This is a genomic window from Kitasatospora sp. NPDC048239, assembly GCF_043202015.1.
Taxonomy (GTDB): domain Bacteria; phylum Actinomycetota; class Actinomycetes; order Streptomycetales; family Streptomycetaceae; genus Kitasatospora.
The window spans coordinates 27800-85470 of the sequence record NZ_JBICZP010000012.1 but is presented as its reverse complement, the minus strand read 5'-3'; the positions used below and the strand labels follow the sequence as shown (position 1 = coordinate 85470).

The 57671-nt window shown below is 72.4% G+C and carries 41 protein-coding genes and 2 pseudogenes (1 of these 43 cut by a window edge); 21 read left to right on the top strand and 22 right to left on the bottom strand.

Annotation, left to right across the window (positions count from 1 at the left end):
* On the top strand, positions 1 to 1255 hold the 3' portion of the coding sequence (locus ACGFZP_RS27920; protein WP_392938296.1) for a PHB depolymerase family esterase. Its footprint begins 134 nt before the window's first position; the window shows 1255 of its 1389 coding nt (coding positions 135-1389); its start codon lies off the left edge, out of view; the stop codon is at positions 1253 to 1255.
* Between the two features lie 108 nt (positions 1256 to 1363).
* Here ACGFZP_RS27920 and ACGFZP_RS27915 read toward each other — a convergent pair whose 3' ends face one another.
* Positions 1364 to 3529, bottom strand: a complete 2166-nt coding sequence (locus tag ACGFZP_RS27915) for a glycoside hydrolase family 9 protein (protein WP_392938295.1) — start codon at positions 3527 to 3529, stop codon at positions 1364 to 1366.
* A gap of 631 nt (positions 3530 to 4160) precedes the next feature.
* Here ACGFZP_RS27915 and ACGFZP_RS27910 point away from each other — a divergent pair.
* The 4 genes from ACGFZP_RS27910 to yjfF all read left to right on the top strand — a co-directional run bounded on the left by ACGFZP_RS27910 (position 4161) and on the right by yjfF (position 8822).
* Entirely contained in the window at positions 4161 to 5144 is a 984-nt protein-coding gene (locus ACGFZP_RS27910) for an ABC transporter substrate-binding protein (protein WP_392938292.1), read from the top strand.
* Positions 5145 to 5242: 98 nt separating this feature from the next.
* Entirely contained in the window at positions 5243 to 6766 is a 1524-nt protein-coding gene (locus ACGFZP_RS27905; protein WP_392938290.1) for a sugar ABC transporter ATP-binding protein, read from the top strand.
* Positions 6763 to 7854, top strand: a complete 1092-nt coding sequence (locus ACGFZP_RS27900) for an ABC transporter permease (protein WP_392938288.1) — start codon at positions 6763 to 6765, stop codon at positions 7852 to 7854. Before ACGFZP_RS27905 ends, ACGFZP_RS27900 begins: the two co-directional genes overlap by 4 nt.
* Entirely contained in the window at positions 7851 to 8822 is a 972-nt protein-coding gene (gene yjfF / locus ACGFZP_RS27895; RefSeq protein ID WP_392938286.1) for a galactofuranose ABC transporter, permease protein YjfF, read from the top strand. The genes ACGFZP_RS27900 and yjfF overlap by 4 nt, the downstream gene beginning before the upstream one ends.
* A gap of 93 nt (positions 8823 to 8915) precedes the next feature.
* On the opposite strand, the gene ACGFZP_RS27890 is transcribed toward yjfF, so the two are convergent.
* Complete coding sequence (locus ACGFZP_RS27890; RefSeq protein WP_392938284.1) at positions 8916 to 9920, bottom strand: LacI family DNA-binding transcriptional regulator; 1005 nt, start codon at positions 9918 to 9920, stop codon at positions 8916 to 8918.
* Positions 9921 to 10286: 366 nt separating this feature from the next.
* Between ACGFZP_RS27890 and ACGFZP_RS27885 the strand changes: the two genes are divergently transcribed.
* Positions 10287 to 13271 (top strand): glycoside hydrolase family 48 protein, encoded by a 2985-nt coding sequence (locus tag ACGFZP_RS27885; protein ID WP_392938281.1) that lies wholly within the window; start codon positions 10287 to 10289, stop codon positions 13269 to 13271.
* A gap of 97 nt (positions 13272 to 13368) precedes the next feature.
* On the opposite strand, the gene ACGFZP_RS27880 is transcribed toward ACGFZP_RS27885, so the two are convergent.
* The 4 genes from ACGFZP_RS27880 to ACGFZP_RS27865 all read right to left on the bottom strand — a co-directional run bounded on the left by ACGFZP_RS27880 (position 13369) and on the right by ACGFZP_RS27865 (position 18193).
* Positions 13369 to 14283 carry a carbohydrate ABC transporter permease gene (locus ACGFZP_RS27880; RefSeq protein ID WP_392938280.1) on the bottom strand — a complete coding sequence of 305 codons (915 nt, stop codon included), beginning with the start codon at positions 14281 to 14283 and terminating at the stop codon, positions 13369 to 13371.
* Between the two features lie 17 nt (positions 14284 to 14300).
* Positions 14301 to 15302: a carbohydrate ABC transporter permease gene (locus ACGFZP_RS27875; RefSeq protein ID WP_392938277.1), complete on the bottom strand. Its 1002-nt coding sequence runs from the start codon at positions 15300 to 15302 to the stop codon at positions 14301 to 14303.
* 146 nt (positions 15303 to 15448) lie between these two features.
* Positions 15449 to 16750, bottom strand: coding sequence for an extracellular solute-binding protein (locus ACGFZP_RS27870; protein WP_392938274.1), 1302 nt, complete (start codon positions 16748 to 16750; stop codon positions 15449 to 15451).
* A 417-nt stretch (positions 16751 to 17167) separates the two neighbouring features.
* A complete protein-coding gene (locus ACGFZP_RS27865; protein WP_392938272.1) occupies positions 17168 to 18193 on the bottom strand; it encodes a LacI family DNA-binding transcriptional regulator in 1026 nt (341 codons plus the stop codon).
* 309 nt (positions 18194 to 18502) lie between these two features.
* On the opposite strand from ACGFZP_RS27865, the gene ACGFZP_RS27860 reads away from it, so the two are divergent.
* Positions 18503 to 19477 carry a glycoside hydrolase family 6 protein gene (locus ACGFZP_RS27860; protein ID WP_392938269.1) on the top strand — a complete coding sequence of 325 codons (975 nt, stop codon included), beginning with the start codon at positions 18503 to 18505 and terminating at the stop codon, positions 19475 to 19477.
* A gap of 266 nt (positions 19478 to 19743) precedes the next feature.
* Here the strand turns inward: ACGFZP_RS27860 and ACGFZP_RS27855 are convergent, their stop codons facing one another.
* The 3 genes from ACGFZP_RS27855 to ACGFZP_RS27845 all read right to left on the bottom strand — a co-directional run bounded on the left by ACGFZP_RS27855 (position 19744) and on the right by ACGFZP_RS27845 (position 25819).
* Complete coding sequence (locus tag ACGFZP_RS27855) at positions 19744 to 21477, bottom strand: RICIN domain-containing protein (RefSeq protein ID WP_392938266.1); 1734 nt, start codon at positions 21475 to 21477, stop codon at positions 19744 to 19746.
* A gap of 440 nt (positions 21478 to 21917) precedes the next feature.
* Positions 21918 to 24623 carry a beta-L-arabinofuranosidase domain-containing protein gene (locus ACGFZP_RS27850; protein WP_392938264.1) on the bottom strand — a complete coding sequence of 902 codons (2706 nt, stop codon included), beginning with the start codon at positions 24621 to 24623 and terminating at the stop codon, positions 21918 to 21920.
* Between the two features lie 395 nt (positions 24624 to 25018).
* Positions 25019 to 25819, bottom strand: a complete 801-nt coding sequence (locus ACGFZP_RS27845) for a helix-turn-helix domain-containing protein (protein ID WP_392938261.1) — start codon at positions 25817 to 25819, stop codon at positions 25019 to 25021.
* Between the two features lie 101 nt (positions 25820 to 25920).
* Here ACGFZP_RS27845 and ACGFZP_RS27840 point away from each other — a divergent pair, with 101 nt between their 5' ends.
* Positions 25921 to 26736, top strand: a complete 816-nt coding sequence (locus tag ACGFZP_RS27840) for a phytanoyl-CoA dioxygenase family protein (RefSeq protein WP_392938258.1) — start codon at positions 25921 to 25923, stop codon at positions 26734 to 26736.
* The gene (locus ACGFZP_RS27835; protein WP_392938255.1) at positions 26733 to 27065 is read left to right on the top strand and encodes a hypothetical protein; all 333 of its coding nucleotides are present in this window, start codon (positions 26733 to 26735) and stop codon (positions 27063 to 27065) included. The genes ACGFZP_RS27840 and ACGFZP_RS27835 overlap by 4 nt, the downstream gene beginning before the upstream one ends.
* Here ACGFZP_RS27835 and ACGFZP_RS27830 read toward each other — a convergent pair.
* Together ACGFZP_RS27830 and ACGFZP_RS27825 are read right to left on the bottom strand one after the other, a co-directional pair.
* Positions 27052 to 27417, bottom strand: a pseudogene (locus ACGFZP_RS27830) (MFS transporter); the annotation flags it as partial. The gene ACGFZP_RS27835 and the pseudogene ACGFZP_RS27830 overlap by 14 nt on opposite strands.
* 30 nt (positions 27418 to 27447) lie before the next feature.
* On the bottom strand, positions 27448 to 28899 hold the full coding sequence (locus tag ACGFZP_RS27825; RefSeq protein ID WP_392938252.1) for a GH1 family beta-glucosidase: 1452 nt from the start codon (positions 28897 to 28899) through the stop codon (positions 27448 to 27450).
* A 361-nt stretch (positions 28900 to 29260) separates the two neighbouring features.
* Between ACGFZP_RS27825 and ACGFZP_RS27820 the strand changes: the two genes are divergently transcribed.
* The gene (locus ACGFZP_RS27820; protein WP_392938249.1) at positions 29261 to 30283 is read left to right on the top strand and encodes a LacI family DNA-binding transcriptional regulator; all 1023 of its coding nucleotides are present in this window, start codon (positions 29261 to 29263) and stop codon (positions 30281 to 30283) included.
* A gap of 146 nt (positions 30284 to 30429) precedes the next feature.
* Here the strand turns inward: ACGFZP_RS27820 and ACGFZP_RS27815 are convergent, their stop codons facing one another.
* The 6 genes from ACGFZP_RS27815 to ACGFZP_RS27790 all read right to left on the bottom strand — a co-directional run bounded on the left by ACGFZP_RS27815 (position 30430) and on the right by ACGFZP_RS27790 (position 37104).
* On the bottom strand, positions 30430 to 32214 hold the full coding sequence (locus ACGFZP_RS27815; protein WP_392938247.1) for a glycoside hydrolase family 6 protein: 1785 nt from the start codon (positions 32212 to 32214) through the stop codon (positions 30430 to 30432).
* Between the two features lie 12 nt (positions 32215 to 32226).
* Positions 32227 to 33792 carry a cellulose binding domain-containing protein gene (locus tag ACGFZP_RS27810; protein WP_392938244.1) on the bottom strand — a complete coding sequence of 522 codons (1566 nt, stop codon included), beginning with the start codon at positions 33790 to 33792 and terminating at the stop codon, positions 32227 to 32229.
* A 256-nt stretch (positions 33793 to 34048) separates the two neighbouring features.
* Positions 34049 to 34249: a hypothetical protein gene (locus ACGFZP_RS27805; RefSeq protein WP_392938241.1), complete on the bottom strand. Its 201-nt coding sequence runs from the start codon at positions 34247 to 34249 to the stop codon at positions 34049 to 34051.
* Between the two features lie 433 nt (positions 34250 to 34682).
* A complete protein-coding gene (locus tag ACGFZP_RS27800) occupies positions 34683 to 35468 on the bottom strand; it encodes a hypothetical protein (protein WP_392938239.1) in 786 nt (261 codons plus the stop codon).
* On the bottom strand, positions 35465 to 35995 hold the full coding sequence (locus tag ACGFZP_RS27795) for a SigE family RNA polymerase sigma factor (RefSeq protein WP_392938236.1): 531 nt from the start codon (positions 35993 to 35995) through the stop codon (positions 35465 to 35467). The genes ACGFZP_RS27800 and ACGFZP_RS27795 overlap by 4 nt, the downstream gene beginning before the upstream one ends.
* A 131-nt stretch (positions 35996 to 36126) precedes the next feature.
* Positions 36127 to 37104 (bottom strand): expansin EXLX1 family cellulose-binding protein, encoded by a 978-nt coding sequence (locus tag ACGFZP_RS27790; protein ID WP_392938234.1) that lies wholly within the window; start codon positions 37102 to 37104, stop codon positions 36127 to 36129.
* A gap of 714 nt (positions 37105 to 37818) precedes the next feature.
* Between ACGFZP_RS27790 and ACGFZP_RS27785 the strand changes: the two genes are divergently transcribed.
* From ACGFZP_RS27785 to ACGFZP_RS27775, 3 genes are all read left to right on the top strand, one after another.
* Entirely contained in the window at positions 37819 to 38001 is a 183-nt protein-coding gene (locus ACGFZP_RS27785) for a hypothetical protein (protein WP_392938232.1), read from the top strand.
* Between the two features lie 316 nt (positions 38002 to 38317).
* Positions 38318 to 38920, top strand: a complete 603-nt coding sequence (locus tag ACGFZP_RS27780) for a carbonic anhydrase (RefSeq protein WP_392938229.1) — start codon at positions 38318 to 38320, stop codon at positions 38918 to 38920.
* Positions 38921 to 39057: 137 nt separating this feature from the next.
* Positions 39058 to 40545, top strand: coding sequence for a SulP family inorganic anion transporter (locus ACGFZP_RS27775; RefSeq protein ID WP_392938226.1), 1488 nt, complete (start codon positions 39058 to 39060; stop codon positions 40543 to 40545).
* 190 nt (positions 40546 to 40735) lie between these two features.
* On the opposite strand, the gene mmsB is transcribed toward ACGFZP_RS27775, so the two are convergent.
* The 3 genes from mmsB to chvE form a co-directional block, all read right to left on the bottom strand.
* Positions 40736 to 41971 (bottom strand): multiple monosaccharide ABC transporter permease, encoded by a 1236-nt coding sequence (mmsB, locus tag ACGFZP_RS27770; RefSeq protein WP_392938224.1) that lies wholly within the window; start codon positions 41969 to 41971, stop codon positions 40736 to 40738.
* A gap of 3 nt (positions 41972 to 41974) precedes the next feature.
* Positions 41975 to 43522: a multiple monosaccharide ABC transporter ATP-binding protein gene (gene mmsA, locus ACGFZP_RS27765; RefSeq protein WP_392938222.1), complete on the bottom strand. Its 1548-nt coding sequence runs from the start codon at positions 43520 to 43522 to the stop codon at positions 41975 to 41977.
* A gap of 127 nt (positions 43523 to 43649) precedes the next feature.
* Positions 43650 to 44744, bottom strand: coding sequence for a multiple monosaccharide ABC transporter substrate-binding protein (gene chvE / locus ACGFZP_RS27760; RefSeq protein WP_392938220.1), 1095 nt, complete (start codon positions 44742 to 44744; stop codon positions 43650 to 43652).
* A gap of 1346 nt (positions 44745 to 46090) precedes the next feature.
* Here chvE and ACGFZP_RS27755 point away from each other — a divergent pair.
* The 5 genes from ACGFZP_RS27755 (at position 46091) to ACGFZP_RS27735 (ending at position 52506) form a co-directional block, all read left to right on the top strand.
* The gene (locus ACGFZP_RS27755) at positions 46091 to 47122 is read left to right on the top strand and encodes a LacI family DNA-binding transcriptional regulator (protein ID WP_392938218.1); all 1032 of its coding nucleotides are present in this window, start codon (positions 46091 to 46093) and stop codon (positions 47120 to 47122) included.
* Between the two features lie 314 nt (positions 47123 to 47436).
* Entirely contained in the window at positions 47437 to 49134 is a 1698-nt protein-coding gene (locus ACGFZP_RS27750; RefSeq protein WP_392938215.1) for a ribulokinase, read from the top strand.
* Positions 49131 to 49799, top strand: a complete 669-nt coding sequence (locus ACGFZP_RS27745; RefSeq protein ID WP_392938212.1) for an L-ribulose-5-phosphate 4-epimerase — start codon at positions 49131 to 49133, stop codon at positions 49797 to 49799. Before ACGFZP_RS27750 ends, ACGFZP_RS27745 begins: the two co-directional genes overlap by 4 nt.
* Positions 49800 to 49810: 11 nt before the next feature.
* Positions 49811 to 51319, top strand: coding sequence for an L-arabinose isomerase (gene araA / locus ACGFZP_RS27740; RefSeq protein ID WP_392938210.1), 1509 nt, complete (start codon positions 49811 to 49813; stop codon positions 51317 to 51319).
* 98 nt (positions 51320 to 51417) lie between these two features.
* The gene (locus tag ACGFZP_RS27735) at positions 51418 to 52506 is read left to right on the top strand and encodes an aldose epimerase family protein (RefSeq protein ID WP_392938207.1); all 1089 of its coding nucleotides are present in this window, start codon (positions 51418 to 51420) and stop codon (positions 52504 to 52506) included.
* A 53-nt stretch (positions 52507 to 52559) separates the two neighbouring features.
* Here ACGFZP_RS27735 and ACGFZP_RS27730 read toward each other — a convergent pair whose 3' ends face one another.
* The gene (locus ACGFZP_RS27730; protein ID WP_392938204.1) at positions 52560 to 53210 is read right to left on the bottom strand and encodes a hypothetical protein; all 651 of its coding nucleotides are present in this window, start codon (positions 53208 to 53210) and stop codon (positions 52560 to 52562) included.
* 206 nt (positions 53211 to 53416) lie between these two features.
* Here ACGFZP_RS27730 and ACGFZP_RS27725 point away from each other — a divergent pair, with 206 nt between their 5' ends.
* Positions 53417 to 53551, top strand: a complete 135-nt coding sequence (locus ACGFZP_RS27725) for a hypothetical protein (protein ID WP_392938201.1) — start codon at positions 53417 to 53419, stop codon at positions 53549 to 53551.
* 444 nt (positions 53552 to 53995) lie between these two features.
* On the opposite strand, the gene xylA is transcribed toward ACGFZP_RS27725, so the two are convergent.
* The gene (xylA, locus tag ACGFZP_RS27720) at positions 53996 to 55168 is read right to left on the bottom strand and encodes a xylose isomerase (protein ID WP_392938198.1); all 1173 of its coding nucleotides are present in this window, start codon (positions 55166 to 55168) and stop codon (positions 53996 to 53998) included.
* 96 nt (positions 55169 to 55264) lie between these two features.
* Between xylA and xylB the strand changes: the two genes are divergently transcribed.
* On the top strand, positions 55265 to 56695 hold the full coding sequence (xylB, locus tag ACGFZP_RS27715) for a xylulokinase (protein WP_392938195.1): 1431 nt from the start codon (positions 55265 to 55267) through the stop codon (positions 56693 to 56695).
* Positions 56696 to 56767: 72 nt separating this feature from the next.
* A pseudogene (locus tag ACGFZP_RS27710) lies at positions 56768 to 57502 on the top strand (ROK family protein); the annotation flags it as partial.
* Between the last annotated feature and the right edge of the window lie 169 nt (positions 57503 to 57671).

Genomic DNA, 57671 nt, shown 5'->3' with positions numbered 1-57671 from the left:
CGCCGCCTCGCTGACGCAGATCACGAACTTCGGCACCAACCCGACAGGTCTGCTGATGCACCTGTACGTGCCGGGCAACGCCAGGGCCAACCCGCCGATCCTGCTGGCCCTGCACGGGTGCCAGGGAACGGGGCCCTACCTGTACTCCAGCACCGACTTCGGGTCGCTGGCCGACCGGTACGGGTTCCTCGTCATCTACCCCTCGACGAACCCGAGCGGAAGCTGCTGGGACGTCTCCTCGGACCAGGCACTGACCCGCAACGGCGGCAGCGACCCGGTCGGGCTCATGTCGATGATCACCTACACGGAGCAGCACTACGGCGGCAACGCCAACGCCGTGTACGTGACCGGCGAGTCGTCGGGCGGGATGATGACGAACGTGATGCTGGCCGACTACCCCGATGTGTTCAAGGCGGGCGCGGCGTTCATGGGCGTGCCCTACCACTGCTTCCACACCGGCTCCGTACGGGGCTGGAACGCGGACTGCGCCCAGGGCAGGCTCTCCAGGAGCCCGCAGCAGTGGGGCGGACTGGTCCGCAACACGGGGTATCCCGGCTACACCGGTCCGCGTCCGCGGGTGCAGCTGTGGCACGGAACCGCCGACACGATCCTGAGCCACAACAACCTGGGTGAAGAGATCAAGCAGTGGACCGACGTCCTCGGCGTGAGTCAGAACCCGTCGGCCACGGACACCCCCACGGCCAACTGGAACCGTACGCGCTACGACAACAGTGCCGGCACCACCCAGGTCGAGGCGTACAGCATCGCCGGGGCCGGGCACCAACTGCCGGTCCAGGGCACCGCGATGGCCGCCGAGGCCATCCGCTTCATGGGCCTGGACGCGGGGCCCTCCGGCGGGGGTACGACCGGCGCGCTGCACGCGGTGGCCGCGGGCAAGTGCCTGACCGACGCGAGCAACGCGACGCTGGGCACCCAGCAGCAGATCTACACCTGCAACGGCGGCGCCAACCAGGCCTGGACCCGTACGGCGTCCAACCAGCTGACCGTGACCGTCGGCGGCAGCACCCTGTGCCTGGACGCCAACGCCAAGGGCACCACCGACGGCACCAAGGTGGTCGTCTGGTCCTGCAACGGCCAGGCCAACCAGCAGTGGCGGCTGAACGCGAACGGCACGATCACCGGGGTGCAGTCGGGGCTCTGCCTGGACGTGGCCGGCCTGGCCACCGCCGACGGCACGCCCGTTCAGCTGTGGAGCTGCAGCGGCGGCAGGAACCAGCAGTGGACGCTCGGATGACCGGATGACGCCGCCTGCGGGCCGGTCGCGGTGACCTGCTCCAGCCGTGGCGACGCCGTCTGCCCGCCCAGCCGTGACGGCGGGGCGGGCAGACGGCCGGGGCGGTGCTCAGGCGCAGTCGGCGCCGTTCAGGGTGAAGCGGGACGGTGTCGGGTTGGCGCCGGAGTACGTCGCCTGGAAGCCGAAGCTCGCGCTCGCGCCGGCCGCCAGGGTGCCGTTCCAACCGGAGTCCCGCGCGCTCACGGCGCTGCCGGACTGGGCGACCGCCGCGTTCCACCCGTTCGAGATCCGCTGGTCACCCGGGAAGCTCCAGCCGAGCGTCCAACCGGAGACGGTGGCGGTGCCGGTGTTCCGCACGGTCACCGTCGCGGTGAACCCGCCGCTCCAGGCGCTGTCGACCCGGTACGCCACGGCGCAGGACGCCGCGGGCGGCGTCGGCACCGTCCGCCGCTCGGCGGCGAACGCCGCGAGCCAGGCCAGCGAGGCGTTCCAGTTGATCGCCACCTCGTTGGTCGAGTACGAGCCGATGTCGTCGACGTAGCAGGCCGCCGGTGCGCAGCCCGTCAGCTGGGCCTTCGCCACCGGATCCTCCAGGGCGGAGTCCGGGCCGCCCGCGAAGGAACCGGCCGGCGGGTGCGGCAGCGCGGCGTCGTTCTGGTGCGCCCAGAACCGGTGGTGCTCGTTCTCCGAGGCCCGCTCGCCGTAGCCGCTCACGTAGGAGCGGTCCAGCGCGTTGCGTCCCAGCAGGTAGTCCATCGCCTCCAGCGCGCCGGTCCGGTAGCGCGGGGCACCGGTCAGCTCGTAGGCGACGGCCAGCACCATCGCGTTGTTGGCGACCGAGCTGTTGGACCCCCAGACGTAGCCGTCGGCAGGGATCGGCACCGCGTAGCCCTGTCCGGCCATGGTGGACAGGCTGCCGTCGGCGGCCGAGGTCAGCAGGCCGCGCAGACGCGTGACATCGTCGGCGGGAAGGGCCACACCGGGCACGGTGGCCAGGGTGATCCGGCCGAGCGTCGCGGTGCCGCCCCACCAGAACGCGTCGACCGGCCTGCTGTGGTGCGGGGAGGAGGTGACCGCGTCCCGGTACTGTGACTCGCCGGTGGTGGCGAGGAGTTCGGCCGCGGCCCAGTAGAACTCGTCGGAGACGTCGGCGTCCTCGTAGGCTCCGCCGCCGGTGTTGTCGGTCGCCGGGGCGAGGACGGCCGGGTTGGCCCTGGCCGCCGTCCAGGCGCGGCGGGCCGCGTCCAGGCAGCGGGCGGCGAAGGCGGCGTCGTACGGCGCGTACACCCGGGCGCACTGGGCCCCGGTGGCGGCCAGGTTGAGCGTGGCGGCGGTCGAGGGCTTGTGCAACTCGCGCGGCTGGTCGTCGAGCTCGGGTCGGGTCGGCAGGCCGGTCCACTGCGCGTCATGCAGCTTGTGGAAGGCCATCCCGGCCGTCGGCCGGCCGGCCGGGACCTGCATCCGCATCAGGAACTCCAGTTCCCAGCGGGCCTCGTCCAGCACGTCCGGTACTCCGTTGCCGCGCTCGGGAACGCGCAGCGTGGAGTCGCCGACCGCCGCGTCGCCGCCCGAACGGTGCGCCCGTTCGAAGGAGTTGACCAGCTCCCAGGTCGCGATTCCGCCGTTGACCACGTACTTGCCCTGGTCCCCGGCGTCGTACCAGCCGCCGCGGACGTCCGAGCGGTAGTCGCACACCCCGGTCTGGCACGGCACGCCGGTGTCGCCCTGGTTCGGCGCCACGCCCAGGTGGCCGGCGGGGCGGGCGTACGCGCTGCCGGCCAGGGCCGCGTCGATGGCGATGCCGCTGCGCTGCTGGTAGAAGAACGACATGCTGTCGGCGCGCAGCCCGTCGTACAGCGACGCCGAGACGTCGAACGGGTGGCTCGCCCGGCCGTCCACGACCAGGGTGAGACCGGTGCCGGTGCCGGTGTACGCGCCGAAGTCCACCAGGTGTGTGGACTGGCCGGACGCCTGGTCGGCGCCGTGCACGGCGGTTGTGCCGGCGGCGACCTGCGCGCCGGAGGCGTCGCGCAGCTGCCAGGCGAGCGGGGCGGTCGCGGAGCTGACCACGGTGGCCCGCTTGGGACCGTCCGGCAGGTAGCCGAGCTGGTTCACCCGGACGGGGAAGTCGGCGGCCGTGGTGGCCGTGGGCGCTGCGGCGGCGGTGGCCGGGGCGAACGCGGTGGCGGTCAGCGCGCCGGCGGCCAGGGCGAGGCCGGTCAGAACGGCGGCCGCGCGGCGGGGCGGCCTGCGGTCGGAGAGGGCGGGAGGCATGGGTGGGGCCTTCCTTCGGGGGATACGGAGTGGGCGATGCAGGGCGTGGGAGCCGGGAAACGGGTAGCCCGGAAACGGGGGCCCGCAAACGGGTGGCCCGGAAACGGGAGCCAGGAAGCGCGGGAGCCCGGAAATGTGGTAGCCCGGAAATGTGGGAGCGCTCCCATCGCCCCAATGAAGCCAGCCGTGCGCGCGGCTCGTCAAGGTGTGGTGAACGACGGAGAGCTGACGCACCATCAGATCGCGCACAGGCCGCCGGGGTCCGGATGGCGGCGTCGGCTGCAAGGCGCGGGCATGGGGGTGGGGCTGCCGGGGCCTCGGTGGCGACCTCCCGCCCTGGGGTGATCTTCGATTCATCGTGGCCGAAACCGGTGTTGACGGATGTTCAGGTGGGGATGCGGAGCACTGCCGAGGCTGGTCAAGATTGGATAACGGGCTGCAGTGGAGCTTGTCGCGGCCGATGTGAGCGCTAACAATCGAGCGAACGGCGCCGCCCTGTCGCGTTCACGCGGACGAGACGGTGTGCTTCCCGCGGGCGCGCCCCGTCCTGGTCGTCCCGCCCCCCTGAGCCCGTGAACGCCGGCCGGTTTCGCCGTCCGTGCGATCGACGATCCCGAGAGGAAGTCCCCACATGTCCAAGAGAGCTGCGGCGGCCCTGGTGGCCGGTGCGATGGTCGGTGTCCTCGCTGCCTGTGGTTCCGGCGGAGGCGGGGGTCCTGCCGGCAAGGGCTCCGGTCACAAGCTCGTCGTGGGCTTCTCGCAGGTCGGCGCGGAGAGCGGGTGGCGCACCGCCAACACCAAGTCGATCCAGGAGTCGGCGAAGAAGGCCGGGATCGAGCTGAAGTTCTCCGACGCGCAGCAGAAGCAGGAGAACCAGATCAAGGCGATCCGCTCGTTCATCCAGCAGAAGGTCGACGTGATCGCCTTCTCCCCGGTGGTGGAGTCGGGTTGGGACACCGTCCTGAAGGAGGCGAAGGACGCGCACATCCCGGTCGTTCTGACCGACCGCGCGGTGGACTCCAAGGACGAGTCGCTCTACGCCTCCTTCCTCGGCTCGGACTTCGTCGAGGAGGGCAAGGAGGCCGGGGACTGGCTGGTCAAGGAGTACGCGGCCGGCGGTGGTGACGTGAACATCGTGCAGCTGGAGGGCACCACCGGCTCGGCGCCGGCCAACGACCGCAAGTCCGGCTTCGCGGACGCCATCAAGGTGCAGCCCAGGTTCAAGGTCGTCGCCTCGCAGACCGGTGACTTCACCCGTGCCAAGGGCAAGGAGGTCATGCAGGCCTTCCTGAAGTCCCAGTCGAAGATCGACGTGCTCTACGCGCACAACGACGACATGGCGCTCGGTGCGATCCAGGCGATCGAGGAGGCCGGCAGGAAGCCGGGCACCGACATCAAGATCGTGTCCGTGGACGGCGTCAAGGACGCGTTCACCGCGATGAGCCAGGGCAAGATCAACTTTGACGTCGAGTGCAACCCGCTCCTCGGCGACCAGCTGATGGACCTGGTGAAGAAGGTCAAGGCGGGTGAGCAGGTGCCCCGGCGGATCAAGACCGAGGAGGGAACCTTCACCCCCGAGCAGGCCGCGGCGGCCCTCCCGAACCGCCAGTACTGACCGACCCCGGCCGGGCGCGGGCCGCTCCCGCGGTGCGGCCCGCCCGGACCGGACCGCGCGGGCGGTACGCGCCCGGGAGACACGAGAGGAGAACCGGGGTGCGGCAGCAACCGGTCCTGGAAGTCCGGGGGATCCGCAAGGAGTTCCCCGGCGTGGTGGCGCTGGACGGGGTCGACTTCCGGCTCTTCCCCGGCGAGGTGCACGCCCTGATGGGGGAGAACGGCGCCGGCAAGTCCACGCTGATCAAGGTCCTCACCGGAGTGCACCCGGTCGACGGCGGCGAGGTGCTGCTGGCCGGTCGGCGGGTGCGGATCACCGGACCGGCACAGGCCCGGCGGTCCGGTATCAGCACGGTCTACCAGGAGGTGAACCTCTGCCCGAACCTGTCGGTCGCGGAGAACGTCCTCATCGGTCGGGAGCCCCGCCGGTTCGGGCTGGTCGACTGGGCCGCGATGCGCCGCCGGGCCGCCGAGCTGGTCCGCGAACTGGACCTGGACATCGACGTCAGCGCGCCGCTGAACAGCTACTCCATCGCCGTCCAGCAGCTCGTGGCCATCGTGCGCGCGGTCGACGTCTCCGCCAAGGTGCTGATCCTGGACGAACCCACCTCCAGCCTGGACCGCGACGAGGTGAAGCAACTCTTCACCGTGATACGTCGGTTGCGTGACCAGGGGGTCGCCATCCTGTTCGTCTCGCACTTCCTCGACCAGGTCTACGAGATCTGCGACCGGATGACCGTGCTGCGCAACGGAAGACTTGAAGGCGAGTACCTGACCAGCGAGCTGGACCAGACCCGACTGGTCTCCCGGATGATCGGCGCCGAGCTCGCCGGACTCGACCGGCTCGGTGGCGGCAAGCGGCGCGAACGCTCCGCACCGGTTACCGGAGCGGTGTTCCTGCACGCCGAAGGGCTGGCCCGGCGGGGCGCCGTCGAACCGTACGACCTGGCCGTCCGGTCGGGCGAGGTGATCGGACTGGCCGGGCTGCTGGGCTCCGGACGGACCGAGGCCGCCCGGCTGCTGTTCGGCGCCGACCGGAGCGACGGCGGCACGCTGCGGATCGAGGGCGCCGAGACCGCACTGCGCGGCCCGCGCGACGCGATCGCCCACGGCATCGCGTTCTGCTCGGAGAACCGCAAGACCGAGGGCCTGGTCGGCGAACTGACCGTCCGGGAGAACATCGTGCTGGCGCTGCAGGCGGCCCGGGGCTGGGCGCGCCCGCTGTCCCGCACCGCACAGGACGAGCTGGCGCTGCGCTGGATCCGCGCCCTGGACATCCGCCCCGGCAACCCCGAGGCGCTGGTGCGCAACCTCAGCGGCGGCAACCAGCAGAAGGTGCTGCTCGCCCGCTGGCTGATCACCGACCCCAGACTGCTGATCCTGGACGAGCCGACCCGCGGCATCGACATCGGGGCGAAGGCCGAGATCCAGAAGCTGGTGGCGAACCTCGCCGAGGACGGCATGGCGGTGCTCTTCATCTCCGCCGAACTGGAGGAGGTGCTGCGGCTCAGCCACCGGGTCGGCGTGCTGCGCGACCGCCGAATGGTCGCCCAGCTGGACAACGACGGCGAGCTCACCCCGGAGCGCGTCATGGCCGCCATCGCGAGCGGAGCGGAGCAATGAGCACGGCAACGGCGGCGAGCCCGGTGAGGGGCGTGAGGGCGGTGACCCGGTACCGGCTGTTCTGGCCGGCCGCGGTGCTGGCCGTGCTCCTGGCCGCCAACCTCGCCTTCACCCCAGACTTCTTCGCCGTCCACCTGCGGGGCGGCCACCTCTACGGCTCCCTGGTCGACATCCTGCACTTCGGCGCCCCGCTGATCCTGGTCTCCCTGGGCATGACCCTGGTGATCGCCACCGGGGGCATCGACCTGTCGGTCGGCTCGACCGTCGCGATCTCCGGCGCCCTGGCCTGTCTGCACATCAGCCGGTCCGCCGACCCGGGCGGCGTCGCCACCGTGCTGACCGCCGTCGGCTACGCCCTCGGCACCGCTCTGGTGCTCGGCCTCGTCAACGGGGTCCTGGTGGCCAAGGCCGGCGTCCAGCCGATCATCGCCACCCTGATCCTGATGGTCGCCGGGCGCGGCGTGGCCCAGCTGATCACCGACGGCCAGATCATCACCGTCACCAGCGAGCCCTACAAGCTGATCGGTGGCGGCTACTGGCTGACCGTGCCGTTCGCGATCCTGCTCAGCGGCCTGATGGCAGTGCTCACCGCGCTGCTCACCCGCTCCACCGCGCTCGGTCTGCTGCTGGAGTCGGTCGGCGGCAACCCGGTGGCCAGCCGACTGGTCGGCATCCGGGCGGAGCGCCTGGTCGGCCTGGTGTACGTGTTCAGCGCACTGTGCGCGGCGGTCGCCGGACTGATGGTCTCCTCCAACGTCTCGGCGGCGGACGGAAACAACGCCGGCCTGTGGATCGAGCTCGACGCCATCCTCGCGGTGGTGCTCGGCGGGACCTCGCTCAACGGCGGCCGGTTCTCGATCGGCGGCACCGTCCTGGGCGCGCTGATCATCCAGACCCTCTCCACCACCGTGTACACCGTCGGAATCCCACCGGAGACCACCCTGGTCTTCAAGGCGTTCGTAGTGATCACGGTGTGCCTGATCCAGTCGCCCGCCTTCCGGGCCAAGCTCGCCGGCCGCGGCGCCCGGGCCCGGCACGCCGCCCGGTCGCGGACCGCGGCCCCTACCGACCGGGAGCCCGGCGAATGAACGCGAACGCTCTGTTGACCCGCCTGCGCGGGCAGGTCCCGCTGCTGGTCACCGCGGTCCTGCTGGTGTCGATGTTCGGCGTCGGCTCGGCGCGCTACGACGGCTTCCTCTCCGGCCAGGTCGTGCTCAACCTGCTGATCGACAACGCCTTCCTGCTGGTCGTCGCGGTCGGGATGACCTTCGTCGTGCTGACCGGCGGCATCGACCTGTCGGTCGGCGCGGTGGTCGCGCTGTCCACCGTGGTCTCCGCCCGGCTGGTCGAACAGCACGGCTGGCCGCCGGTGCTGGTGATCCCGCTGGTGCTGCTGATGGGCACCGCCGGCGGCTGGCTGATGGGCTGGGTCATCCACGTCTTCGAGATCCAGCCGTTCATCGTCACCCTGGCCGGCATGTTCCTGGCCCGGGGCCTGTGCTACACGATCAGCATCGATTCGATCTCCATCACCGACCCCCAGTACACCGCCATGGCGCAGACCCGGATCCCGCTCGGCAGCGTGTTCGTCTCGCCGAGCGCGGTGATCGCCCTGCTGGTGGTCGCCGTCGGGTTCGTGGTCCTCCACTTCACCCGGCTCGGCCGCAACGTGTACGCGCTCGGCGGCAGCGAGCAGTCCGCGCTGCTGATGGGCCTGCCGGTCCAGCGCACCAAGACCACCGTGTACGCGATCAGCGGCTTCTGCTCCGCGCTCGGCGGCGTCCTGCTCACCTTCTACATGCTCTCCGGCTACGGCCTGCACGCGGTCGGCCTGGAGCTCGACGCGATCGCCGCGGTCGTCATCGGCGGCACCCTGCTCACCGGCGGATCCGGCTACCTGCTCGGCACCGTGCTCGGCGTGCTGGTGCTCGGGCTGATCCAGACCGTGATCAGCTTCCAGGGCACCCTCAGCTCCTGGTGGACCCGGATCGTCATCGGCGGCCTGCTGTTCGTCTTCATCGTCCTGCAGCGCCTGGTCACCGCCCGCCGGCGCTGACCGCCCGCCGTCTCCGGGACAGAGAGGTGCACCGCGCTCTTCCGGCTCGGCATCGCCGCCCTCGGGTGTGGCGGCCCCGGGGGCGCGGCCCGTTCAGCCCGACGCCCGGACGACCAGCCGGGTGGGCAGCACCACCGATTCGCCGCAGGCCGGGTGGTGCAGCAGCAGATCCATGGCACGGGAGCCGAGTTCCTCCACCGGCTGGCGGACGGTGGTCAGCCCCGGCCGGCACCGCGCCGCGAGGGGGGAGTCGTCGAAGCCGACCAGCGCGACGTCCTCGGGGACCCGCAACCCCTGCCGCCGCAGGGTCCTGAGGGCTCCCGCGGCCATCTGGTCGGAGGCGGCGAACACCGCGTCGACGTCCGGGCGCTGGTCCAGCAGCCGCTGCATCGCGTGCTCACCGGAGACGCAGCTGAAGTCGCCGTACGCCACGGCCGGCCGGGCCGCGGCCATCGCGGCAACCGTCTGGCGGTAGCCGGCCAGCCGGTCCGCGCCGGCGGCGGTGTCCGGCGGCCCGGCGATGGTGGCCACCGAACGGCGCCCGGACGCGCACAGCCGTCGCACCGCGTCCCTGGCCCCGGCGAGGTTGTCGGCGTCGACGAAAGCCACCGTGCCCGGCTCCGGCGGCCGGCCCAGCGACACCACGGGCACCCTGGCCGCGTGCAGCAGCCGGGCGAGCGCGGTGTCCCCCCAGGGGCCGACCAGCAGCACACCGTCGACGTGGCCGCCGCACAGGTAGCGCACCAGCTGCGTCCGCCGGGAGCGCCTGGGCACCGTGAAGACGGCCAACTCCCGCTCCGCGCCCGGCAGGGAGCGCCGCAGCCCGGCCAGCAGCCGTACCGGGAAGGCGTCCGCGTGGTAGTGCAGCGGATCGGCGAAGACCACGACGGCCACCACGCCGGTCTCCCGGGTGCTGGGCGCCCGGAGGCGGACGTACGCCAACTCGCGCACCGCCCGTTCCACCCGGGCCGTCACCTCGGTGGAGACCGGGGCCGAACGGTTGATGACCCGGGAGGCGGTCGCCGTGGAGACACCGGCGCGACGGGCGACCTCGGACAGCGTCGGAGCGGCATCGTTGCTGCGCATGGGCTGGGGCATGGGGCCGTCCTGGATCGGTCCTCGACAGGGAACTCCACCCTCGGACCCGTCACCCGCACCGGGCCGCCACCCCTGTCAGCTTGGCCGGACGGACGATCAGCGTCAAGGGACCCGGCACTCCCGCATGGGAGCGCTCCCGCAGCCCGCGGTAACTTACACGCCGCCGAGCCGGGCGGCCGCTGCCGCCGGGACGCGGCTCCGCGCTGGTCGCCGCCGTTGTCCGGCCCCGGCACGCCCGCCGGTCGGCCCCGTCGGCCCCGGCGGGCGCTTCCCAAGCCGGGCGCATCGGCCCACGATCGCACGCAGCACCTCCGTCCGCCGCGCATCCCCACCCGCGGCGGTACCCCACCCATCTGGAGGACGCGCATGCGACGCGAAACCCTGCGTGCCAGGGGCAACCCGCTCACCCTCACCGCGACGGCCACCGCTCTCGCCCTGGTCGGCGCGGCGGGCGGCGCCGTCACGGCGCCCACCGCGGCGGCCGCCGCCGGGCTGTCCTGCGGCGTGACCTACGCCGTCAACGACTGGGGCGGCGGCTTCACCGCCAACGTCACCATCACCGACACCGGCACCACCGCCATCGACGGCTGGACCCTCGGCTACGCCTACACCGGCAACCAGACCCTCCAGAACGGCTGGAACGGCACCTGGACCCAGAGCGGACGGACCGTCACCGTCACCAACCCCGGCTACGCCACCACCATCGACCCCGGCGCCGGCTACACCACCAGCGCCAACTTCTCCTACAGCGGCGCCAACACCGCCCCCACCGGTTTCACCGTCAACGGCACCCCCTGCCGCGGCGCCAACCGGCCCCCGACCGTCTCGCTCACCTCCCCGGCCGCCGGGCAGACCTTCACCCCGGGCTCCACCGTGAAGACGGCCGCCGACGCGGCCGACGTCGACGGCGCCGTCTCGAAGGTCGACTTCTACGCCTCGACCTCGGCCGCCGCCAACACCCTGATCGGCACCGACACCACCGCCCCGTACACCGTCGACTGGGCGAACGCGGCGGCGGGCGACTACTCGGTCACCGCCGTTGCCACCGACGACACCGGCGCCACCACGACCTCCAGCCCGGTCGCGATCAAGGTGGCCGGGCCGAGCGTCCTGGTCAGCCCGGCCTCGCTCGCCGTCCAGCAGGGGAACACCGGCACCTTCACCGTCGCGCTCTCCCAGGCGCCGACCGCCGACACCGCGGTCACGGTGGCCCGTTCGGGCGGCGACCCGGACCTGAGCGTCAAGTCCGGGGCAGGCCTCACCTTCACCCCCGGCAACTGGAACGTCCCGCAGACCGTCACCATCGCGGCCGGCACCGATGCCGGGCAGGTCGGCGGGACCGCCACCTTCACCGCCTCCGCGGCCGGCTTCGGCACCGGCACCGTCACGGTGACCGAGGCGGCGAAGACCTCGGGCTACGACCAGTACTTCCTGGACCTCTACAGCAAGATCAAGAACCCGGCGAACGGGTACTTCAGCCCGCAGGGCATCCCGTACCACGCGGTGGAGACCCTGATCGTGGAGGCTCCGGACTACGGCCACGAGACCACCTCGGAGACCTACAGCTACTGGCTGTGGCTGGAGGCCGACTACGGTCGGGTCACCGGCGACTGGACGGGCTTCAACAACGCCTGGACCAACCTGGAGACCTACCTGATCCCCAGCCACGCCCAGCAGCCCGGGCAGAGCACCTACAACCCGGCCAAGCCCGGCCAGTACGGCCCCGAGAAGGCCCAACCAGACCAGTACCCGGCCAAGTTGAACGGCGGCGTGCCGGTCGGTACCGACCCGCTCTCCGCCGAGCTGGCCAAGGCCTACGGCAGCCCGGACATCTACGCCCCGGCCTGGCTGCTGGACGCCGACAACAAGTACGGCTTCGGGCAGTGCGAGGACGGCACCAGCAAGCCCAGCCTGATCAACACCTTCCAGCGCGGCCCGGAGGAGTCGGTCTGGGAGACGGTGCCGCAGCCCGACTGCGACCTGTTCACGTACGGCAGCAGCGGCTCCGGCTTCCTCAGCCTGTTCAACGACGGCGGCGGCTCCTACAGCAAGCAGTACAAGTACACCGACGCGCCCGACGCCGACGCCCGGCTGGTCCAGGCCGCCTACTGGGCGGAGCAGTTCGCGAAGTCGCAGGGCAGGAGCGCGGCCATCACCGCGACCCTGGCCAAGGCCGCCAAGCTCGGCGACTACCTGCGCTACTCGCTCTACGACAAGTACTTCAAGCAGGCGGGCAACTGCCTCGGCTCCACCGCCTGCCCTGGCGGCACCTCCAAGGCGAACGAGCAACTCGGCCTGCTGACCTGGTACTTCGCCTGGGGAGGGGCGGCCGACGGCGGCTGGTCGTGGCGGATCTCCGGCTCCGCCGCCCACCAGGGCTACCAGAACCCGATGGCCGCCTGGGTGCTCGCCAACGACCCCGGCCTGAAGCCGCTCTCGCCGAGCGCCGCCGCCGACTGGGCGGGCAGTCTGGACAAGCAGCTCCAGTTCTTCCAGTGGCTGCAGTCCACCGAGGGCGGCATCGCCGGCGGCGCCACCAACAGCTGGGGCGGGAACTACGGCGACGACGCGGCACCGCCGGCCGGTGACCCGACCTTCTACGGCCTCTACTACGACTGGCAGCCCGAGTACCACGACCCCGCCTCCAACCAGTGGTTCGGGTTCCAGACCTGGTCGATGGAGCGGTTCGCCGAGTACTACCACACCACCGGCGACCCCCGGGCGAAGGGCATTCTCGACAAGTGGATCCCGTGGGCGATGTCCGTCTCCCGGGCCGACCCGGCCACCGGCACCCTGACCACCCCCGACAAGCTCACCTGGACCGGCGCGCCCGACACCTGGAACGCCGCCAGCCCCGGAGGCAACGCGGGCCTGCACGTCACCGCGAGCGGCACCAGCACCGACGTCGGCGTGGCCGGATCGCTCGCCAAGACCCTCGCGTACTACGCGGCCAGGTCCGGTAGCAGCGGCGCCCAGAAGTTCGCCCAGAACATCCTGGACACCCTGCACGCCAAGTACGCCGACAGCCTGGGCTACTCGGCCGCCGAGACCCGCACCGACTACAGCCGCTTCACCCAGGCGTACTCGCCGACCACCCACCAGGGCCTGTACGTCCCGCCCGGCTGGACGGGAAGCTACCCGGACGGCACCCGGATCAGCTTGTCGAGCAACACCTTCCTGTCGATCCGCCCCTGGTACACCAAGGATCCGCAGTGGTCCAAGGTGCAGGCCTACCTCGACGGCGGCGCCGCGCCGACCTTCAACTACCACCGGTTCTGGGCCGAGGCGGACATCGCCACCGCCTTCGACACCTTCGCCCGGCTGTTCCCGACGGTGAACCCGGGCAGCTGAGCAGCCCACCGGCCCCGGCCCCGTGTGCGTGCGCGGGGCCGGGGCCGGACGTGCTCCGACGGGATGCGGTGACCACCGGGCCCCGCCCGGCGGTCGGTCAGCCCTTCAGCGCGCCCTGGGTGATGCCGCCGACGATCTGCCGGCCGAAGACGGTGAAGACCAGGAGCAGCGGCGCGGTGCCGATGAGCGCGCCGGCGGTGATGACGGACCAGTCGGTGGACCAGCCGGTGCCGAGCCCGGCGAGGGCGACCTGCACCGTGGGATTGGTGGCGCCGTTCATCGCGATGACGGGCCACAGGAAGTCGTTCCAGGACTGGACGAAGACGAGCATCCCCAGCACGGCCATGGCGGGCCGGGCGATCGGCAGGACGACGTGCCAGACGACGCGCAGCGAGTGCGCGCCGTCCACCCGGGCCGCCTCCAGCAGTTCGGTGGGCAGGGCCTGGGTGAGGTACTGGCGCATGAAGAAGACACCGAAGGCGGTCACCAGGGAGGGCAGGACCAGGGCGCCGAGATGGTTGCCGAGCCCCAGGTGCCGCATCAGGATGAACAGCGGCACGACGCTGACCTGGGCGGGCACGGCCATGGTGGCGACGACGAGGGCCATCAGCGCGCCGCGACCCCGGAAGCGCAGCTTGGCGAACGCGAAGCCGGCCAGGACGGAGAACGCCACCGTGCTGAGCGCGACGGTGCCGGCGACCAGGGTCGAGTTGAGCAGCGCGACGCCCATGCCGCGCGCCCCGGCGTTGTCCCACACGTAGCCGATGTTGTGGAACAGGTTCGGGCCGGGCACCAGCGGCGGGGGAGTGGAGACCACTCGGTGGCTGTCGGTCGACGCCGCCACGAGCGTCCAGTACAGCGGGAACAACGAGACTAGGGCGGCCAGGACCAGCGCCGCCAGGGCGAACGGCCCGGCCCGGTGCTGGCCGCCCGCGCCCGGGGAGCGCAGCCGGCTCCGGCGCCCGGGTCTCCGCCGCGCGGTGGTGGAGTCGGGTGCGGGGATGGTGGTCATGGAGTCGTCCTTCCCGGTCACTTGGCGGCGCGCAGACGGCGGGCGATCAGCGTGTTGGCCAGGCCGACCAGCAGGAGCAGGCCGAACATCAGCCAGGCGATGGCCGAGGCGCGGCCGAGCAGGCTGTAGTGGAAGCCCTGGTCGTACATGAGGATGCCGAGGGTCTCGTACTGGTGGTTGGTGCCGCCCTGGTGGCCGCTCTGCCCGCCGAACAGGTAGGGCTCGCCGAAGAGCTGGGTCGATCCGATGAACGAGACGACGACGGTGAACAGGATGGTGGGGCGCAGTTCGGGGATCGTGACGTGGCGGAACTGCTTCCAGCGGTTGGCCCCGTCGATCGCGGCGGCCTCGTACAGCTCGCGGGGGACGGCCTGCATCGCGGCGAGGTAGATCAGCGCGTTGTAGCCGGTCCAACGCCAGATGACGATCACGGAGACGGCGATCTGGGAGCTCCAGGCGCCGGACTCCCAGCGGATCGGTCCGGCGCCCACGAGGCCGAGCAGCCAGTTGGCCATGCCGCCCTCGGGGCTGAAGATCAGCGCGAAGACGAGGGTGGCGGCCGCCACCGATGTCGCGTACGGCGCGAGCAGCGCCGTGCGCAGGAAACCGCGGGCCGGGAGGCGGTAGTTGAGCAGGTGGGCGAGGCCGAGCGCGATCAGCAGCTGGGGGACGGTGGACAGCACACCGAGGCTGACCGTGTTGCGCAGGGCGCGCCAGAACAGCTCGCTCGCCGGCCCGATCAGCAGGTCACGGTAGTTCTGGAGACCGACCCAGTCGGTCTGGTCCACGTTGTAGAGGCTGACCTGGTGCAGGGACAGCCAGCCGGTGTAGAGGAGCGGGAAGAGCCCGAAGATCGCGAACACCAGGAAGAAGGGCGCGACGAACACGTAGGGCGAGCCGGTGTGGTCCCAGCGGCGCAGTCGGGTGCGCAGACTCGTCGGCGCTCCGCCGCGCCCCGGCGGACTCGTGGCGGGCGGGTCGGCCGGTTCTCTTGGGTTGGCGCGGGTCGAGGTGGCCACAGGTCCTCCGTACCGGGTTGACGGCCGGCTGGGGTCGTCGGTCGTTGTGGACGGGTTTCGGTCGGTCTCGGCTGTGCGCGGGCGGCGGCCGTACGGACAGCGCCGGGGGTGGGGGTGGCGCGCGGTCCGCACGGCCCGGCCCGCGGCTACTGGACGGTGCTTCCGATCTGCTTGACGGTGGAGGCCCAGGCCTCCTCGGAGCTCAGGTGGTTCTGCTCCATCAGCTGCACGCCGTTGCCGAACGCCCCGTGGAAGTCACCGTGGTGCGGCCCCGTCTCGGCCGGCTGGATGGCCTTGGCGGCGGTGGAGAAGATCTGCCCGGTGGGGGCCTTCGGGCCGATGTACGGGTTGGTGAAGTCCGTGACGCCCGGGAGCGCGTACGCCTTCTGGTTGGAGGGGATGTTCCCGACCTTCTGGAAGACCTTGGCCTGCTGCTCGGGGGCGGTGAGCCAGACGGCCAGTGCCTGGGCCTGGGCCACGTGCTTGCCGGAGGCCGGCACGGTCAGGAACGAGCCGCCCCAGTTTCCGGCGGCGGGGGCCTGTGCGATGTTCCACTTGCCGGCGTTGCCCGGGCCGGAGTACTTCTCGATGTTGGCCTGCTGCCAGGACGGGCAGACGGTGGTGGCGAACGTGGAGTTGGAGAAGGCCGTCTGCCAGGGGGTGTCGAACTCCTTGAGCCCCTGGGTGAGGCCGGCCTGGACCGCCTCGGAGGCCAGCTTCCAGCCGTTCTTCACACCGGCGGAGTCCTGGTAGACGGCTTTGCCGTTCCTGTAGTACTGCTCGGTGCCGGAGGAGACCACACCGTTGTACAGGCCGGTGGCGGTGTCCATGAAGAAGGTTCCTTTGGGGGCCTTGGCCTGGTACTGGCGGCCGGCCTCGACGTACTTCGCCCAGTCGCCCGCCCACAGGGCACTGACCGCCGCGGGGTCGCCGGGCAGGCCCGCCGCCTGGAAGAGGTCCTGCCGGTAGCAGATCGCCATCGGGCCGACGTCCGTGCCGAGGCCGACGGTCCTGCCCTGGGCGGTGGTCGCCTGCTTCCACTTCCACGGCAGGTAGGCGTCCTTGTCCACGCCCTGGGCGCGTGACAGATCGCTGAAGGCGCCGCTGAGCTGGTCGGAGGTGGCGAGCGCGATCCGGCTCACCTCGAGGGCCTGGATGTCGTCGAGCCCGCCGCCCGACAGCCGGGTCTGCAGGGCGGTCCAGTAGTCGCCCTCCACCGTGGTGGCGTTCTCCTTGATGGTGATGTTCGGGTGCGTCTTCATGTACTCGTCGAACAGCCCGGACTCCTTGTAGCCGAAGGTGCCGAAGTCGCCCACGGTGAGAGTGATCTTCGCGTTCGGGTCGTCCGAGCCGGACCCTCCGGAGGAGCATCCGGTGACCAGGGCCGCGGTGGCGGCGGCGGCCGACAGGAGTGCGGGGGCTCTGCGGGAACGGCTGCGCAGGAACATGGGCTTCTCCAGGAGCGGTAGAGGGACGCGGGATGGGCCGCGCTCGCGACGCCGGGAGCGACGCCGGGAGCGGGGCCGCGAGTGGTCGCGCGGGGGTGCGTGAGGACGTGCGGAGGGGGTGCGTGAGGGGGTGCGTGAGGGGCTGAGGTGAACTCGGCCCGATGGGGGCTCCGGAGCGCCGACCGAGGCGTGGGAGCGCTCCCAACCCGGAACCCTGCTCCCTCGACGAGAGACTGTCAAGGGGTGGTGCAGCAGGGGCAGTTGAGTCGGTTCGCCAGCTGGGGCGGGGGCGATCGCCGCCCCGATGCCCGGTCGCCCCCGGCAGGCTCGGCCGCGGCGCGCGGATCGCCCGTCGGGCGGGGGCGACGGCGGAGGGCGGGGCAGGCGCGTTCGGGGCGGGGTCTGTTTCGGGTGAGGTCAGCCGGCGGTCGGGGGCGCGGACTCGCGGACGGTCAGGCGGGTGGGGAGGACGAGGGGGCTCGGGTCCCGGCCGTCGATGACGGCCACGAGCATCCGTGCCATCTCCAGTCCGAGTGCGCGCACCGGCTGGTGCACGGTCGTCAGCGGCGGGTCGGCGTACAGGGCGCCGGCGAGGTCGTCGAAGCCGACGACCGCGACGTCCTCGGGCACCCGTCGGCCGTGCCGGCGCAGGGCGCGCAGCGCTCCCAGCGCCATGCCGTCGTTGGCCGTGAACACCGCGTCGACGTCCGGACGGTCCGCGAGCAGCCGCTCCATCGCGGCCTCGCCGCCGGCCTGGGTGAAGTCGCCGGACGCCACGCCGGCGGCGGACCGGCCGGCCAGGACCAGTGCCTCGCGGAAGCCCTGCTCGCGGGCGACGGCGGCCTGGAGGTCGACCTGCCCGGTGATCATCGCGATGTTCCGGCGTCCGCCGCGCAGCAGGTGTTCGACGGCAAGGCGCGCGCCGCCCCGGTTGTCCGGGTCCACGTACCACCGGGGCGTGCCCGTCAGTGGCAGGCCGCCGAAGACCACGGGCAGGTCGGTCTCCTCGGCCAGTCGGCCCAGGGGGTCATTGCCGCGCACCGCCATCAGCATCACGCCGTCCGCCCGGCGGGAGCTCAGGATCAGCCGCAGGCGCTCCTTGCCGCGGGGCGTGTTGGCCAGCAACAGGACCAGTTCCAGGTCCGTCTGTTCGAGGTGGGAGCTGACGCCCACCGTCACCTCGGCGAAGAACGGGTCGGCGAACAGGCCGGGCTCGTCGCTGGACACCGCCAGCACGACGGCACCCGCGCGCCGGGTCGCCAGCGCCCGCGCGGTCGGGTTCGGCACGTAGCCGAGCTCGCGGACCGCCCGCTCCACCGCGGCGCGCTTGGCGGCGCTCACGTACGGCACGTTGTTGATCACCCGGGAGGCCGCGGTGCGTGACACACCGGCCCGTGCGGCGACCTCGTCCAGCGTCGGCCGGCGTGGTGGGGACGTCTCCATGGCGGTGGTTGATCCTCCTGGTACCGGCGGGCGCTCTCCGGACCCATGGTTCCACGGACATCCCGTGCCGCCAGGGCAATCGACCGAACTCACTCGCTTCCGCGGAGTGGAAGCGCTTCCACAGGGCGGGCCGACAGGGCTCGGCTTCCGCGCGGACGGCGCGGACTCCGGCTGATTGCCAGCCTGCGTGACAACAAGAAGCAGTTGCGGCAGGCGTCTTGACGCCGGGTTCGGAGTGCCCCAATCATCTGGAAGCAGGAAGCGCTTCCACCCTCCCATCCCCCACCCCCACCCCGTGGAGGAAGCACCATGCGCCGATTGCTCCGTACGCGCTCCCTGCTCATGGCCCCAGTGCTGAGCGCCGTCCTTCTCACACTCCACCCCGGGACCGCCCACGCCGCCGACCCCACCACCATGACCAGCGGCTTCTACGTCGACCCCGACTCCTCCGCGCGGCGGTGGGTCAACGCCAACCCGGCCGACGGCCGGGCGCCCGCCATCCGGTCGTCGATCGCCGACGTGCCGACGGCGCGCTGGTTCGGCAACTGGAGCGGCACCATCGGTACGGCGACCGGCGCCTTCGTCGGCGCGGCCGCCGCCAACCGCAAGCTGCCCGTCCTGGTGGCGTACAACATCCCCAACCGCGACATCTGCGCCGGCCAGTCCGGCGGCGGGGCCGGCAGCGCCGCCGACTACCGGACCTGGATCGCCGCCTTCGCCGCCGGCATCGGCAACCGGCCGGCGGTGGTCATCCTCGAACCCGACTCGCTCGGCGACGAGAGCTGCATGAACGCGGCCCAGATCACCGAGCGCAACGCCCTGCTGAGCAACGCCATCGCGCAGTTCAACGCCAAGGCCCCGAACACCTGGGTCTACCTCGACGCAGGCAACCCCGCCTGGCTGAGCGCCGACACCATGGCCCGGCACCTGGCCGCGGCCGGGGTGAGCGGAGCGCACGGGTTCTCGCTGAACGTGTCGAACTACGTCACCACCGCGGAGAACACCTCCTACGGCAATGCCGTCAACGCGGCCCTGAGGTCCGCGAAGGGCTTCACCAAGCCCTACGTCATCGACACCAGCCGCAACGGCAACGGATCCAACGGCGCGTGGTGCAACCCGGCGGGGCGGCGCACCGGCCGGCCCTCGCAGGTCGGCGGCGGCGCCGAGATGCTGCTGTGGATCAAGGCACCCGGCGAGTCCGACGGCAACTGCGGCGTCGGCGCCGGATCCACCGCCGGACAGTTCCTGCCCGAGGTCGCCTACAAGATGATCTACGGCTACTGACACGGACCGACGCTCCGGGGGACCCCTCGGGTCGAACGGGCCGCGTGGCGGTTGCGGAGCGCGGCCCGACGTCGCGGGGCCTGCAGTCCGGCCACGGCTTCTCCGGGTGGAATGCCGCCCGGGCCGCAGCCGCGGGCGAACTGCTCGACGAGGTGGCCGCACGCCGCGGCGCACCCGGGCCCGGTCCGCAAGGACCGGGCCCGGGCACGCGGGCGCGGATCGACCGCAGCCGGCCCGCCGAGGACGCCTCGGCCGACTGCGTGCGTCTACTTGAGCGGCGTACCGCCCGCGTTGTGGTAGGCGATCGTCTTGTTGATCAGGTTTCCGCCGTCGGACTCGACTCCGGTCTGTTCCTGATGTCCCGCACCGAACAGGAGGGCGGCGACGTGTGCGTTGGCCACCTGGTCCATGTGCGAGAAGAACCAGTCGACCTTGTCGTCCTTGTAGTGGTTGAGGGTGTTGTTCTGCGCCATGTTGCCCACGGGGATCTGCCACAGGACCACCGGCTTGCCCACCGACTCGGCCATCGTCCGGTACCACCCCAGCTCGGCGGCGGCCTTCTGGTCGTTCCAGAAGGTGTCACGGCCGCCGTGCTCCGGCTTCGCGTACCAGCCCGCGTCCCGGTCCACCACGTCGGCGACCAGGAAGTCGGCGTTCTTCGCCCCGAGCTCCGTGTAGTCCTTGGCGCAGCCCTGCATGTTGGTCGTCCAGTCCCAGCAGGTGAGGTGGAGCCCCGCGCCCGTGTTCGGCGCGTACTTGTGCGCCATCGCGATCAGGCAACCGGCCAGGCCGGCGGCGCTGTTCTCCTGCGATCCGCAGTCCGTCGGGTTCGAGGCCGTGACCTGCGCGGCGACCTTGTGCGGATTGCCGAGGGAGCGGACGTAGCCCCAGAAGTCGGGCTCGATGTCGATCATGTCCTGCGACGTGCCGATCTTCTGGAGGAAGAAGCGGTAGTCGTTCATGTAGCGGGTGAGCAGGTCGGTCCTGTTGATGGCGACGACCTCGCCCGGACCGTCGCCCTGGCCGGCCAGGTCCCCGAGGTCGCGCAGCGAGTACCAGGTCCAGAAGTACTTCTGCGGGCGCGGCTTGCCCTGGTACGTCGCCTGGGCCACGTGGTCGTCGCCCCAGGTCACGTAGAAGCCGGGCGCCGTGGTCTCGCCGCTCCAGCAGCCCCACCAGCTCGACCACTCGGCCTTGCAGCGCGCGGCCGTGTAGTAGTCCGACGAGGGCGCGGGCTGGCTGTGCACGTAGTTGTACCGCACGTCGAACGGCGCGGCGGTCGCCGAGGCGTCGTTCATCGAGCCGCCGATGAGGACCGTGCCGCTGCCCATGAAACGGGTCGCCGAGGCGCCGCCGCTGCCACCGGCGGGAGGAGATGAGGCCGACGGCGACGCGGACGCGGACGCGGAGGGCGAGGGCGGGCGGGTGCCGCTCGGCGCCTGGCCTGTCGGAACGCTGCTGCCCGGCCTGGCGGGCGTGGTGGACGCGGCGGGCGTGGTGGGTGTGGCAGACGTGATGGGTGTGGCGGTGCTGCCGGAGCCCCCCGCACTGCCGGTGCCGGCGATGCTCCCGGCCGGGACGAGTTGCCACTGCTGGTTGGCGCCGCCCCAGTCGTGGTACTGGGCGACACGGCCCCCGTCGGCCTTGGATCCGTCCTGGACCTCGAGGGCCATGCCGCTGTGGCGGTTGATCAGACGCAGGTAGCCGTCCGAGGACTTCTCCGGGCGGAACTGCTGGTTGGTGCCGTTCAGATCGTGCCACTGCACCATCGTGGAACCGGCGGTCTTCGACCAGCCGTAGTCGTCCAGCACGTTGCCGGAGTTGCGGTTCTGCAGCCGGTAGTAGCCGTCACCCGCGTCGATGAACCGCCACTGCTGGTTGGTCCCGTCGTGACGGCTCCACTGCACCACCGCCGCACCGTCGTTCGTGGCGTAGTTGAGGCCGTCCAGCGCCTCGCCGCTGTTGCGGTTGACCAGTACGTACCACGCCTTCGTGTCCACGGTTCCCGCTGAGGCCGTGTTGACCACGACCACGGAGCCGCCCACGACAACAAGGCCGACGGCCGCCCAGAAGCTCCGGCGGTGGACCAGCCGACGGCGACGGTGCGCCTGTGGCTGCCCCGGAGTCTTCGAGCCGAACGACGGGAGGCCGCGGCGGGCGCGGGCGCCGGCGGGAGACGCCTCCGAGGGCGTGGGCGGGCGAGGGGAAATGTCGGTGCTCTCTTTCGGCCGCTGCCTCTGACCGGACCGCTTGCCCGGACGACACCTGGTTGCCACCGGCCCCGGGAAGGTTGCCGCGGCTCGCGAGATTCCTTCCTGGCGAGGGAGGCACCGGTGCGGTAGGCGTCGGTGGGCGTCCCGGCAGGTCGGTGTGCCGGAGGGTGCGGGCCCGGCCGGAGGAGCGAGGGACCGCCCCGTTGCCCGCCCGTGGCTCGGCCCGGTCAGAGAAAGCGCCAGAGGTGGTCGGCCGTGCTGTTGTCGTCCCACAGGACGACCTGGGCACCCGCGGTGGTCGACGCCCCGGAGACTCCCAGGACTCGGCCGCTGACGGCCGACTGGAGGCGGAAGGTGTCGCCGCCGCCGTGCCGCAGGCGCCACCGGTGGTCGGCGGCTCCGTCGTCGGCCCACTGGACGATCCTGGCGCCGTTCGCCGTGCCGCCGCCCTCGACGGCGAGGACCTTGCCGCTGTTGGAGTTCCTGAGTCGCAGGTAGCCGCCGGTGTCGACCACCGCGGTCCACAGGTGGTCGGCGGTGCCGTTGTCGTCCCACTGGATCGCCGTCGCACCGTCTGCGGTCGACATGCCCAGCACGCCGAGCACGAGGCCGCTGGCCGCGTTCTGGATGCACCGCGTGCCGGTCGGCACGAACCACCACCGGCCGGTCGGCGAAGAGGTGTCCGCGACCTGCACGGCCGGCGCCCCCTGGGCGAGGGAGCCGCCGGCGATGCCGAGCAGCTTGCCGCTGTTGGCGTTGCGCAGTCCGTGCGCGCCGTCGGCCGCCTCGACGACGGACCACCGGTGGTCGGCGGTTCCGCTGTCCGACCACTGGAGCACCTGGGCGCCGTCGGCGGTGGACATGTCCTGCACGCCCAGGACCCTGCCGCTGTTGGCGTTGCGCAGGCGCAACGCGGTGCCGTCGACCACGAGCGCCCAGTCGTGGTCGGCGGTGCCGTTGTCGCCCCACTGGAGGGCGGGAGCGCCGTCGGCCGTGGACATGTCCCGGATGCCGAGCAGCAGCCCGCTGCCCGCGTTGAGCAGACGGAACCCGCTGCTCCTGGTACTCCAGTAGACGGTGTAGTTGAAGCCCTGTGCCTCGTGGAACGGGACGAGGGCGACGGACGAGCCGTTGGCGGTCGCGGTGAAGGCGAGGCCGGACGAGCCGGTCCGGGCGATCGACGCCGGGTCGAGGGCCGGGAGCGCGGCGAGATCGGTACTGCCGTAGTCGCCGCACAGCACGACGGGGCCGTAGGTGACCGCGGCGACGTCCGGGTTGTCGTTGGCGGCCCGGAGCGCGGCACGCATGGGCAGGGTGACGGTCACCGTGTCGCCGGAGGTCCACGAGCGGGTGACGGTGGCGTAGGTGCCCGGCGTGGTGGCGATGTTCTGCACCGTGCCGTTGACGCTCACGGTGGCGGCGGACGTCCAACCGGGAATGCGGACGCGCATCGACCAGGTGCCGCCGGCGCTGCCGGTGACCCGGATCGTGGTGGTGTCCTGTGCCGGGTACGCGGTGGTCTGGGTGACCGTGATGCCCCGTTCGGCCCAGGTGAGGACGGTGGGCACGAACAGGTTCACGATGAGGGTGGTGCCGTCGTGGAAGTAGACGGAGTCCGCCAGTTTGGTGTTGGACTCCATTCCGCTGCCCTGGCAGCACCAGAAGCTGTCGTAGTCGGTGCTCCAGGTGCCGCCGCCCCAGGCCGGGCCCACGCCGCGGCGGCCGCCGGGCCTGAGCGGGGTGAAGTAGGTGACGTGCCCGTGCGGGTCGGCCGGGTTCTGGGCGCCGATGACGTGGTTGAGCAGGGTGCGCTCGTAGAAGTCGAAGTATGCGGCTCGGCCTGGGTCCAACTGCCAGAGCTCACGGGTGAGTTTGAGCATGTTGTACGAGTTGCACAGCTCGCAGGTGTCGTTGGTCAGGTAGGCGGAGATCGCGCCCGGCGCGCGGAAGTGCTCGGCCTGGCTGTTCCCGCCGATGGCGTAGGAGTGCGCGGTGGTGCAGATCGTCCACGCGTTCGCGGCGATGCCGTGGTAGCGGGCCGTTCCGGTGGCCAGGTACTCGCGGACGGCGCCGATCCACTTGGGGACCTGGGTGTTGGCGTGCAGGCCGCTCAGCTCGTCCCGGCCGGCGGCCAGCGGGTCGAACACGGCGGCGTGGTCGAAGCGTTGGGCGACCGTGAGCCAGCGCCTGTCCCCGGTCTGCAGGTGGAGGTCGGCCAGGACGGCGTTCATTCCGCCGAACTCGGTACCCATGAGCGCCTGCATCTGACCCTGCGTGAGCGCGCCGGTGCGCCGGTCGACCCAGGCGGCCAGCGCCAGCAGGACGTCCCGGGCCTGGGTGCTGCCGATGAGGCGCCACACGTCGAGCAGTCCGGCCATGGTCTTGTGGACGCAGTAGTACGGCACGTTGCCGTTGTTGAGCGAACCGGACTCCAGCCGGGCGAAGTCCGTTTCGGGGAAGCCCGAGAGGTATCCCGGGGTGAACCCGGCGGCGGCGTTTCCGGCCTGGCACGTGGCGAGCTCGGCCACCATGTAGGTGGCCTTGTCACGGCAGGTGGTGTCGCCCGCGCCCGCGTACGCCTGGGCCCACGCGCTGAGGAAGTGCCCCTGCACGTGGGTGCGGAAGGGGAACGTCGGGGCGTCCCAACCGCCGCCGGCGGTGGCGGCATTGGTGGACAGGCGGTGATTCGCACGGAAGTTGTACAACAGGCGGTCGACGTCGACGAAGCGCAGGTACGCCAGGGTGCGGTTCTGGTTGTCGAGCCACCGACCGGTGGTGAGCCGGACCTGGCCGAGGTCGAACGGCAACGCCGAGACCTCGACGGCGGCCGCCTCGGCGGCTGTCGGGGCGAGGCCGAGGCCGGCGGCCGGCGTGAGGGCAAGAGCGCCGGTCGCCTTGAGGAGGCTGCGGCGGCTCAGGGGGGAGTACGGCATCGCGAGTGACCTGTTCCTTCCGGGGTGGGGCGGAGGAGATCGGCTCGTGCATCGATCTGTTAGCGCTAACAAATCTGCCTTCGGGCACGCGGCGCAGAGGGGCCGGTGAGGGGGCGGCGAAGGGGCCGTCGGAGCGCGGAGAGCGTGAAGACCGGCCGCCGACAGGTGTGCCACGTTTATAGCCCCGGCGTGTCGGCACTGTCCAGAGTGCGACGGCAAGCCGTGGGGCCCGGTAGACCGACCGGCAGGCCTGGGCACCACGCCGGTCGATGCCGACCTGCGCCCCGCGGCGGTGCCCGACTTCGGCGTCCGCACCACCCCCGGCGGCCCGGCCTTCGACGGCGCCCTCGTCAGGCGCGCTGCGGCTGCGGCTGCGGCCGCGGGCGGTCGGGCGGCTACCGGGCGGGCGTGGTGCCGGGCCCGGGCCGGGCGGTGCGGATGGTGCGGGGGGAGGCGCCGAGTTCGCGGCGGCAGGTCTTGTTGAAGGCGTGCAGGTCGGGGATGCCGACGGAGGCGGCGATCGCGGGGATGGAGAGGGTGGTGGCCCGCAGGAAGTGGCGGGCGCGTTCCATTCGGCGGGCGCGGATGTAGCCGACGACGGTTTCCCCGGTGGCGGCGCGGAACAGCCGGGTGAGGTGGTTGTGCGAGACGCCGGCGGCGCGGGCGATCTCGGGGACGGTGAGGGGTTCGGCGAGTCGGGCCTCGATCAGGGCGGTGGCGGTGGAGAGCGCCGGGTGGACGGTCGGGCGGCCGGGCTCGCCGGGAGGGGTGAGTACGGCGATCCGCCACAGCGCGGACCAGACCTCGGCGGCGGCCCGGGCGGGGGTGTGCGGCCAGGCGGCCAGCGCCTGGCGGAGCCGGGCGGTGAGCGGGTCGAGTTCGGCTCCGGCGGCCTGGATCACGGGGATCCGGTGCGGGTTTCCGGCGGTGCCGAGGCGCAGGTGGACGTAGAAGTGCTCGGAGCGGCCGCGGTAGCGGTAACGGACCTCGGAGCCGGGCGGCACCAGGCTGACATGGCCGGGCCGGATGCTGTGCGGGGTGCCGTCCACCGCCAGGTCGGCCTGGTAGCGGTAGAGGTGGAGTTGCCACAGGTCCGCCAGCGAGAACACGTCCACGTGGCCGGCCGGTCCGTGCACGCCGATGCCGACGTCGGCGAGGGCCGGTGGCTCGTCGAGACGGGCGAGGACTGTCTGCATGGCCACGAGTTGTACCACTCGCGGGCGATGGTGAAAACAGACCAGTGGAGGGTGAACCCGGCCCACGCGGTGGCGGGTCGACCGGACCTAGCGTGGCAGCCATGGAGAAGACGGAAGTACTGCTGTCGTCGGTGCAGATGGCGCGCTTCGTGGCGCGGGGATCGCTGCGGCTGGATGCCGTGGTTCCGGCGGAGATGAACGCCGAGGGCCTGGCGGCCCTGGCGGCGGGAGTGCCGGACGTGCCGTACGGAACGCCGGTGTCGCAGTCGTACGCGGAGGGGTCGTTCGTCCGCCGCCTGCTGGAACTTCCGCAGGTGGCCGGGGCGGTGCGCAGCCTGGTCGGCCCGGAGCCGTGGGTGGACCACCATGCGGTGCACGTCCGCGAGCCGCGCGGCGGTTCGGCGCAGCCGCTGCACGGGGACGCGATCATCGACGTCCGGCCGGACGCGTTCGACGTGCAGCTGATGTACTACCCGCAGGACGTGACGCTGGAGATGGGCGGAACGCTCAGCGTGCCGGGCAGCCACCTGCGGCGGACCAACGAGTCCGACACCGGCCGCTACCAGAACCTGCGCGGCCAGGACCGCCTGGTCTGCCCCGCCGGGACGGTGGTGTTTCTGCACCACGGCCTGTGGCACGGCGGCCGCCGCAACGACAGCGACACCGTCCGCTACATGTTCAAGATCCGCTTCAACCCGAGGGTCCGCCAGCAGCTGCTGTGGGACACCTCCGACCTCCACGACCCGCTGGTGAACGCCGAGTTGGACGCGGTCTTCCCGTGGTACGAGTGGGCGACCGGTCGGCTGGAGCGGTACAACCGCGTCCTGCTGTGGCGGGAGCTGACCGGAAATCCGGGCTACGACCTCGACCACTGGGTGACCAGGGTCTCCAACCGCCCGAAGGAGAAGGTGGCATGACGACCGCGACGACCCCCACCGCACGGACCGGCGAGGCCGCCGTGCTGCGCCAGCAGGTGCTCGTGCTCTACCTGGCCGACTCCCGGCTGGACTCGCACGTGGTCGGCTGGACGCGCTACGACGGCACCGGCCGCACCTCGCCCACCACGGGCGACAGCGACGAACCGCCGTACGGGAGCGGGGTGGAGGCGCTGTGGGACGGCTGGCGGCTGTTCCAGGCCGCGCAGCTGATCCCGCCGTACCCGGGCCACGAGTACGACGTCTCCTTCCTCAAGCACGAGTACTTCTTCGAGCGGATCGTCAACGTCCACCAGCCGGAAGCCCGGTAACGCGGGGCGACGGACGGCTGCCCGCGCCCGCCCCCGCCGCGAGGAGCAGGCAGACGGTCATTCCCGCGCTGGACACCGTGATGATGGCCTGGGGCGAGAAGCGCAGCGCGATCGGCGCGACCAGGAAGCGGCCGACGGTCATCATCAGCCAGTAGACCGACGTGGCGGTCGCGGCGATCCCGGCGGTGTACCCGACCGTCTCCGGTTGGGTGGGCTCCCAGCCGCCGACGCCCGCCTCGATCCCCACGTGGAGGACGTACAGGGTGACGAACACGGCGAGCACCGAGCCGAGGCTGCGGCGGCGCACCGGTCCGCCGTCCGGCTCGGCGCCGGGCAGGCCGCCCGGCACCGGCCGCGTCCGCACGGCTCCTTCGCGGAGGCGCTACCCGCCGGCCGGCGGGTGCAGCTCGCCGGTCCGGGCCACCCGGGCGTACCAGCGCGCGCTGGACTTGGGGGTGCGGGTCTGGGTGGGGTAGTCGACGTGCACCAGGCCGAAGCGCTTGTCGTAGCCGTACGCCCACTCGAAGTTGTCCAGCAGGGACCAGGCGAAGTAGCCGCGCACGTCCGCGCCGTCGGCCGTCGCCCGGTGGAGGGCCGCCAGGTGGGAGTGGAGGTAGGCGGTGCGTTCCGGGTCGTGGACCGTGCCGTCCGCGCCGACCTCGTCCTGGTAGGCGGCGCCGTTCTCGGTGACCATCAGCGGCAGGTCGGGGTGGCGGCGGGCGAGGTCGGTCAGCAGCTGGTGCAGGCCGGTGGGGTCGACGGCCCAGCCCATCGCGGTCCGCTCGCCCGGCGCCGGATGGAAGCCGACCCGGTCCGCCCCCGGCCAGGGCGAGGACGAGCCGCCGCCGTGGCCGTCCTCGCGGTCGGGTGAGGCGTCCTCGGCCGTCGCGGAGACGACGGTGGGCGTGTAGTAGTTGACGCCCAGCCAGTCCAGCGGCCGGTGGATCTCCTTCTCGTCGCCGGCTCGGACGAAGGACCAGTCGGTGAGGTGGGCCGTGTCGGCCAGCAGGTCCTCCGGGTAGGCGCCCTCCAGCATCGGGTCGAGGAAGACCCGGTTGCCGACGGCGTCGATCCGCCGCACCGCGTCCTGGTCGGCGGCGGAGGGGGTGAGCGGGCGCAGCGCGTGCAGGTTGAGCGAGACGGACACCTGGGCGTCGGCGGGCAGCACGCCGCGCAGCGCCGAGACGGCGAGGCCGTGACCGAGGTTGAGGTGGTGGGCGGCCCGCAGGGCGGCCACCGGGTCGGTGCGGCCGGGGGCGTGGACGCCGGAGCCGTAGCCGAGGAAGGCACTGCACCAGGGCTCGTTGAGGGTGGTCCAGTGGCCGACCCGGTCGCCGAGGGCCTGGCCCACCAGCGCGGCGTACTCGGCGAACCGCTCGGCGGTCGTGCGTTCGGGCCAGCCGCCGGCGGACTCCAGCTCCTGCGGGAGGTCCCAGTGGTAGAGCGTGGCGACGGGGACGATGCCGTGCGAGCGCAGTTCGTCGGCGAGGCGGCGGTAGAAGTCCAGGCCCCGCTGGACGCCCGGGCCGTGGCCGGTGGGCTGGACGCGCGGCCAGGAGACGGAGAAGCGGTACGCGGTCAGCCCGAGTTCGGCCATCAGCCGGACGTCCTCGCGGAAGCGGTGGTAGTGGTCGACCGCGATGTCGCCGGCGTGGCCCTGGAAGACCTTGCCGGGGGTGCGGCAGAAGGTGTCCCAGATCGAGGCGGTGCGGCCGTCCTCGTCGACGGCGCCCTCCACCTGGTAGGCGGAGGTGGCCGCGCCCCAGAGGAAGCCGGCCGGGAACCGGGGCGGGGTGGTGGCGGCCGGGAGGGGACGGGAAGGGGGAACGGGCACGGGCTGCTCCAACGGTGAGGAGGTTCGGCCTTCGGACGTGGTGGAGATCACGCCGATGGTGAAGGTGTTACCGAGGGCGTTGCGGAGGAAGCCGTTGTTCCCACGGGTCGGAGGTGGCGGGACCACCGGTGGCGGCTCCCGGAGGCCGGTGTGGGAGCGCTCCCACTCCATATCCGGAAGGTTCCTGCCTCAGCTGATCCGATGTCAAGAGAAGAGGCCGAAATGCCCGGAGGTGCCGGCGGTCGGCCGGTCGACGCGGCCCTGAACCCGGACGGTCCGTGGCGGTGCCGGGCCCAGGTGACCTACGATCCTCTGCCAAGCGGGTGCGAGACCGGTGGCGGCGACAGAAGGCGCGTGGGCAGTGGGCGGACGGCAGACCGGAAGGCCGACCCTGGAGGAGGTCGCGGCCCGGGCCGGGGTCGGGCGCGGCACGGTGTCCCGAGTGATCAACGGCTCGTCGCGGGTGAGCGAACAGGCGAAGGAGGCGGTGGGCCGGGCCATCGTGGAACTGGGCTACGTGCCCAACCGGGCGGCCCGGGCGCTGGCCGGCAGTCGGACGGACGCGGTCGCGCTGGTCGTGCCGGAGACGGAGGCCCGACTGTTCGCGGAACCGTACTTCCTGGACATCATCCGCGGCGTGAGCGCCGAACTCGGTGCGGCGGACAAGCAGTTGCTGCTCACCCTGATCCGCACCGAGCAGGAGCGGCAGCGCTTCGAGCAGTACCTCGCCGCCCAGCGGGTGGACGGCGTGCTACTCGTGTCCGTCCACCGGGACGACCCGCTGCCGGACCAGGTGCGCGCGCTGGGCCTGCCGACCGTGCTGAACGGACGCCGTTCGCCCCAGGAGCCGGTGGCGTACGTCGACTCCGACAACGTGGGGGCCGGCCGTTCGGCGGTGGAGCACCTGGCCGGGCGCGGGCGGCGTCGCATCGCCACCATCACCGGCCCGCCGGACATGGACGCCGCCGAGGGCCGGCTGGCCGGCTACCGCCAGGGGCTTGCGACGGCCGGCCTGCCGGTGGACGAGGGCCTCGTCGCCGCAGGGGACTTCACGGAGGAGGGAGGCCGCCGGGCGATGCGGGAACTGCTGGATCGCCGCCCTGATCTCGACGCGGTGTTCGCGGCCTCGGACCTGATGGCGGTCGGGGCCCTCGCCGTCCTGCGGGCCAGGGGGCTGGACGTGCCCGGCGACGTCGCGCTGGTGGGCGTCGACGACTCGCCGGTGGCCCGCCACCTCGACCCGCCGCTGACCACCGTCCGCCAGCCGATCGAGCAGATGGGCCGCATGATGGCCGGGCTCCTGCTGCGGCAGATCGCGGGCGAGGAGGCGGAGCCGTCCCGGCTGGTGCTGCCGACGGAGCTGGTGGTGCGGCAGTCCTCCTGACCGGCCCGGAGCCGCGTTGGGCCGCGCTGGGCCGTTGGGCCGCGTTGGGTCGCGTTGGGCCGTCCGGAGCCGCCCAGAGCCGTCCGGAGCCCCCGGCCGTCCGGAGCCGCGCGGGGCTCCGGACGGCCGGGGTGCTCAACTCCGCGTCACAGCGCCGGGTAGGCGTTCTTCAGCAGCTCCTGGAACTGGGCGGAGAACCACTCGCCGGACAGCGGCGCGTCCGGCAGCGCACCGGACATGTGGTTGTTGTTGCGCGGGTTGCCGGTGTACGTCGGGTCGCACATCCCGTCGAAGCCCTTGCCGTCGTTGTTGGGGATCTGCTTGCTGGCCCCGTCCGACTCGCCCGGAGGCTTCATCCAGACGTACGCGTCGATTCCCGGGGCCGGGGCCGCCTGCGGCCGCTCCCCGAGGCCCGCGCCCGCCTGGTTGCACCAGTTCCCGGTGTTCAGTCGCCGGTCGTAGCGCCCGCCGTCGACATAGGCGTCGACGCCGGTCCGCGGCCCGGGCCCGGCCGGCCGGGCGGTGCCGCCCCAGCCGTTGCGCGAGGTGTCGATCAGCATGCCGAGCTTGGGGTCGAAACCCAGCGAGACCAGCTTGGCCCGCAGCCCCTGCGCGTAGGAGAGCTCGTCGACGTAGCGGTTCCAGTCCACCCACGTGGACTGGCGGACGGAGGTGCCGTTGACGCTGTCGTCGATGGTGAAGTTGTTCTCCTTGAGCGTGCTGTAGTTCGCGGTGTTGACGATGAAGCCGTGGACGTTGGCGACGGTGGAGCCCTCGGCGGTCGCCGCCTGCTTGAACAGCTCGGCGGAGGGGCCGAGGTTGTCGTCCCAGCCGAGCCAGCCGTGGTGGCCGGCGTCGGCGTAGTTGTACACGTTGGGGATGGCGCCGAGCTTCTTGAGCGCGTAGCCGATGCCCTTGATGTAGTTGCCGTTGGCCTTCATCACGTCGCAGGCGGGCGTGGCGGTGGCACGCGGCGTGGTGTTGGTGACCAGGTTCGGCAGCGAGTCGAGTTCCACGGTGGTGACGATCCGCAGGCCGGCGTACTTGGGGTCGGCGAGGACGGCCGCGATCGGGTCGATGAACTCCGTCTTGTACCGGTCGATCTCGGTCGGGCCGAGCTCGCCGTTGGAGGAGAGGGCGGCGCAGTCCCGGCCGGGCAGGTCGTAGACCACCAGCTGGACGACGAGTTCGCCGTTGCCCTTCTGGCGCAGCGCCTCGTCGAGGTGGGCGCGCAGCCCCATCCTGCCGTTGGCGCCGGCGATCGTGGCGATCCGGTCCAGCCAGATGCCGGTCGCCTGGCCGGCGACCTTGGCGCCGCCGGGCTCGGCGGCGGCGTGCGCGGACCACTCGGGGTTCACGTAGACCTTCGCGCCGGCGTACGGGTTGTCGACGCGGGTGCCGGTCGGGGTGGTGGGCGTGCCGGTCGGGGTGCTCGTGGGCGTGCTCGTGGGCGTATCGGTCGGGGTCGTCGTGGGCGTCGTGGTGGAGCCGTTGCAGGGCACGCCGTTGAGCTTGAAGGCGGTGGGGACGGGGTTGGCGCCGCTGTAGGACCCGTTGAAGCCGAAGGAGGTGGAACCGCCGGTCGCCAGGCTGCCGTTGTACGAGACGTTGCGGGCCGTGGCGGCGGCCCCCGACTGGCTGATGGTCGCGTTCCAGCCCTGGGTGACCTGCTGGTTGCCGGCGAAGGTCCACTCCAGGGTCCAGGAGCTCAGCGGGTCACCGGTGTTGGTGACGGCGACGTTGGCACCGAAGCCGGTGTCCCACTGGTTGGACACCTGGTAGTCGACCTTGCAGCCGGCCGAGGCGGCGCCCGCCGAGGTGGACAGTACGGTGGCGGTGGCGCCGGACGCGGTCAGCAGGCCGAGGGCGGCGAGCAGGGCGGTCCGGCTGCTGCGCAGCCGGTGGAGGGTGGGGCGGGTGGGGTGGCTCATGGGGAGTCCCTTTCAGTGTCCGTCGAGGGCGCGAAGGTGGTCGCGCAGTCCGAGGCCGAAGGCGGTGGGGGTACCGTCGTAGCCGCTGATCAGGGCAGGACCGGAGGTGCAGTCCCAGGTGTTCCAGGTCCAGCCCAGGTAGGAGAGCCCGCGGTCGTCGGACCACTTCATGACGCGGTCGACGAACCCGTGCCCGCAGGTGTTCTCGCCGATCTCGCCCGCCACGAGCGGGACGCGGGCGGCGACCGGCGCCAGAGTCGAGCTCCAGCAGGTCTCGTCGGCACAGGAGTTGAAGTTGTAGACGTGCCAGGCGGCGGCCAGTTGGCCGGTCGGGTCGGAGGGCGCGTGGGCGAGCCAGCCGCTCAGGTCGTTGGCGTAGGCGATCCCGGGGACGAGCACGACGTTGCGAGAGCCGGTCGCCCGGACGGCGTCCAGGAGGTCCTGCATGCCGGCCACCTCGTAGCCGATGCCCGGGCAGCTGCCGCCGTCGCGCCAGCAGGTCCAGGCCTGCTCGGCGGTGGCGGTGGCCCGGTCCGGGTAGGGCTCGTTGAACAGGTCGAAGACCACCCGGGGGTCGTCCTTGAAGGTGTTCGCCACCGAGGTCCAGAAGGCCGGGGTGTAGCGGGCGTCCGGCATCGGCTTCTGGCAGGAGGCGTGCACGTCCGAGCAGCCCGCCGAGTTGCCGGTGTACTGGCCGTACGTCCAGTGGAGTTCGACGACGGGGGTCATTCCGTGCGCGAGGACGCGGGCCACCAGCTCCTTGACGGCGCCGATGTAGGCGGCGCCGCGGTACTCGGGCCGGATGTTGTCCAGGCCGAGCCAGCACTCCTCGTTGAGCGGGATGCGGACGGCGTTGGCCTTCCAGTCCGCGATGGCCCGCACGGCGGTGTCGTCCACCGGGCCGTCGAAGATGCCGTGGCCCTGGACGCACATGAACTCGCCGCCGGAGCGGTTGACGCCGAGCAGACGGCGGGTGGCGCCGCTCCGGTCGGTCAACCGGGTGCCGCTGACGCCGAGTTCGGGCGCGCCGGCGGGCTGGGTGGGGGTGGTGGTGGGGGTGCCGGTCGGGGTCGGGGTGCCGGTCGGGCTGGGGGTGCCGGTCGGGGTCGGGGTGCCGGTCGGGCTGGGGGTGCTGGTCGGGCTGGGGGATGATCCCGAACCATCGGAGCAGGAAAGGCCGTTGAGGGTGAACCTGGTCGGTGCCGGGTTGGCGCCGGACCAGGAGGCGGTGAAGCCGAGGGTGACGCTCGCACCGGTCCCGAGCGAGCCGTTCCAGCTCTCGTTCGCGGCCGTGACGTCGGTGCCGGACTGGGACCAGGTGGCGCTCCAGCCCTGGGTCAGCTGCTGGCCGCCGGTGAAGTCGAATCCGAGGCTCCAACCACTGGTCGGTGCAGCGTTGTTGGTGATGACGACGGATGCCTGGAAGCCGCCGTCCCACTGGTTGACCGTGGAGTAGGCCACGGAGCAGCCGGGCGGAACGGCGGTGCCCTGGCCCGCACCCGCCGCGGCGGACACGGCACTCACCAGGGTGAGGACCGCGCCGCCCAGCAGCGCTGTGAGGGGTGGGGGGTGTCGCATGAGCGACTCCTTACAGCGAGGACACGCCGTTCCCGGCGCGCCGACTGATGGAACCGCTCCCACTGGTGGGCACCGACCGTAGCGCCAACTGCCGCCAAGTAAAAGAGGAGTTACCGGGATTCGTGGGCAGAGGCGTTCGACTCGTCAAGCCTCTTGACCGGCTCACGGCGATCCCTCAAAGTGGGAGCGCTCCCACTGGTCAAGCACTGTCGTGGAACGTCCGCGGCCACCCGTCACAGCCACGGGTGGCCGCTCCTCACTGCGGCAGGCGGGGGCCGATCCGTGCGGTCAGAGGGCCGAGCCGCCCGGGATCGCTCGTTCCGGAGGCCTCCGCGAGGGTCAGCACCCAGATACGGGAGGCCGAGTGCCACACGAGACAGGCGATGCCCCGGCGTTCTTGCAGGAGCTGACCGCTTTCGCCGAACGCGCCCCGCCCGACCCCGGCGACCTCGATCACCCGTACGTCTCGCCTGCCGCTCGTGGCAGGGGCGCGAGCGGCTCCGGCCGGCCTCCTCCGGCCCGGGTCGGGTTCGGCCACACGGTCCGTGCCGTGGCACCGGGACCCGTTGGCCGCCCCCGGCGGCCTGCCGATGGCACCCGCCCTCGCGATCGGCGGCCACCGGATCGCCGCAGCCCCGTTCATGCCGGGCACTCCGACCGGCCCTCCTCCGGCCCTCCTCCGGACCTCTTCCGGACCTCTTCCGGACCTCCGCGCCCGGCTGGGCGGCGGTGCCGTGCCGTTCCGGACCCCGGACCGGCAGGATCTTCTTCGTCCCTGTTGCCGTGTGCACGCTCACACACCCGGAGCGGCCCGTGTGCACGCTCACACAGCCGGAAGCGGCCCGTGTGATCGCGCACACGGGCCACTTCCGGAGTGGCCGTTCGATCCCTCAGCGGCCCGGCTGGAAGCCTCCCCAGACGGAGGCGGGGCCGCCCGCGGACTGGGCGTCGACGCGGTAGCCGTCGTTCGCGGAACCGCGCACGCCGGTGGCGTGGTTGTACTGGGCGGCGAACTCGTGCTGCCCGGCCGGGACGGTACGGCCCGGCTTGAGCACCCAGCGGTAGACCAGTGCGCCGCCGCTCTCCTGGACGGTGATGGTGAAGTCGTCCACGGGCAGGGTCCGCCAGTTGCCGGTGTCCCGCACCTCGCCGGTCTGCGTGATGCGCAGTTCGACGGTGAGCGAGGTGAGCGGCTGCGTGGTCCTGAGGGCGAGGTTGCTCTGGGCCCAGTAGACGGTGCTGTGCGGGTCGATCGACCCCTCCGACCACAACGGGCCGTTCTGGGGCCGACTGCTCGCCGACGGGGTCGGGCGAGGGCTCGCCGGGGTGGCGGTGGGCGGCGCGGTGGTCGCCGGTGCCGGGGCGGCGGTCGGGGGAGCGGACCGCGTCGGCGTCGGTGTGGCCGTCGGCGAGGGGTCGGCCGGTGCGGTGGTGGCGGTGTCCGGCGGCGGGGTCCAGGGGACGATGCCGGCCACGGCGAGTCCGCCGGTGGCCAGGGCGCAGGCGGCGGCGAGGGCGGCGAACGCGACCCCGGGCCATGACCGCAGGCCCGATCGTGCGCGGTGACGGACGGCGGGACCGGCCGCGCCGCGCTGCACGCGGGCCAGCATCCGTGCACGGTCGGGCTGGTGGGCGTCGGCGGCCTCGCGCAGCTGCCGGGCGATGTGCTCGTTCACCGGTTCCTCCTTCCTGTCGTCAGTTCGCCGACCGCTCGTGCGCCGAGTGCTCTTTCCAGCTCGGCCATCCCCTTCGAGGTCTGGCTCTTCACCGTACCGACCGATATGCCCAGCGCCACGGCGGTGTCCTTCTCCGAGAGGTCGAAGGCGTGCCGAAGCACCACGCACGCCCGCTTGCGGAACGGGAGCCGGGCGAGCGCCGCACGGACGTCCAGCACGGCTGCCACGTCCGGTCCGTTGGTCTTCTCGGGGCCGCGGGTCCAGAACAGCAGGACCCGGCGCCGTTCGCGGACCGCGCTGCGGATTCGCTCCCGGGCCATGTTGGCGACCACCCCGCGGGCGTAGGCGATCGGGTGGTCGGCCGCGCGGAGCCGGTCCCAGCGTTGCCACAGCGCGATCAGGGCGTCCGCGGCGAGGTCGTCGGCCGCGTCCGCCTCGCCGGTGAGGAGGTGGGCGAGACGGGCGAGTTCGGCGTAGTGGCGGTCGAAGAAGTCGTGGAACTCCGCGGACGTGTCATCGAGGAGCATTTCCCCCGGTCGTCCTCTCCCTGCAATGTGAGCGTTAACAATCGGCGTGAGCCTAGCAGTGCCCGTTTCCGGGGCGGGGCCGTGCCCGCCCCGGAGCGGCACGACCGGGCGCCGGGGCGCGACGGGGGCGGTCAATGCCGGGCGAACTGCACGCGGGTCGGCTGGACGACGTCCGGCTTCACCGTGAGCCCGTCGACGGTCAGTTGCTCACCGTAGAGGTCGGTGACCCTGATCGATCCGCCGCATCCGGTGCCGTCTGGGGAGAGGAAGTAGTTGTACTCGGTGCGGGGCAGCTGCCGCCAGCCGCCGCCGGTCCGCACCTCCAGTGTGGCCACCGGATTCCGGTGGCCGATCACCTGGATCTCGCACCACCACTGGCTGGACCCATCCTTGTACCGGATCGACATGGTGTCCGGCGCGGTTCCGGGGCTCAGCAGCGTCCAGGTGATCGGGAGCCGGCCCACCGAGAGCTCGGCGAGCTTGGAGAAGGCCTCGTGGCTCAGGTCGAGCTGCCCGGGCGCGCAGGGCAGCGGGCACTCGTTGACGATCCGCACCGTGATGCTCGCCCCGTTGGCGGCACGGACGAGCACGTGGGCTCCACAGGCCCGGGACGACTCGTAGTCGGTGTGGTTCATCGCCGCGATCATGAGATCGCCGGACGGGCCGAACGAACAGGCGCCGTTGCCGTCGGCCGCGTCGTAGGACGTGGCGATGCCGGGGTGGCTCGTGCCCGGCTTGATCCGGCCTGCCGGGGAATCGGCGGAGGGAGCCGTGCGGGCGCTGCTGGTGGCGGCGGAGGGGGACGGGGTGGCGGTGGCGGCCGACGGCGACGGCGACGGTGACGGTGCACCGGTTGCCGAGGGAGGGAGGCCGGTGGCCGGGGACGGCGGCGCCGAGGGCGAGGGGCTGGTGCCCGCCGAGGGCGGGGCCTCGGCCGGGGCGCCGGTGCCGGGCGGTGCGCTCGCCTCGGTGGCCGCGCCAGTGGCCGCGCCGGAGGCGGCGACCGGTCGCGCGGCGTCGGTGCCGGGACCGCCCCCGTTCCCCGGGAGGAGCGCGAGGGCCAGGCACACCAGCACCCCGACGGCCGGCAGTACCAGCGGAATGCCCACGGCAGGTCCATGCCTTCGCCGCGCCCGCGGGTCGGCGTGCTTCGTTGCCCTCATGTCCGTCCAATTCGGTAGGTCGACTCGACGTTGCACCACTCAGTGGCCGCCGAAGCCGGAAAGGTTGCCGCTCCGGCACCGATCGCCCGGCCTTTTCCGCGACCGGCCCGAGGGCGGGACGGCCACGGCCCCGCCGCCCGTCCACGGGACGGCCACGGCCCCGCCGCCCGTCCACGGGCCGGCCACGGCTCCGCCGCCCGTCCACGGGCCGGCCACCGGGGTCAGGACTGGTCGCCGTACACCACGCCGCGGCCGGAGCCACCGAGGTGGACCCGGCCGTAGCGGTCGGGGTCGCCGGTGACGACGTTGATGGTGCCGCCGCCGAACTGGTGCTGGTCGTCGTTGATCCGGACCCAGGTCGAGCCGCCGTCGGTGGAGCGGAACGCGGCCCGGACGGGGCCTTGGCGGGCGCCTTGGTCGGGTCGTCGTGCCGGAATCCGCCGACCTCGCCGAGCGCGCCGATCAGCGGGAGGCCGGGCGGCATGGCCAGTCCGAGGGCCGCGGCCTCCTCCAGGCCCCTGGCCGGGTCGGTCCAGTGCGTCGGGCGTCCGCCGTCCGCCGCCGTCACGTCGTTGCTTCCCCGGATGCCCGAGCCCGTGCCGTCGAGCAGGTGCCCGGCGTCGAAGGGGTCGATGGCCGGCGCGCCGATCCCAGTGCCCGATGCCGGTGCCCACGTACGGCGCCGCGGAGCTGTCCCGCTCCGAGGCGGCGCCGAGCGCCTTCCAGGTGGCGCCGCCGTCGGTCGACCGGTGGAGCTCGTCGGAGGGCCGCCGGCGGTCCAGCGTGGTGACCAGCACCGCCGACGGGTGCTGCGGGTCGACCGCGAGCCCGGCGCAGCCGTAGCTGCCGCTGGACGGCGAGACGTTCGTCGGCTTTCCAGAGCGGAAGGCGCCATGCCGGTCAGGGCAACAGGATGTTAACGAGATCGGCACAAATTGCGCCCGGAACGCTTCTTTACTCTTCCCATGTCCGTGCTTTACTCATTCTTGACGCACCATCAGGTCGCCGTAACGGCCCCGGTGACGACGCGGCCCAGCGGCGTGCTGCGCCCGTCGTACTGACGCACCCTTCAGCCCGGAGCGCACGCTTCCGAGGCACCGCCCCGTCCACCGCCCCTCCGGCTGAAGCCGCCGGGGACACGAAGGAGGCAGCAACCCCCATGGATCCGCTCATCGACCGGGCCCGCGCCTTCCCGCAGCGCGCCGGCGACACCGGCCGGGAACTCACCGGCCTCGCCGCCGGCCAGGCACCCCAGGCCCTCTTCATCACCTGCTCCGACTCGCGCGTGGTGCCCGCGCTGATCACCAACGCCGACCCCGGCGACCTCTTCGAGCTCCGCACCGCGGGCAACATCGTCCCCGCCTACCAGGACGAGCCCGCCTCGGGCGAGACCGCCACCATCGAGTACGCCGTCGAGGTGCTCGGCGTCCGCGACATCGTGGTGTGCGGCCACTCGCACTGCGGTGCCGTCGGCGCCGTGGTCCGCCGAGAGGACCTCAGCGTCGTTCCCGCCGTCCGTGCGTGGTTGCGCCAGGCCGACCCGGCCGAACTCGGCGCGGACGGGACCGACGTGTTCGACCCCACGGTCGCCGGGCCCGTGCAGCGCCACGTCCTCACCCAGCTGGACCGGCTGCGCGGCTACCCGGCCGTGGCCCGGCGGCTGCGGGAGGGCGGCATCCGGCTGCACGGCTGGTTCTACGAGATCCACACCGGGCTGGTGCTCGCCCACCGGCCCGACACCGGACTCTTCCTTCCGCTGTGAAGCCGCTGTGAAGCCGCCGCGAACCGGGGCACCCCGCCGGTGAACGCTCACACTCCTGTCCGCCCCGCGCGCCGCGGCGCCGCCACCACCACCCTCCGGACCGACACCGTCCGCACCGCTACTCTCCCGAGGACCCGATGACCCGTCGTCCCGCCCTTCGGCTGAGCACTCTGCGCTCTGACCTCCCCGCTTCCGTCGTCGTCTTCCTGGTCGCGCTCCCGCTGTGCGTGGGCGTCGCCGTCGCCTCCGGCGTGCCGGCCGAACTCGGCCTGATCACCGGCATCGTGGGCGGCGTGGTGACCGGGCTGATGCCCGGCAGCAGCCTCCAGGTGTCCGGCCCCGCCGCCGGCCTGACCGTGCTGGTCTTCGCCGCCGTCCAGGAACACGGCCTCGCCACCCTCGGCCTCATCACCGCCGCGGCCGGCCTGCTCCAACTCGCCATGGGCGCGGCCCGACTCGGCCGACTGTTCCGGGCGATATCCGTCTCCGTCGTCCAGGGGATGCTCGCCGGGATCGGCCTCGTCCTGATCGCCGGTCAGCTCTACGCCCTGGCCGACGCCAAGGGCCCCTCCGGCGGCCTGGCCAAACTGGCCGGCCTCCCGGGCCTGGCCGCCGAGGTCGCCAGGAGCCCGCACGCCCTCGCCGCCGTCGCGATCGGCTCCGGCACCGTGGCGGTCCTGCTGCTCTGGACGCGCCTGCCCGCCCGGGTCCGGACGGTGCCCGCACCGCTCGCCGCCGTCGCCGCCGCGACGGCCGCCACCGCCCTGTTCGACCTGCCCGTCGCCCGGGTCCGGGTGGCCGGCCTCGCCGGGGTGCTCCACCTGCCTGGCGGCTCCGACCTCGCGGCGCTCGGCAGCGTCGGGGTCCTCGGCACGGCGCTCGCGTTCGCGCTGATCGCCTCCGCCGAGAGCCTGTTCAGCGCGGCGGCCGTCGACCGCCTCCACGACGGCCCGCGCACCGACTACGACCGTGAACTGCTAGCCCAGGGCGTCGGCAACACCGTCTGCGGACTCCTCGGCGCACTCCCGATGACCGCCGTGATCGTGCGCAGCGCCGCCAACGTGCAGGCCGGCGCCCGCACCAGGGCCTCCCGGGTGCTGCACGGACTGTGGCTGCTGCTCTTCGCCGCGCTGTTCCCGGCCGCGCTCTCCGCCATCCCGCTCGCCGCCCTGGCCGGCGTGCTGGTGCACGCCGGCGCCAAGCTGGTCCCGGTCCGCACGCTGCGCCCGCTCTGGCGGGCCGATCGCGGCGAGGCGGCGATCCTGACGGTCACCGCCCTGGCCATCGTGGTGACCAACCTGCTCGAGGGCGTGCTGCTCGGCCTGCTCCTCGCGGTGCTCAAGAGCGCCTGGGACACCTCGCACCTGCAGATCGCGGTCACCGATTCGGCCGACGGTGCCGTCCGGGTGACCCTGCATGGGAACGCCACCTTCCTCCGGCTGCCCCGGCTGCTGGAGACCCTGGAATCCCTGGAGGAACTGCCCGCGGACCGCCCCGTCAGGCTCGATCTCTCCGGCGTGCGCCACCTCGACCACGCCTGCCGCAGCGCCCTGGAGCTGTGGCAGGAGCGCCACAACCGCAGCGGCTGCGCCGAGCTGGTCGGGCTCCCGGCCGTGGCGGCCTGAGGGGAGGGCCGGCGCCGGCGTGCGGGCGGGCCGTCCGGTGGTGCGGACCTGACGATCCGGCAAGGGGCCCACTGAATCCCGAACGACCGTCCGGCGAAGGGGTGCCTCTCGCTGAGAGGCACCCCTTCGGCTTTCCCGCGACCGGGTGTCGTTTCCGCCCGCGCTCAGGGGCGGGTCGGGTCCGGGCTGGTCAGGAACCGGCCTTGCGCTTGTTGTAGACGTCGAAGCCGACGGCCGCGAGGAGCACCAGACCCTTGATGACCTGCTGGTAGTCGGTGCCGACGCCGACGAGCGACATCCCGTTGTTCAGCACGCCCAGGACCAGGCCGCCGATGATCGCGCCGAGGACGGTGCCCACGCCGCCGCTGGCGGAGGCGCCGCCGATGAAGGCGGCGGCGATGGCCTCCAGCTCGAAGTTGATGCCGGCCTGCGGCGTGCCGGCGTTGAGCCGCGCCGCGAAGACCAGTCCGGCGAGCGCCGCGAGCACGCCCATGGTGGTGAAGGCGAGGAAGACGACGCGCTTGCTCTTCACCCCGGACAGCTTGGCCGCGGCCTCGTTGCCGCCGATCGCGTAGGTGTGGCGGCCGATGATCGAGTTGCGCATCAGGTAGCCGAAGCCGACCAGCAGGGCGCCGAGGATCAGCAGGACGATCGGCACGCCGTGGTAGCTGGCCAGCAGCAGCGTGAACGCCAGCACGGCCGCCGTGATCACGGCGAGCTTGGCCAGGAACAGCCCGAGCGGGAGCACCTCCAGTCCGTACGAGGCGGTCTGGCGCCGCCCGCGCAGCTCCTGGAGGACGGCGACGGCGAGCACCGCGAAGCCCAGCACCAGGGTGAGGTTGTGGTAGTTGGTGTGCGGGCCGACCTCGGGGAGGAATCCGCTGCTGATGTTCTGGAAGCCCTTGGGGAAAGGGGCGACCGACTGGCCCTGCAGGATGATCTGGGTGCCACCCCGGAACAGCAGCATGCCCGCCAGGGTGACGATGAAGGAGGGGATCCCGAGGTAGGCGATCCAGAAGCCCTGCCAGGCGCCGGCGAGGGCGCCGATCACCAGCGCCACGAGCAGGGCCACCGGCCAGGGCACGTGGTGCTTGACCATCATCACGGCGGCGGCGGCCCCGACGAAGGCCGCGAGCGATCCGACCGAGAGGTCGATGTGCCCCGCGATGATGACGATCATCATCCCGATCGCCAGGATGAGGATGTAGCCGTTCTGCTGGATCAGGTTGGTGATGTTGAGCGGCTGGAGCAGGATGCCGTCCGTCCAGATCTGGAACAGCAGCACGATCAGCGCGAGGGCGACGAGCATGCCGTACTGGCGTACGTTGCCGCGCAGCGCTCCGGCCAGGGCGGAGCCGATGGAGGGGCTCGGGCCGGCCTGCGGCGCCTTCGGGGACGAATCCGGGATGATCTCGGTCGGGGCCATGCCTCACACCTGCTCGTTGCTGGATGCGGTGCTCATGGTCATGAGCCGCATGAGGTTTTCCTGGGTGGCGTCGGCGCGGGCGACCTCGCCGGTGATCCGGCCTTCGGCCATGGTGTAGATCCGGTCGCACAGGCCCAGGAGTTCGGGGAGTTCGGACGAGATGACGAGCACGGCCTTGCCCTGGGCGGCCAGCTCGGCGATGACGGTGTAGATCTCCGCCTTGGCGCCGATGTCGATGCCCCGGGTGGGCTCGTCGAGGATCAGCACCTCCGGTTCGGCGAAGATCCACTTGCTGAGGACGACCTTCTGCTGGTTGCCGCCGCTGAGGGTGCCGGTCCGGGTGAACACCGTCGGGGCCTTGATGTTCATCGTCCGCCGGAACGTTTCGGCGACCTTGGTCTCCGCGTGCCGGTCGACCCGGCCGAACCGGGCGACCTTGCCGAGCGCGCTCAGCGAGATGTTCCGGCTGATGTCGTCGATGAGGTTCAGGCCGAGGTGCTTACGGTCCTCGGTGACGTAGGCGAGGCCGTGCCCGATCGCCTCCGGCACCGTCCGGGTGCGGATCTCCCGGCCGTGCAGCCGCACCCGCCCGCCGCTCCACCGCCCGTACGAGCGGCCGAAGACGCTCATCGCGAGTTCCGTGCGGCCGGCGCCCATCAGCCCGGCGATGCCGACGATCTCGCCGCGCCGGACGTTCAGCGAGGCGCCGTCCACCACGGTGCGCTGCTGATCGATCGGGTGCCGGACGGTCCAGTCCTCGACCTCGAAGGCGATCTCGCCGACCTCGGGGTTGCGTTCGGGGTAGCGGTGTTCCAGGTCCCGGCCGACCATGCCGCGGATGATCCGGTCCTCGGAGATGCCCTCCGGGCCGATCGCGATGGTCTCGATGGTCCGTCCGTCGCGCAGGATGGTGACGGCGTCGGCCACCCTGGTGATCTCGTTCAGCTTGTGCGAGATGATGATGCAGGAGATGCCCTGCGCCTTGAGTTCCAGGATCAGGTCGAGGAGCTTGCGGCTGTCCTCGTCGTTCAGCGCGGCGGTCGGCTCGTCCAGGATGAGCAGCTTGACCTTCTTGGCGAGCGCCTTGGCGATCTCGACCAGCTGCTGCTTGCCCACGCCGAGGTCCGCGACCCGGGTGTGCGGGCTCTCGGCCAGGCCGACCTGGCGCAGCAGTTCGGCGGCGTGGGTGAGCGTGCGGTGCCAGCTGATGATGCCCCGGGTGGCGTGCTCGTTGCCCAGGAAGACGTTCTCGGCGATGGACAGGTACGGCACCAGGGCCAGTTCCTGGTGGATGATGGCGATGCCGCGCTGTTCGCTGGCCCGGATGTCCTTGAAGCGGCAGGGCTCGCCCTCGAAGAGGATCTCGCCCTCGTAACCGCCGTGCGGGTAGACGCCGCTGAGCACCTTCATCAGGGTGGACTTGCCGGCGCCGTTCTCGCCGCAGATGGCGTGCACCTCACCGGCGGCCACGCTCAGGTTGACCTCGGAGAGCGCCTTGACGCCGGGGAACGACTTGCTGATCGACCGCATTTCGAGAACGGGTCCAGCCATGGTTGTGCGTCCGTATCGTTCGGGGCGGTGCGGTGGGGGAGGGGGCCCGGGCGAGCCCGGGTCACGGGGCGCTCCCGGGTTCCGCACCGCCGGTTCGGCGTGGGGCCCGTCGACCGGGCCCCACGGGCTACTTGAGCTGGTCCGCGGTGTACTGGCCGCTCTCGACCAGGACCTTCTGGTAGTTGTCCTTGTCGACACTGACCGGCTGGAGCAGCTGCGCCGGGACGGTCTTGACGCCGTTGTTGTACTGGCTGGTGTCGTTGACCTCGGGCTTCCCGCCGGTCAGCAGCGCGTCGCCCATCTGGACGGCGGCCCTGGCGAGTTGGCGGGTGTCCTTGTAGACGGTCTGGGTCTGCTCGCCCGCGATGATCGACTTCACCGAGGCCAGCTCGCCGTCCTGGCCCGTGACGACGGGCAGCGACTTGGCCGTGCCGTAGCCGACGGCCTTGAGCGAGGAGAGGATGCCGATCGAGATGCCGTCGTACGGCGACAGCACGGCGTCGACGTCGGTGCTGGTGTAGGCCTTGCTCAGCAGGTTGTCCATCCGGGACTGGGCGAGAGCGCCGTCCCAGCGCAGCGTGGCGACCTGGTTGAAGTTGGTCTGGCCGCTCTGCACGACCAGCTTCTTCTGGTCCAGGTACGGCTTGAGGACGCTCATCGCCCCGTTGAAGAAGAAGGTGGCGTTGTTGTCGTCCGGCGAGCCGGCGAACAGCTCGATGTTGAACGGGCCCTTGCCGTCCTTGAGGCCGAGCTTGTCGGCGATGTAGCTGCCCTGGAGGACGCCGACCTTGTAGTTGTCGAAGGTCGCGTAGTAGTCGACGTTCTGGGTGCCCCGGATCAGCCGGTCGTAGGAGATGACCGGGATGTGCGCGTCGGCGGCCTTCTGCAGCACGTTGGTGAGGGAGGAGCCGTCGATGGCGGCGATCACCAGCAGCTTGGCGCCCTTGGTGATCATGTTCTCCACCTGGGAGACCTGGTTCTCGACCACGTTGTCGCCGTACTGCAGGTCGGTCTTGTAGCCCTTGGCCTGGAACTCCTTGACCATGTTGGTGCCGTCGTTGATCCAGCGCTCCGACGACTTGGTCGGCATCGCGATGCCCACGAGCCCGCCCTTGGCGTCGCCCTTGGCCGTCCCGTCGCCGGCGCCGTTGGCGCTCTGGCCGCAGGCCGCGAGCGAGAGCGTCAGGCCCGCCGCGACGAGGCCCGCTGAAAGCTTCCGCACAAGTTCCTCCAGTGATGATGTTCCGCGACCGGCACAGGGCGACCCTGGTCGGGCGACCGGGAGCGGTCGGGCGGGGGCCGGCCGGAGCGGTTCCCGGTGCTGTGGAATAGCGGGCTGCGGTAGCTCTGGCCTGGCGTGACATGAAGTGTTAACGCTCACAAGGGCGGCGTCAAGAGGTGCAGGATCACTGTTGGGTCGCAGCGTTCCGTCGGCCGGTCCGGCCGTGTGTGTGCCCGCCGGAGAGGTGGCCGCCCTGCGGCGATCAGGTGGATGACCGGTGAATTGCGAGGGAATGTCGAGTTCGCGAGCGAGGCGACCGCCCCGACGCGCGGTGGCCGGGCGTCCGTGATGTCGGATCCGGAAGGGGTGGTCGCCGGTCGGCGGCGGAGCGGTTCCCGCGGGCGCTGCGCGTCCGGATCCGTGCTGCGGATCCGCGCGGCGGGAATGCCGCTGAATGGGCGCCGAGGCGGAAATTCGGCGGACGCTCGAAATGGCGTCGACTTCCGGGAAATGGGGAACCCTTCCGGTCGCCGCCGGGGGAGAGAGCGGCCGCCTGCCTTCTCGTGCGACCGGGGGATGGCGGGAAAAGGCTGACGAGAGACCGGAAGGGCCCCGGATTTCGGCCCGGCGGCCCCTTTCATGGAGAGCCGCTCGGGATCATTTCGAAGGAGGTCGGAAGTTCACCTCGCCGACGACTTTCGGCAGTGACAGTACCATGGCGATGCGATGTATTGTTATCGCTAACATCGCCGATGTTTCGCCGCGGCCTTCTCGGGTGAGGCGGCCGGTATGCCGCGCTCGGATCGGTGCGCCGCGGGGGTTCGGGGGTGCGGTGCGGTACTCGCGCCGTGGCGGCGACCGGGTAGCGGCGTCGTGGTGGCGGCGGTCCGGGGCGTACTGAATCCGTTCCGGGGCGAATGTCGGGGGCGAATCCCGCCTCGGTGGCCGGCGCAGTACGTTCCTCTCGCCCGGCGGGGTCGTGGACCGCGCGCGGTGGATGCCGCCCCGCGCGGGGAGGAGGTGGTCCGGAGCGGGGGCCGAACGCCGTGGCGTGGCGGCCCGTCGCCACGGGGCCGGCCCGGCGGCGCTGCCGCTCACCGCTCCGCTCCCGGCCCGAACGCGCTGGGTGTCGAACCGCTCACCGGGCGCCGCCGAGGCGGGGGTGCGGGTCGGCGATCTCGGCAATCACCTCCATGGCGTGGCTGTGAGCGTTAACTTGGCAATGTCGGCAGATGTGAGTGCCCTGTGGGGCTGGTATCAAGAGAAGCCGCCGGTTGGACCGAGGGTGACGGATTGGCCTGGACCTGGTCGCGTACTGTGGTCCGCAGCCGAGGAGGGGACTGCGAGTGGGAACCGATAGCGCCGGGACGGAATCACGGCAGCCGGTGATGGCGGACGTGGCGAAACTGGCGGGGGTGTCCCACCAGACGGTGTCCCGGGTGCTCAACGGCGCCCCGCACGTGCGGCCCGATACCCGGGACCGGGTGCTGGCGGCCATACGGGAGCTCGACTACCGGCCCAACTCCGCCGCCCGTGCGCTGGTCACCCGACGCTCGCAGACCCTCGGGGTGGTCAGCTTCGACTCGGCGCTGTACGGCCCCGCGTCGATGCTGGACGGCATCGAGCGGGCCGCGCGCAGTGCCGGGTACTTCGTCAGCGTGACGAGCCTGCGCTCCCTTGACGGCCGTTCGGTCCAGGAGGCCGTCGACCGGCTGCGCGACCAGGGGGTGGAGGGTGTCGTGGTGATCGCGCCGCAGATCTCCGCCGTCAGCGCGGTGGCCCGGCTCTCCAGCTCCGTGCCACTCGTCGCGGTCGGTTCGGGCAATCAGACCCAGGTGCCGATGGTGTCGGTGGGCAACCGCTACGGTGCCGGCGAGGCCACCGGGCACCTGCTCGACCTGGGGCACCGCACGGTGCACCACCTGGCGGGGCCGGCCAACTGGCTGGAGAGCCAGGACCGGGAGGAGGGGTGGCGGCTGACGTTGCAGGCGGCCGGAGCCCCCGTGCCCGAGGTGGAGCGTGGCGACTGGAGCGCTCGCTCGGGCTACCAGGCGGGGCTGCGGATCGCCGGACTGCGCGACGTCACCGCCGTCTTCTGTGCGAACGACCACATGGCCCTCGGTCTGTTGCGTGCCCTGCACGAGGCCGGTCGGTCGGTCCCGGACGAGATCAGTGTGGTCGGCTTCGACGACATTCCGGAGTCCGCGTACTTCATCCCGCCGCTGACCACCGTGCGCCAGGACTTCGGCGAACTCGGCAGACGGGCCCTGGAGCTGCTCGTCGGGGAGCTGGAGGGTGCCAGGCCATCGTCGGCCCATGTGCAGATCTCCCCGGAGCTGGTGCTGCGACGCAGCGTGGGCCCGGTCATCGGGAGCTGAACGGGCAGCCCCGGGATCCGGTCCGCGGTGCACGCGCGCCTCGAAGACCGCGCTCCGACCGCGCGGAACCTACCCTTGACAGCACGTTTGTTAGCGCTAACAATTCATGTGAGCGTTAACAGCAACGCTTTCCCTGCTCCGTCGGCCGGGTCACCCATCCCGCTTCTGTGCGCCCGGCCGACGGCCACCCGTTCCGGCCTTCAGAGGGAGAGGCGGCGGAACGAAGCCTGTCGCCGGCGCGGACCGCCCTGCCCTGGTTGAGGCCGCACCGGCGACAGGCGACAACGCAGGCCTCCCGTACGAAGGATGAGGAAGTGACTGTGATTCCTGCCGCCCCCGACCCGGACCGCTACGTCGTCGGCGTCGACTTCGGCACCCTCTCCGGCCGCGCCGTGGTGGTACGCGTCCGGGACGGCGAGGAGCTGGGCACCGCCGTCCACGACTACCCGCACGCCGTCATCGAGCGCGAACTGCCCGGCACCGGCCAGGCGTTGCCGCCCGACTGGGCGCTGCAGCACCCGGCGGACTGGCGCGAGGTGCTGCGCACCGCCGTCCCGGCCGCGCTCGCCGCCGCCGGCATCGACCCCGCCCGCGTCATCGGCATCGCCACCGACTTCACCGCCTGCACCGTCCTGCCCGTGCTCGCGAACGGCACCCCGCTGGCCGAGACGGACGCCTGGGCGTCCCACCCGCACGCCTGGCCCAAGCTCTGGAAGCACCACGCCGCGCAGCCCCAGGCGGACCGGATCAACGCGCTGGCCCACGCCCGCGCCGAGAAGTGGATCTCCCGCTACGGCGGCCGGATCTCCGCCGAGTGGCAGTACGCGAAGGCCCTCCAGGTACTGGAGGAGGACCAGGCCGTCTACTCCGCGACCGCACGCTGGATCGAGGCCGCCGACTGGATCGTCTGGCAGCTCACCGGCGCCGAGAGCCGCAACACCTGCACCGCCGGCTACAAGGGCATCCACCAGGACGGGAGTTACCCCGGCGAGGAGTACCTCGCCGCGCTCCACCCGGACTTCGCCGACTTCGCCCGCACCCGCCTGGAGCACCCGCTCTCCCCGCTCGGCTCCCGAGTGGGCGGGCTCACCGCGCAGGCCGCGGAGTGGACCGGTCTGCCCGCCGGCACGCCCGTCGCCGCCGGCAACGTCGACGCCCACGTCGCCGCGCCGGCCGCCCGGGCCGTCGACAACGGCCAACTCCTGGCCATCATGGGCACGTCCACCTGCCACGTCGTCAACGGTGCCACCCTCGCCGACGTCCCCGGCATCTGCGGAGTGGTCGAGGACGGCATCGTCACCGGCTCCTACGGCTACGAGGCCGGCCAGAGCGCCGTCGGCGACATCTTCGCCTGGTGGCTGCGCCAGGGCGTGCCCGCCGACTACCTGACCGAGGCCGAGGCGAACGGCGAGGACCTGCACCGGCTCCTCACCCGCAAGGCCGCCGACCAACCCGTCGGCGCGCACGGACTCGTGGCGCTCGACTGGATGAACGGCAACCGCTCCACCCTGGTCGACCACCACCTGTCCGGGGTGATCGTCGGACTCACCCTGGCCACCCGCCCCGAGGAGGTCTACCGCGCCCTGCTGGAGGCCACCGCCTTCGGCACCCGCGTCATCGTCGAGGCCCTGGAGCAGGGCGGCGTCCCCGTCACCGAGTTCGTCGTCACCGGCGGCCTCAAGAAGAACGCCCTGCTGATGCAGATCTACGCCGACGTGCTGCGCCGCCCGGTCTCGGTCGCGGAGTCCGAGCAGGGACCGGCCCTCGGCTCCGCGATCCACGCCGCCGTCGCCGCCGGGGCGTATCCGGACGTACGGACCGCGGCCGATGCCATGGGCCGGGTGCAGCAGGGCGCCTACCGGCCGGACCAGGCCGCCGCGGACACCTACGACCTGCTCTTCGCCGAGTACCGCGCCCTGCACGACCACTTCGGCCGGGGCGCCGACAAGCTCCTGCACCGCCTGCGCGACATCCGGAACGCCGCCCTCACGACGACGAGCGAGGCCTTGTGAACGCGACCATCGACGCCATCCGCCGCCAGGTCAGCGACCTCCACCAGGAACTGGTCCGCTACGGCCTGGTGGTCTGGACCGCCGGCAACGTCTCCGCCCGCGTCCCCGGCGAGGACCTGCTGGTGATCAAGCCCAGTGGCGTCTCCTACGACGAACTGTCGCCGCAGAACATGATCGTCTGCGACCTGGACGGCAACGTCGTCGAGGGCGACCACGCGCCCTCCTCCGACACCGCCGCGCACGCCTATGTCTACCGCCACCTGCCCGAGGTCGGTGGTGTGGTCCACACCCACTCCACCTACGCCTGCGCCTGGGCGGCCCGCGGCGAGGCCGTGCCCTGCGTCCTCACCGCGATGGCGGACGAGTTCGGCGCCGAGATCCCGGTCGGCCCCTTCGCCCTGATCGGCGACGACTCGATCGGCCGGGGCATCGTGGACACCCTCAAGGGGCACCGCTCGCCCGCCGTCCTGATGCAGAACCACGGTGTCTTCACCATCGGCAAGGACGCCAAGGCGGCGGTCAAGGCCGCCGTGATGTGCGAGGACGTCGCCCGAACCGTCCACCTCTCCCGCCAGCTCGGCGAACCGCTGCCGATCGCCCAAGCGGACATCGACAGTCTCAACTTCCGCTACCAGAACGTCTACGGCCAGCCCCAGGGCCGGTGAGGAGCCACCCCATGACCAAGCCACTCGAAGGCCGCGAGGTCTGGTTCCTGACCGGCAGCCAGGGCCTGTACGGCGAGGACACGCTGCGCCAGGTCGCCGAGCAGTCCCAGCGGATCGCCGAAACCCTGAACCGCGACTCCGCCGTGCCGGTCGAGATCGTCTGGAAGCCCGTCCTCACCGACGCGAGCGCCATCCGCCGAATCTGCCTGGAGGCCAACTCCGCGGACGACTGCATCGGCCTGATCGCCTGGATGCACACCTTCTCCCCGGCCAAGATGTGGATCGCCGGGCTCGACGCCCTGCGCAAGCCGCTGCTCCACCTGCACACCCAGGCCAACGTCGAACTGCCCTGGCAGTCCATCGACATGGACTTCATGAACCTGAACCAGGCGGCCCACGGCGACCGCGAGTTCGGCTACATCCAGTCCCGCCTCGGAGTCGCCCGCAAGACCGTCGCCGGACACGTCAGCGAACCGACCGTGGCCGCCAGGGTCGCCACCTGGGTCCGCGCCGCGGCCGGCCGCGCCGAACTCGCCGGCCTCAAGCTCGCCCGCTTCGGCGACAACATGCGCGACGTGGCCGTCACCGAGGGGGACAAGGTGGAGGCCCAGCTGCGGCTCGGGGTCTCCGTCAACACCTACGGTGTCAACGACCTGGTGGACGCGGTGGATGCGGCCGACGAGGGCGACGTCACCGAACTGACCAAGGAGTACGAGGACGGCTACCGCCTCGCGCCCGAACTGCGGGCCGGTGGGGAGCGCCACGAGTCACTGCGCTACGCCGCCCGCATCGAGCTCGGCCTGCGCGGCTTCCTGGAGCAGGGCGGATTCAAGGCCTTCACCACCAACTTCGAGGACCTCGGCGGGCTGCGCCAGCTGCCCGGCCTGGCGGTGCAGCGGCTGATGGCCGACGGCTACGGCTTCGGCGGCGAGGGCGACTGGAAGACCGCGACCCTGCTGCGCACCCTCAAGGCGGCCGCCGCCGGACTGCCCGGCGGCACCTCGTTCATGGAGGACTACACCTACCACCTGGAGTTCGGCAGCGAGCTGATCCTCGGCGCGCACATGCTGGAGGTCTGTCCGAGCATCGCCGCCGGCACCCCCTCGTGCGAGGTCCACCCGCTCGGCATCGGCGGGCGCGAGGACCCGGTCCGGCTGGTCTTCGACGCCGAGCCCGGCCCGGCCGTGGTGGTCGGCCTCGCCGACCTGGGCGACCGCTTCCGGCTGGTCGCCAACGAGGTCGACGTCGTTCCGGCACCGGAGCCGCTGCCCAACCTGCCCGTCGCCCGGGCCGTCTGGAGGCCGCGTCCGGACCTGCAGACCTCTGCCGAGGCCTGGCTGACGGCCGGCGCGCCGCACCACACCGTGCTCTCCGCGGCGCTCGGCACCGAGGAGCTCGACGACCTTGCCGAGATGCTCGGAGTCGAACTCCTGGTGATCGACGACGACACCACGATCCGCCGCTTCACCAAGGAGCTGCGCTGGAACCAGGCCTACCACCGGCTGGCCCGGGGTTTGTGATCCCTTGCAGTCCCCTGCGCGACGACGCCCGCCGGCACGGCGGGCGTCGCCCTTTTTCCGCACCCCCCTCCCGCACCCCCTCGAACGGAGAGAAGCCCGTGCCCAGAGACGCACTCGTCTCCCCCGGTGACCTGACGGTGGCCCAGGAGGTCGCCGCGGCGATGCCGGACGGCCGGCGCATCACCCGCTGGACGTTCGGTTCGCGGACCGGGGTGACGGCCGAGGTGCTCAGCCTGGGGGCCCGCCTCCAGACCCTGAACGTGCCGGACCGTGCCGGGCGGAGGGCCAATGTGGTCCTCGGCGGCGGCAGTGTGGAGGACCTGCTCGGCCGAGCGTCGTACCTCGGCGCGATCGTCGGCCGCTACGCCAACCGGATCGCCAGCGGTGTGCTGCCCCTCGACGGTACGACGCACCGGCTGGCCACCCAGCCCACCGGGCACACCCTGCACGGTGGTCCGGACGGCTTCGCCACCCGCCTCTGGGACGGTGTGCCGGTCCGGGCGGACCGGCAGGTCGGCGTCCGCTTCCGTACCCGCAGCCTCGCCGGGGACCAGGGGTTCCCGGGGACCGTCACCGCCGATGTGACGTACCTGCTCGATCCCGACGGGGAGCTCTCGATCACCTACCGGGCCGTCACGGACGCCCCCACGGTCGTCAACCTCACCAACCACGCCTACTTCAACCTGGCGGGCGAGGGCAGCGGCACGGTGCTCGACCACCTGCTCCGGGTCGAGGCCGGCAGGTACCTGCCCGTGGACGAGGAGCTGATACCTCTCGGCCCGGTCGAGCCCGTGGCCGGCACGCCGTTCGACCTCCGCCGGGCCCGGAGGCTCGGCACCTGCATCGCCGAGGAGCACGGGCAGATCCACCGGGCCGGCCGCGGTTTCGACCACAACTGGGTGCTCGACGGCACCGGGTACCGGCGCGCCGCCATCCTGAGCCACCCGGCCAGCGGCCGCCGCGTCGAGTGCATGACGACGGAGCCGGGGATCCAGGTCTACACCGGCAACCACTTCGACGGCTCGCTGACGGGCCGCTCCGGCCGCCCGTATCCCGCCCACGCGGGCATCGCGCTGGAGACCCAGCACTTCCCTGACTCGCCCAACCGGCCCGAGTACCCCTCCACCGTCCTGCGTCCGGGGGAGCAGTACCGGTCGAGGACGGTGTACCGCTTCTCCGCGGAGTAGGGAGAAACGAACGGGGGCGGCGGGCCGACCGGGCCCGCCGCCCCCGTTCGTGCTCAGGACGCGACGAAGACCCGTACGTCCCAGGCGCCGAGGGTGACCGACCCGCCGGCGGGCACCGAGGCACCGCCCAGCACGTCGGTCAGGTCCACCGGGGCCTGGGCCCGGGTGGGGTGCCAGCTCCAGTTGTGCACCACGTGGACGCGGCGCCCGTCCGGGGCCGTCCCGGTGGTCGCGGTGACGGACGCGGGCAGGTCGCGCCAGCCACTGGCGGGCGCGGGGGCCAGCCAGGCGGCCAGCGCCCGGGCCAGGTCGCGCCCGGGCACCGTTCCCACGCACGTCACCCGGCCGGCGCCGTGGGCCCGGGTGGTGACGGCGGACCAGCGGCCGAAGTGCGGGTGGTCGTAGCCGGCCAGCTCGGTGGCATCGGTGGCGGTGAGGCCCTCCACCCAGCGGGTCGCGGTCGCGCCCGCCGGAAGCGCCAGCGGACCGCCGGGTACGGCACGCAGCGGGAGGCCCGCGGGCAGGTTGCCGAACTCGTCGTACCACGCGCCCGCGGCCGCCGTCGGGCGCGGCGGGGCGGTCTCGTGGCGTTCATCGTCCTGTCCGTCCCGGAGGGGGATCGTTGGGACAGGTCGGAGCAGCTTCCCGCCGGAACGGAGGCCCTGCTTCGCCGAAGACTGGGCGCGATCACCGCGCGGCTGCACACCCTGGCCCCGGAGGACGGCCGCTTCGGGTACCCGGCCACCGAGTCCGGCCTGTCCGCCGCCGACTGGCGGACGGCGTTCACGGCCATGGTCGACGCGCTCCTCGACGACGCCGACCACTGGCGGTCGCCGCTGGACGTACCGCCGTCGGACCTCCGCGCGCTGGTGTCCGAGGGCGGCTACGCCCTGGACGAGGTCACCACCGGGTGGCGCTCTACCAGCTCTACCTGGGCCTGCTGCTCGTCGTGGAGTGCGCGCCACGCGGCTACGGGGAGGAGCACCTGGCGTTCTGCCACCGGATGCTCGCCGAAGCCCTCACCCGGCTCCGGGCCCTTCGATAGACGGCCTCGGCTCCGGGCCGTGGTGGTACGGCTCCGCGAACGCCTTCTCACCGGACTTCGGGCGTGGTGGCGGCAACCAGCACTGGGAGATCGACAGGGCCTTTCACGCGACCGGCGTGTACAACCGCTCCGCATGGCCGGACGCCCCTCGGTGCCGGAGAGAGCGTCATCCTCATCGGCTTCGGCTTCCGCACGCGTGGTCAGGCTTCGCGCATGGTCACGAACCTTCCGCCGGGCCCCGGCTAGCCCCCGACGCTACGTGCTCAGGCGGGCTGCGCAGGGTACGGACCTGCGAGAACTCGCCCGGGGGAGCTGTCGGGGCGTCACCGGCGTCCGTGCCGGGCCCGCTGCTCCGTCCGATCGGAGCGACGGGCGGCGTGGCGGCGTGGCGGCGAGAGCCGGGCCGTGCCGGTGGCACGGCCCGGCTCAGCGGGTGCACGTGGTTCAGCGGGCGCCGAGGAGGTGTTCGAGGGCCAGCTGGTCCAGCTGCTCGAAGGCCATGCCGCGCAGGGCGGCGGCGTCGACGTCGAACTCCTCGAAGGCGGAGGTGTCCGCGAGCAGCCCGGCCAGGCCGTCCTCGGCCGTGGGGAGGGCGAGTTCGGGCAGCCGGGAGGCGGCGAGCGCGGCCTGTACCTGCGGGTCGGCCCGGAAGGCGCGGGAACGCTCGGCCAGCAGCAGGTAGTTGCGCATGCAGCCGGCCGCCGAGGCCCAGACGCCGTCGAAGTCCTCGGTGCGCGGCGGCTTGAAGTCGAAGTGCCGCGGGCCGTCGTAACCGGCGGACTCCAGCAGGTCGACCAGCCAGAAGGCCTGCCGCAGGTCGCCCGCGCCGAAGCGCAGGTCCTGGTCGTACTTGATGCCGGACTGGCCGTTGAGGTCGATGTGGAACAGCTTGCCGTGCCACAGGGCCTGGGCGATGCCGTGCGGGAAGTTGAGCCCGGCCATCTGCTCGTGGCCGACCTCGGGGTTGAGACCGACCCGGTCGGGCCGCTCCAGCGCGTTGATGAACGCCAGGGCGTGGCCGACCGTGGGCAGCAGGATGTCGCCGCGCGGCTCGTTGGGCTTGGGCTCGATCGCGAGCAGCAGGTCGTAGCCCTGCTGCTCGACGTACTCGCCCAGCAGGTCGAAGGCCTCCTTCAGCCGGTCGAGCGCGGTGCGCACGTCCTTGGCCGCGCCGGACTCGGCACCCTCGCGCCCGCCCCAGGCGACGTAGACCGAGGCGCCGAGCTCGGCCGCCAGGTCGATGTTGCGGATCGTCTTGCGCAGCGCGTAGCGCCGTACGTCGCGGTCGTTGGCGGTGAAGGCACCGTCCTTGAAGACCGGGTGGGTGAACAGGTTGGTGGTCGCCATCGGCACCGTCAGCCCGGCGCCGTCCAGCGCGGCGCGGAACCGCTTGACGGTCTGCTCGCGGGTGGCCTCGCCGGCTCCGAAGGGGATCAGGTCGTCGTCGTGGAAGGTGACGCCGTAGGCGCCGAGTGCGGCCAGTCGCTGCACGGTCTCGACCGGGTCGAGGGCGGGGCGGGTCGCGTCGCCGAAGGGGTCGCGACCCTGCCAGCCGACGGTCCACAGACCGAAGGTGAACTTGTGCGCGGGGGTGGGGGTGAGGGTGTCGCTGGACATGAAGCGGCTCCGGGTTCAGTGCCGAAGGGGTGTTTGTCAGGGCTCTCAACAAATTAGTATGCCGGAACGTCAGAAGGAACCCCATCGGAGGAACGCATGGCTGAACAGCGCGTCGTGATCGGCTTCGACAGCTCCACCCAGTCCACCAAGGCGCTCGCCGTCGACCTCGACACCGGCACCGTCCTGGGCCGGGGCCGCGCCCCGCACACCGTCAGCACGGGCGCCGGTCGCGAGAGCGGCCCCGAGCAGTGGTGGCAGGCGCTCGGGGAGGCCGCGGCGGGAACCGGCTGGGCGGACCGCGCGGCCGCCGTCTCGATCGCCGGCCAGCAGCACGGCCTGGTCACCCTGGACGCGGCCGGGGCACCGGTCCGCCCGGCGCTGCTCTGGAACGACGTCCGGTCCGCCCCCCAGGCCGCCGGGCTGAAGGCCGCGATCGGTGCCGCGGAACTCGCCCGCCGCACCGGCAGCGTGCCCACCGCCGCCTTCACCGCCGCCAAGTGGGCCTGGCTGCGCGCCCACGAGCCCGCCGCCGCGGAGCGCACAGCGGCCGTCCGGCTGCCCCACGACTTCCTGACCGAGCGGCTGACCGGGGCGGCGGTCACCGACCGGGGCGACGCCTCGGGAACCGGCTGGTGGGGTCCGGACGGCTACGACCGGGACGTCCTCGCCCGGATCGGCCTCGACCCGGGCCTGCTGCCCGAGGTCCTGGTCCCGGGCAGCCGGGCCGGCGTCGTCCGCCCGGGGACGCCGCTGCGCGAGGGCACACCGGTGGCCACCGGCACCGGCGACAACATGGCCGCCGCCCTCGGCCTCGGCCTGCTCCCCGGACAGCCGGTGCTCAGCCTCGGCACCTCCGGCACCGTCTACGCCGTCGGCCGGACCAGGCCCGCCGACCCGAGCGGCACCGTGGCCGGCTTCGCCGACGCCCTCGGCGGCTGGCTGCCGCTCGCCTGCACGCTCAACTGCACCCTCGCCGTCGACCGCTTCGCCGCCCTGCTCGGACGCGGCCGCGAGGAGGTCGAGGACGGCGGCACCGCGGTCGTCCTGCCCTACCTGGACGGCGAGCGGACACCGGACCTCCCGGACTCCTCCGGCCTGGTCCACGGGCTGCGCCACGACACCACCCCGGGGCAGCTGCTGCAGGCCGCCTACGACGGCGCCGCCCACGCCCTGCTCGCCGCCCTGGACGGCGTGCTGCGCGCGGGCGGCACGGACCCGGCCGGCGACGAGCCGCTGCTGCTGATCGGAGGCGGCGCCCGCGGCCAGGCCTGGCAGCGGACCGTCCTGCGGCTCTCGGGCCGTGCGGTCCAGGTGCCCGACGCAGAGGAACTGGTCGCGCTCGGCGCCGCCGCCCAGGCCGCCGCGCTGCTCACCGGCGAGCCGGCCGACGCCGTAGCCCGCCGCTGGAATACGGCGCGGGGCCCCGTGCTGGAGCCGGTGAAGCGGGACGAGGACGCCCTGATGCGGATCGGGGATACCCTGCGTCGGGCCGGGGCCTTGCAGGGCGCTCCGGCCGAGGACCGGTAGGAGGAGCGGCGCGTGACAGTGGTCGGCAAGGCGAAGACCAGCCCGGGGAACGGGCCCGCGTCGCAACAGGACATGCGACGGCGGAACCTCTCGGTCGTCCTCGGCGCGGTGGCCGCGCACGGCTCGCTGTCCCGCCCGCTGTCCCGTGCGGACGTCGCCGGACGTGTCGGCCTGACGAGGGCGGCCGTCTCGTCGCTGGTCGACGAGCTGATCGGGCGGGGTGCGCTGACCGAGGCGGAGATCCCGCCCGACGGGCGGGTCGGTCGCCCGGGACGCGCACTGTCGGTGATCGACGAGGGCCCCGCCGGTCTCGGCCTGGAGATAGGCGTCACGCACCTGGGCGCGTGCGTGGTGGACCTGCGCGGCGAGCCGCGGGTGTGGCGCCGGGTGGAACGGGCCAACGAGGGCCGGCCGGCCGGGCAGGTACTGGCGGAGGTCGCCGCGCTGGCCGCCGAGGCGGAGGCCGAGGCCGCCGGCCTCGGACTGCGGGTCGAGGGCCGCGTCCTGGCCGTGCCCGGGGTGGTGCCCAACGGGCCCGGCGCACTGGTCGAGCGCGCGCCCAACCTCGGCTGGCACGGCGTCCGGCTCACCGACCACTGGCCCGACCCGGACACCGTGCCCGAACCGGAGAACGAGGCCAACCTCGGGGCGCTGGCCGAGTACTGGAGCGCCGAGCCGGCCGTGGAGACCTTCGTTCACGTCTCCGCCGAGACCGGGATCGGCGCCGCCCTGGTCATCGACGGGCGGCTGTTCCGGGGCGCCCGCGGCTTCGCCGGCGAACTCGGCCACATCCCCATCCGGCCGGACGGCGTCGAGTGCGCCTGCGGCGCCCGCGGCTGCCTGGAGCAGTACGCGGGCGAGGCGGCCGTGGGGGGGGGGGGCGCGGGGGCGCCCCCCCCCCGCGGCCCCCCGCGGCGGGCCCCCCCCCCCGGCCCCCCCCCCCCCCCCCCCCCGCCCGCGCCCGCCCCGGCCCCGC

Excerpts from the sequence above, each read along its gene's own strand:
- ACGFZP_RS27915 (WP_392938295.1), bottom strand. The coding sequence starts at position 3,529 with ATGCCTCCCGCCCTCTCCGACCGCAGGCCGCCCCGCCGCGCGGCCGCC.
- ACGFZP_RS27910 (WP_392938292.1), top strand. The coding sequence starts at position 4,161 with ATGTCCAAGAGAGCTGCGGCGGCCCTGGTGGCCGGTGCGATGGTCGGT.
- ACGFZP_RS27900 (WP_392938288.1), top strand. The coding sequence starts at position 6,763 with ATGAGCACGGCAACGGCGGCGAGCCCGGTGAGGGGCGTGAGGGCGGTG.
- yjfF (WP_392938286.1), top strand. The coding sequence starts at position 7,851 with ATGAACGCGAACGCTCTGTTGACCCGCCTGCGCGGGCAGGTCCCGCTG.
- ACGFZP_RS27890 (WP_392938284.1), bottom strand. The coding sequence starts at position 9,920 with ATGCCCCAGCCCATGCGCAGCAACGATGCCGCTCCGACGCTGTCCGAG.
- ACGFZP_RS27885 (WP_392938281.1), top strand. The coding sequence starts at position 10,287 with ATGCGACGCGAAACCCTGCGTGCCAGGGGCAACCCGCTCACCCTCACC.
- ACGFZP_RS27880 (WP_392938280.1), bottom strand. The coding sequence starts at position 14,283 with ATGACCACCATCCCCGCACCCGACTCCACCACCGCGCGGCGGAGACCC.
- ACGFZP_RS27870 (WP_392938274.1), bottom strand. The coding sequence starts at position 16,750 with ATGTTCCTGCGCAGCCGTTCCCGCAGAGCCCCCGCACTCCTGTCGGCC.
- ACGFZP_RS27865 (WP_392938272.1), bottom strand. The coding sequence starts at position 18,193 with ATGGAGACGTCCCCACCACGCCGGCCGACGCTGGACGAGGTCGCCGCA.
- ACGFZP_RS27860 (WP_392938269.1), top strand. The coding sequence starts at position 18,503 with ATGCGCCGATTGCTCCGTACGCGCTCCCTGCTCATGGCCCCAGTGCTG.
- ACGFZP_RS27850 (WP_392938264.1), bottom strand. The coding sequence starts at position 24,623 with ATGCCGTACTCCCCCCTGAGCCGCCGCAGCCTCCTCAAGGCGACCGGC.
- ACGFZP_RS27845 (WP_392938261.1), bottom strand. The coding sequence starts at position 25,819 with ATGCAGACAGTCCTCGCCCGTCTCGACGAGCCACCGGCCCTCGCCGAC.
- ACGFZP_RS27840 (WP_392938258.1), top strand. The coding sequence starts at position 25,921 with ATGGAGAAGACGGAAGTACTGCTGTCGTCGGTGCAGATGGCGCGCTTC.
- ACGFZP_RS27835 (WP_392938255.1), top strand. The coding sequence starts at position 26,733 with ATGACGACCGCGACGACCCCCACCGCACGGACCGGCGAGGCCGCCGTG.
- ACGFZP_RS27815 (WP_392938247.1), bottom strand. The coding sequence starts at position 32,214 with ATGAGCCACCCCACCCGCCCCACCCTCCACCGGCTGCGCAGCAGCCGG.
- ACGFZP_RS27810 (WP_392938244.1), bottom strand. The coding sequence starts at position 33,792 with ATGCGACACCCCCCACCCCTCACAGCGCTGCTGGGCGGCGCGGTCCTC.
- ACGFZP_RS27795 (WP_392938236.1), bottom strand. The coding sequence starts at position 35,995 with ATGCTCCTCGATGACACGTCCGCGGAGTTCCACGACTTCTTCGACCGC.
- ACGFZP_RS27785 (WP_392938232.1), top strand. The coding sequence starts at position 37,819 with ATGCCGGTGCCCACGTACGGCGCCGCGGAGCTGTCCCGCTCCGAGGCG.
- ACGFZP_RS27780 (WP_392938229.1), top strand. The coding sequence starts at position 38,318 with ATGGATCCGCTCATCGACCGGGCCCGCGCCTTCCCGCAGCGCGCCGGC.
- ACGFZP_RS27775 (WP_392938226.1), top strand. The coding sequence starts at position 39,058 with ATGACCCGTCGTCCCGCCCTTCGGCTGAGCACTCTGCGCTCTGACCTC.
- mmsB (WP_392938224.1), bottom strand. The coding sequence starts at position 41,971 with ATGGCCCCGACCGAGATCATCCCGGATTCGTCCCCGAAGGCGCCGCAG.
- mmsA (WP_392938222.1), bottom strand. The coding sequence starts at position 43,522 with ATGGCTGGACCCGTTCTCGAAATGCGGTCGATCAGCAAGTCGTTCCCC.
- araA (WP_392938210.1), top strand. The coding sequence starts at position 49,811 with ATGACCAAGCCACTCGAAGGCCGCGAGGTCTGGTTCCTGACCGGCAGC.
- xylA (WP_392938198.1), bottom strand. The coding sequence starts at position 55,168 with ATGTCCAGCGACACCCTCACCCCCACCCCCGCGCACAAGTTCACCTTC.
- xylB (WP_392938195.1), top strand. The coding sequence starts at position 55,265 with ATGGCTGAACAGCGCGTCGTGATCGGCTTCGACAGCTCCACCCAGTCC.